Raw genomic sequence first — 57,073 nt, 5'->3', positions numbered from 1 at the left:
ACGCCGGTCTCACGGAGACGGTCCTCCAGTGGGCCCAGGAGCGGGGGGAGATCGGCGCGGACGTGGACGCGGTGTTCGTCGCGGACGTGATCCGGGGCGTGGAGCTGAACCACGTCCTGATCGCCGGGGGGCAGTTGGACGACGCGTTCCTGGAGTCGCTGGTGGACCGCGTCCTGCTCCCGGTCCTCGCGGCCGGGCGGGAGGACGCCCGATGAAGGTCAGCGTCGACCTGAACCGCTGCGTGGGCTACGGGCAGTGCGTGTTCGCCGCACCCGACGCCTTCACCCTGCACGGTTCCGAAGCCCTGACCTACGTGCCGAACCCGCCCGACGAGATGCGGGAACAGCTCGTGCGCGCCCAGGTGGCCTGCCCCGTCAAGGCCATCACCCTCGGCGTCGAGGACGCGGACGCACCGGTGGCGACCGGCCCACGCCAGGGCCCGCACGTGGTGGTGGTCGGGGCGTCGCTGGCCGGATTGAAGACCGCCGAATCACTGCGCGAGGCAGGCTTCGCCGGGCGGCTGACGATCATCGGGGACGAGCCGCACCGTCCGTACGACCGGCCGCCGCTGACCAAGGCGTGCGTGAGCGAGAAGCTGCCCCCGGACCGCCTGGAACTGCCGGTCACCCAGACCCTGGACGCCGACTTCCGCCTCGGGGTGGCAGCCGCCGCCCTGGACACCGGCCGCCGCCTGGTGCGCCTCGCCGACGGCAGCAGCATCGGCTACGACACCGTCGTCATCGCCACCGGCACCCGGGCCCGCCCCTTCCCCGGGGGTGCCGCCGACGGCATCACCGGAATCCTCACCGTCCGCACCCGCGACGACGCCGCCGAACTCCAGCGCCGTCTGGCCCTGCCGCCCCGCCGGGTGGCCGTGATCGGCGCCGGCTTCCTCGGCGGTGAGCTGGCCTCCGGGTGCCGCGAACTCGGCCTGGACGTCACTCTCGTCGAAGCCCAGGACACCCCGTTGCAGGGGCCCTTGGGCAGCGTGGTCGGCTCCGCGGTCGCCGGCCTGGCCCGCGGCAGAGGCGTCGACCTGCGCCTGGCCACCACCGTCGAGGGCTTCGAAGCCGACGACACCGGTGCGCTGCGGCGGATCCGCCTGTCCGACGGCGCCACCGTCGAAGCGGACCTTGCCGTCGTCGCCCTGGGCGCCCAGCGCAACGTCGAATGGCTCGACGGTTCCGGTGTGCCGGCCGACGCCGCCGGGGTGCGGTGCGACGACCGCTGTCGCGCCCTCGACGACCAGGGCGAGATCGTGCCGGACGTGTACGTGGCCGGCGACGTCGCCGCCGCCCCGCACCCCCTCCTGCCCGGCCGCCTGCTGTCGGTGGAGCACTGGAGCAACGCCCGCACCCAGGCCGAGACGGTTGCCCGCAACATCACCCGCCCAGACGGCCAGGACCCGGGCCCCCACACCGGCCTGCCGTCCTTCTGGTCCAGCCAGTTCGGCGTGAACATCAAGGGCGTCGGCCATCCCGGCATCGCCGACCGCGTCGAGATCGTCCAGGGCGCGCTCGGCGAGGCTTCCTTCAGCGTGCTGTACGGGCGCGGCGACCGCACCGTCGCGGCGGTCACCTTCGACAACGGGCGGCACCTGCCCTACTACGAGTCCCTCGTCCGCGAGGGCGCGCCGTTCCCGGCCGGGTTCTCCGCCTGCGACGACAACACCTCCCACGCCGTCCACCCGGTCGGCCGCTGAGCAGCCCCTTCCCCGAAGCCCCGCACCTACCGGAAGTGAGGAACGGCCTCATGGCATCCACCCTGTTCAAGCAGATCCTCCACCCCGACAGCCGTGCCCACCCCTGGGACCTGTACGCCGAGCTGCGCAAGGAAGCGGTCTCCGTGCAGGACGACGGCACCTATGTCGTCAGCCGGTACGAGGACGTGAAAGCGCTGCTGAGCGACCCGCGCATCTCCTCGGACGTCGGCAAGGCGACCCCCGGCACCCGGATGACCGTCAACGTGCCGACCCCGGGGACGGCCCCGACGTTCATCATCCGCGACAACCCCGAGCACGACCGGCTGCGCGGGCTGACCATGCGCCACTTCGGTCCGCCCGCGCGCCCCGGCGGTGTGGAGGACTACCGGCCGATGGTGGAGCGGCTCGTCCGCGAGCGCCTCGACAACCTGATGGGCCGGGCCGAGTTCGACCTGGTCGAGGAGTTCTCCCACCCCATCCCCGTCCGGGTGATCTGCCACATGATGGGCATCCCCCTGGAGGAGGGCGCGAACATCCTCAGCCCTCTCCTCGGCGACGTCGAACGGGAATTCATGATCGACCCGTCCGACGCCGAACTGATAGAGATACGGAGCCGCCACCAGGAGCAGGCGATCGCCTACCTGAGCACGCACGTCGAGCGGCTGCGGGAGAACCCCGGGGACGACATGCTGTCCCGGATGATCCACGACGAGGGCCCGGGCGCCCCGCTCGACCTCCGGGAACTGCTCGGCACCGCCCTCATGATCTTCGGCGCCGGGCACGAGACCACCGTCAACCTCATCACGAGCAGCATGCTTCTCCTGCTGCGCCACCCGGACCAGCTGGCCCGGCTGAAGGCCGACCCCTCGCTCGCGTACGGCGCCGTCGAGGAGACCCTGCGGATGGAGCCGCCCGCGCACATGCGGCCTCGCGCCGCCACCGCCGACATCCGGGTCGGCGACCAGGTGATCCCCAAGGGCGCCTCGGTCATCCTGAACCTCGCCGCCGCCAACCGCGACCCGCGCCGTTTCACCGACCCGGACACCTTCGACATCACCCGCCCCGACAACGCCCACCTCAGTTTCGCCGGCGGCACCCACTTCTGCTTCGGTGCCCCGCTCGGCCGGATGGAGGGCCAGATCGCGGTCCGGGAGCTGAGCCGGCGCCTGGCCGGTCCCCGCCTGCTCCAGGACCCGCCGCCCTACCGCGACTCACCCGATCTGCGCGGCCCGTCGGAGCTGTGGCTCGGGGTGAAGGAGGTCCTGCCCGCCTGACGGCGGGCCGGGAGACCAGCATGAGGAGCCCGGGCCTGCGGCGCCGGGCTTCCCTGACGGCCGGAATGACCAGTTCAGACCCTCATCAACAGAGAGGGACGGGCTGTGACCGCTGTCCCGCAGCCGACCGGACTTGAGCCGTACACCATCCACATCCCCCAGGATGTCCTGGACGACCTGAGGACCAGGCTCAGGGTGACCCGGTTCGCCCCCGCCCCCGGCAACGAGAGTGAGGTCTACGGCCTTCCCACGGCCTACCTGCGCCCTCTCGTCTCGTACTGGGCCGAGGAGTTCGACTGGCGTGCCGTGGAGAAGGAGCTGAACACTTGCACCCACCACCGCGTCGATGCCGGGGGAGCCCCGGTGCACTTCCTGCGTGAACCGGGCAGAGGGCCGGCTCCCGTTCCGCTTCTGCTCCTGCACGGCTGGCCCTGGACGTTCTGGGACTGGAGCAAGGTGATCCGGCCGCCTACGGCGGCGACCCCGCCGACGCCTTCGACGTCGTGGTGGCTTCCTCGCCGGGATACGCCTTCTCCACGCCGCTCACCAGCGAGCGGGAGAACTTCGTCAGCATGGCCGACCAGGGCAGCCTGGTCGGAGCCCAGCTGGGGCACAAGTACGCGGACTCCCTGTACGGCATCCAGTTGTACGACGAGATGCCGCTGAACATGTTCCAGGGCGACCGGTTCTGGGACGTGACCGCCGAGGGTCTCCGCCGCAGATGCGACAACGGTGGCGCACGTGGAGCGACCTGCGCGCCGGCTTCGACGAGGTCTTCCCCGTCGACCACATCCTCACCAACGCCACCCTGTACTGGGCCAACCAGGCCATCGGCTCGTCCATCCGGACCTACCGCAACATGAACCTCTACCCCTGGACACCCGCACACGACCGCACACCGCCCATCGAGGCACCGACCGGCTTCACGATCCTGCTCGGCGAGGCTCACCCGCCCGGCACGTACACCCCCGAGGAGCGTGCGGCGCTGGTCGGCCGGACCGGCTTCTACGGCGACATCCGCGCGGTCAACGTGCACGAAACGGGCGGTCACTTCGGCCCCTGGGAGAATCCTGGAGCCTGGATCCACGACCTCCGCTCCGCCTTCCGCGAACCGCGCTGACGCCTTCGGCGATCGACCGGGGCGGGGAGTGCCGGGGCCGCGTGCCCTGAGCGGGCGACGGAGTTTCGGGGTTCGCCCGCGAACTCCCGGTGAGCCTGACGCGGCAGGCGCGGTGCCGCACCTGGCGGGTGGATCGGCCGAGCTGACCACTCGACGGCCGAATCAGATGCGACATGCCCTGGAGGCCCCCTCGGGGCAGGAGCGAACGGACGTCACCTTCACCCCCGTGGTCGGGCTGATCGTCCGGTGCACGGGTGACCAGCAGTCCGGCTGGTGGCGGACGGTGGCGGCGTGCGGTCTGCGTTGAGTTTCTGCACCCGCGGGCCTGCGACGTCCATGTCGTAAGAAACCGGAGAAGGTGTCGGTGACGATCCAGCCGGTGCCGTCGGTGGCCGTGACGGCGTCAAAGTCGTGGGCCAGGGGGTCGCAGGCGGCGCGTGTCGGGTCGTCCCGTGGTCGCGCGCCGCCGTGTTCGTCGCTGGGGCGGCTTCCGACCCTACGCCTTCTGTCCCGCCCGTCGTCTGCGGGCGGGACGAGATGTGCGTGGCCGGTCATGAGTCGAACGTGTACAGGTTGGGATCGGGTGAACGGGGTGCGGCTCAGGCCGACTGCCAGTCTCATGAAGATCCCGAAGACCCAGCCTCCTCCGCGTCAGCGTCGGCGCGTGAGCCTGCTCTGTGAGCGGCCGACCGCTCCGCGAAGCGTTGAGCGGCTGCCGGTGGGGAGGAAGGCGCCCCAGGCCCGGAGCTGAGACCCGCCGCGCCCTCACCGTCGTACCCGAAGGGCGATGGCATCCCTGACGTGTGCGTCTGCGAGTTCGCGGCTGGAGGCGACGCGGGGAGTCCGGTGGGCGGGCGGTCTCAGTGAGGACGGCGGCCTCGGACGTGGTCGCTGCAAGGCGGGGACGGCTTCGCGCTCGGTGGACACGATGCCGCCACGAAGACGAGTCGTATCTGGTCGGAGGCGGCGGCGGTGACGCCGACGAGGATCTCGTCGGGTCTTCGCCGACACAGCACCGGTGACACCCTTGCCAGGGTTCCGACATGACGGAGCCGATCAGCAACGCCCATCAGAGCACGGTCGCCTGACTTCTCCTCAGCGGTGTCCCTCCTGCGTTCTCCGGCCCTGCCGTCGCCCTGGCGTCTGACGACGTCCATCGGTCCGGCTCCCGCGGCCGGGAGAGCTGACTGCTCGCGCCCACGCGGCGGAGCCGCAGATCGGATACGGCCCCGTGCCCCTTTCAGCGGTGAACTTCACCAGGACCGCTCAGGCGGCTGCTATGCCGTTGTCCACCGGCAGGACCACGCCGTTGATGCTGCTCGCCGCGTCCGACGCCAGGAAGACGATCGCCGCGGCCGGTTCGTCCGCTTCGGAGCAGCGGAGGTTCTGCCGATACCCGGCGAGGACCCTGAGGCCGTGCGTCCCCTCGTCGACGCCGGCGTTGGTGCGGATTCCGGAGCCGCCGTACATGACCGCGAGGGACTGGGTGAGCCCGATCACGCCGTGCTTGGACATCGTGTAGACGGCGCCGGACGCACTCCCGCTCCGTGGGCACCCGCCCGCTCGGCGTGGCGACCCGCTGGGCGTCGTTCACCCTGGCGTCCAAGGGGAACCGGATTCCGTGAGGAGGCTGTCCAGCCTTGCGCACCAGGCGCCAAGGCACCCTGATGGACTACGGAAGGTGGTACGAGGCGATGGTCAGTGCGGCGCCGTGTCGTCCGCTCGCTTTCACCCGTCCAGGCATCGGCAAAGCCGACTGCGTCCTGTGGCCCGGCTCATTTCTCCGCGAGCCCGGCCGCTCCGCCCCGGTGACCCGCCACCACAGCCCGGGTCGCCGTCGTCGCGCGGGCGGCGATCTCCTCCACGGCCCGCTCCGACGCGCCGAACTCCCCGTCGAGCAGCCGTGCCGCGTACCCGCGCATGAGCGAGCAGATCGCGTCCAGCAGGGCGTGGGCGGACTGCGCGTCGGGAGCCAGCTCCAGCGCGGACGGCAGCAGCAGGTCCGCCAGCGCACGGTTTCCCTCGCGCAGTTCGGGGTTGGCTTCCAGCAGGGAGGGAGCCGTCAGCAGCTCGTACCCGCCGCGGAGGTCGGCGGCGACGCGGATGTACGCGGCCACGACCGAGGTCAGCCGTTCCGTCGGCGTCGTCGCGGTGCCGAGCACCTCCAGGAAGAGTTCCTTCACCCTGTTCTGGATGTCGAGAGAGGCGGCGACCAGCAGAGCGTCCCGGTCGGCGAAGTGGCGGTAGGGGGCTCCCGGACTGACCCCGGTGCGGCGCGCGGCCTCGATGACGGAGAAGCGGCGCACCCCCACCTCGTCGACGATCTCCAAGGTGGCCCGGACCAGAGCGGTGGCGAGGTCGCCGTGGTGATAGTTGTCGCGCCCGCGCCCCCGCTCCGTCCTTGCCATTCCCGCAGTTTACCGAGGCAGACCGGGACCGAGGCGCCCGGCCGCGAGCGCCTGCCGGGACCGTTCGAGGCGCAGCGGCAGGTCGCGTACGCGCACCCCGGTGGCGTGGTGGAACGCGTTGGCGATCGCCGCGGCGGTGCCGACGATCCCGACTTCGCCGATGCCTCTGACGTCGGTGGGGCTGGACGCGTCGCCCGGCTCGCTCAGCCACACCGCCTCCAGGTCGCGGATGTCGGCGTTGGCCGCGAAGTGGTAGGAGGCGAGGTCCTGTTCGGTGAAGTCACCGAAGTCCGGGGCGAGTTCGCCGCTCTCCAGCAGGGCCATGGACGCTCCCATCGTCATGGCTCCGAGGAACTGCGAGCGTGCCGTCCTCGGATTGAGGATCCGGCCGGCCGCGAACACCCCGAGCAGCCGGTCGAGCACGATCTCACCGGTGTCGGTGTCCACCCGCACCTGCGCGAACTGCGCCCCGTGCGTATGTCCGGCCGTGTGCTCCCCCAGGTCCCCGGCCGTGTCGGCCGGCACCTCGAGACCGCTGTCCGGCACCGTGCCGCCGCGCGCGAAGAGCTCCGCCGCCAGCGAGCGGCACGCCTTGTACACGGCCCGGCTCCACGAGGCGGTGCCCATCGACCCGCCGGCGGCTGCGGCGAAGCCGAACGACGCCCGCCCGATGTCGAGGCGGACCCGGTCGAGCGGCGCACCGAGCGCGTCGGCGGCCACCTGGTGGAGCACCGTGCGCGCGCCCGTCCCGATGTCGGCGGCGCCGACCGTGACCCGGTACGTGCCGTCCGGCTCGACGCGCGCGCGGGCGTGGGTCCGCATGGCGGCGTACGGGTGGTAGGAGACGGCGACGCCGGTGCCGACCAGCCAGCGGCCCTCCCGCCGCGCACCGGGAGAGGGGTCACGCCGGTCCCAGCCGAACCGTGCGGCGCCCTCACGCAGGCAGGCGGCGCGTTCGTGAGCGCCGTGCCTCTTGGGCTGGTTGCGGATCCGCAGTTCGATCGGGTCGATGCCGAGAGCGCAGGCCAGTTCGTCCATCGCCGACTCCAGCGCGAACATCCCCGGCGTGTACCCGGGGGCGCGGAACCAGTTGGGCGGCGGCACGTCGAGCGCCGCCACCCGGGCCGTGGCGCGCAGGTGGGGTACGGCGTACAGGGTCGAGGTGGGGGCCACCGTCTCCTCCGTGTACTCCAGCAGCGTCGAGCACTGCTGGACGGCGTCGTGGTCGAGAGCGACGAGCCGCCCGTCGCGGTCGGCGCCGAGCCGCAGCCGCTGGATCGTGGGCGAGCGGTAGGGGACCAGGGACACCATCTGCCGCCGGGTCAGCGCGATCTTCACCGGGCGCCCGACGGCGCGCGCCGCGAGGGCGGCGAGGACGGTGGGGACGCGCGGCATCGCCTTGGAGCCGAAGCCGCCGCCGACGTACTCGGAGACGACCTCCACCGCCGACTCCTCCAGGCCGAACAGCGTGGCGATGGCCTGGGCGCTGAGGTACGGGGCCTGGTCGCTGTTGTGCAGCGTCAGCCGGTCCCCGTCCCAGGAGGCGATGGTGGCGTGCGGTTCCAGCGGGCTGGCGTGTGCGGCGGGGGTGGTGTAGGTCGCCTCGACGCGCACCGGCGCGTCCGCGAGTGCCTGGTCCACGTCGCCGAACGCCAGAGCGGCGGGCAGACCGACGCCCATCGTCTCCGGCTGGCGTATCGCTTCGTGATCGGCGCGCAGCACCACGTCGTGCGGCTGCCGCTCGTACGTCACACGCACCGCGGCGGCGGCCTCGCGGGCCGCTTCCAGGGAGAGGGCCACCACCGCCGCCACGACCTGGCCGCGATGGGCCACCTCGGAGGACTGGAGAACGTACAGGTCCTCCAGGGAGACGAAGGCGCTCCTGGCGCCCGGCCGCAGCCGGGGCACGTTGTCCTGGTCCAGGACCGCGAGCACGCCGGGCACGGCCAGCGCGGCGGACGGATCGACCTCCCGCACCCGGCCCCGGGCGATGGTCGCGCCGACCGGCCAGACGTAGGCGACGTCCGGCACCGGGTACTCGTAGGCGTACCGGGCTCTGCCGGTGACCTTGTCGAGGCTGTCGGCACGCACCACCGGGGCGCCGACAGCGGCGTGTTCACTCCGTTCGGCTGTGGTCATCGTCGCTCACCGGTTCCGGTCGGTTCCGTGGCCAGGTCCCGGACACATGCGGCGACCAGGTCGCGGGCGAGGTCGAGCTTGAACGCGTTGTCGGGCAGCGGGCGCGCCCCGGCGAGTTCGGCGTCCATCGCCGCGCGCACGGCGTCGTCGTCGGGCCGCCGCCCGCGAAGCAGCGCTTCGGCGGTCCGGGCCCGCCAGGGCCGCGGGGCGACGCCTCCCAGCGCGATACGGATGTCCCGCAGCGCGCCGTCGTCGCCGACGGACACCGATACGGCGGCGCTGACCAGCGCGAACGCGTACGACGTGCGGTCGCGTACCTTCCGGTAGCGCATCGCGGCCCCGGACGGGGGCGGCGGCACCTCCACACCGGTGATCAGATCGCCGGGCGCGAGCAGGGTCTCCCGGTGCGGGGTGGAGCCGGGCAGCAGGTACAGATCCTCGACCGGCACCGCGTGCGCGCCGCCGTCGGCGGAGCGCACCCGCACCGTCGCGTCCAGTGCCACCAGGCCGACGGCGAGGTCGGAGGGGTGGGTGGCCACGCAGTGGTCCGAGGTGCCGAGGACGGCCAGCTCCCGGTGCGCGCCGTGCACGGCCGGGCAGCCGGTGCCGGGGGAGCGCTTGTTGCAGGGTTTGGTGACGTCGTAGAAGTAGCCGCAGCGGGTGCGCTGGAGCAGGTTGCCGCCGACGGTGGCGGCCGAACGCACCTGTCCGGACGCCCCGGCGAGCACGGCTGCGGCGATCAGCGGGAAGCGGCGGCGGATGCCGGGGTCCCCGGCCAGCGGGGCGTTGCGCACCGCCGCGCCGATCAGCACGGACCCGTCGGCGCGGTGCTCGATCCGGTCGTAGGGCAGCCGTGAGACGTCCACCAGGAGGCGGGGGCTCGTCACGCCGAGCTTCATCAGGTCCACGAGGTTGGTGCCACCGCCCAGGTAGACCGCGTCGGGCCGTCCCGCGACCAGCGTCTGGGCCTCCTGTGCGTCCGTCGCGCGTACGTAGGCGAACTCCCTCATGCCGCGCCCCTGCTGCTTTCGGCCGCGGCGTCGAGGACGGCCGCGACGATGCCGCCGTACGCCCCGCACCGGCACAGGTTGCCGCTCATGCGCTCGCGGACCTCGTCGGCGTCCAGTTCGACCACGTCCGCCGCGAGGTCCTCGGTCACGTGGCTGGGCCAGCCGCGTTCCGCCTCCGCCAGGGCGCCGACGGCGGAGCAGATCTGGCCCGGGGTGCAGTAACCGCACTGGAGTCCGTCATGGTCGCGGAACGCCTGCTGCACCGGGTGCAGCCTGTCGCCGTCCGTCAATCCCTCGACGGTGACGATCTCCCTGCCCTCGGCGGTCACCGCCAGCGTCAGGCAGCTGTTCACGCGCTCGCCGTCCACCAGGACGGTGCAGGCGCCGCATTGGCCGTGGTCGCAGCCCTTCTTGGTGCCGGTGAGGCCGAGCCGCTCGCGCAGGGCGTCAAGCAGGGTGACGCGGTTGTCGAGGGTGAGGCGGTGCTCGCTCGCGTTGATCCGCAGCGTCACGGCACTGCTCGGGGAGCCCTGCCGGTGGGGGGCGACGGAGCTGTCCGGAGGTGAATGTGAGAGGCTCATACATGCAATGTAACAGCCTCTTACATCAGTCTGTGACGGTGAACCGATGCGTGACGTGCTGGACGACCTCGACCGGTGGTGGCGGGCGGACGAACCGGTGGCCATGGCCACGGTGGTGTCCACCTGGCACTCCGCACCCCGCCCGCCGGGCGCCGCCATGCTGGTCGGCGCCGACGGCACGGCGGTCGGCAGCCTCTCGGGCGGCTGCGTGGAGAGCGCCGTCTACGACACCGCCCAGGGCGTCCTCGCCACGGGCACCCCGGCGCTCCAGCGGTACGGGGTCGGCGACGACGACGCGTTCGCCGTAGGTCTGACCTGCGGCGGAACCATCGACGTCCTCGTGGAGCGGATCGACCGCGCCGGCTTCCCGCACCTCGGCGAGGTGGCCGCGTCCGTGCGCTCCGGGGAGCCCGTGGCCGTGGTGGTCCACGTCACCGAGCGCGACCCCGGCCCTCTGGCCCGCCTGGTGGTGTGGCCGGACCGTACGGCGGGATCCCTCGGCTCGGCACGCCTCGACGAAACGGCCACCGCCGACGCGCGCACCCTGCTCGCCGACGGCCGCACCGGCACGCTGCGCTACGGCCCCGACGGCGGGTGCGAGGGCGACGACGTCACCCTCTTCGTCTCCGTCCTGGCCGTCCCGCCCCGCATGATCGTGTTCGGCGCCACCGACTTCGCGGCGGCCACGGCCCGCATCGGCGTCTTCCTCGGCCGCCGGGTGACCGTCTGCGACGCCCGCCCCGTCTTCGCCACCGACCGCCGGTTCCCCGAAGCCGCCGAGGTGGTCGTGGACTGGCCGCACCGCTATCTGCGCGCGGAGGCGGACGCGGGACGCGTGGACGAGCGCACGGTCGTCTGCGTGCTCACCCACGACCCGAAGTTCGACGTCCCGGTCCTGGAGGTCGCCCTGCGCCTCCCCCTGGCCTACGTCGGCGCGATGGGCTCCCGCCGCACGCACACCGACCGCCTGGCCCGCCTCCGCGAGTCCGGCCTCACCGACGCGGAGCTGTCCCGCCTGTCTTCCCCGCTGGGCCTCGACCTGGGCGGCCGTACCCCCGAGGAGACGGCCGTGAGCATCGCGGCGGAGATCGTCGCGCAGAGGTGGGGCGGGAGTGGAGAGCGGCTGTCCTTCAGCAAGGGCCCCATCCATCAGGCGTCCTGAGAACACCCACCCGTCGAACCAACGGATCGGAAAGGAACGAACAACGTGACCGAGGAGACCCAACCCGCGTCGAGACCGTCCGCAGCGCGCGGCATGGCGATTCTGGGGCTGGCGGCGATGACCTTCTCGCTGGCCCAGACGTCCATCGCACCGGCCCTGGGCGACATGACCGCTTCACTGCACACCAACGCGCAGGACGTGGCATGGGCGTTCACCGGCTACCTGGTGTCGGCCGCGGTCCTGACGCCGGTGATCGGGCGACTGGGCGACATGTTCGGCAAGCGCCGGCTGCTCGTGATCGCGCTGGTGCTGTTCGCGGCGGGCAGCGCCCTGGCCGCGTCAGCGGACAACCTGGCCCTGGTGGTGGCCGGCCGGGTCGTCATGGGCGCGGGCGGCGGCATCTTCCCGCTGTGCTTCGGCATCGTCCGCGACACCTTCCCCGAACGGCGACGGGCCGGAGCCGTGGGCCTGGTGTCCGCCCTCTCCGGCATCGGCGGCGGCATCGGTCTGCTGATGGGCGGCCTGCTGGTGGACCACGCCTCGTACCGCTGGATCTTCTGGGCCGGTACGGCGATGGCGCTCCTCGCGGCCGTCGCGGCGCAGACGCTGCTGCCGGAGTCAGCGAACCGAGCCCCCGGCCGGGTCGACCTGTGGGGCACCCTGCTGTTGGCCATCGGTATCAGCGTCCCGTTGATCGCCGTCAGCCAGGCCACCAAGTGGGGCTGGATGAGCGGCCGTACCCTCGGGCTCATCGCTCTCGGCGTGGCGGTCCTGGCGCTGTTCGTGCTGGTGGAACGCCGGACGGCCGAGCCCCTGGTGGACATGGCGGTCCTTCGGCGAGGGCCCGTACTGATGACCAACCTGGCCACCCTGCTCGTCGGCTTCGGCATGTTCGGGGTCTTCCTGCTGGTGCCCCAGCTCGTGCAGACACCCGAGTCGTCCGGCTACGGCTTCGGCGCCGACGCGACCCGCGCGGGACTGCTCATGCTCCCGGGCTCCCTGACGATGCTGGTCGCGGGGCCGTTCTCCGGCCTGCTGAGCAGCCGCTTCGGGAGCAAGGTGCCATTGGCCCTGGGCGGCGTGATCAGCGCCGCGGGTCTGTTCGCCCTCGCGGCGAACCACGGTTCGCAGGGCGCGGTGCTCGGATTCACCGTGCTCGCCTTCGCCGGGATCGGCCTGAGCTTCGCCGCCATGCCCAACCTGATCGTCGACTCCGTGGACGCCGCCAGGACCGGAGAAGCGACCGGCGTGAACACGCTGGTGCGCTCGGTCGGCTCCTCGCTCGGCAGCCAGGTCATCGCCGGGATCCTCGCCGGGAGTGTGACGGCGGCGGTCCCGCTGCCCACCGACCACGCCTACACGGTCTCCTTCCTGGTCGCCGCCGGCGGTGCGCTCGCCGCCACCGCCGTGACGTTGCTCATCCCACGTCCCCGGGGCCGCCGGGGCGAACCCGAGACGGACGGGACCGAGCCTGAAAAGGCCGCCGCCGCACCGCTCTCCGACCGCGTCCGGCTTCCTGGGGGTCTTGACTGACAGCAGGGTCTTCATTGACAGACCGGCAGCCCCACGATCAAATAGGAAACGACTACGAGTCGTTTTTGTTAATGGGTGTCCCTTCGTGAACGCCCCCCATGACGAAAGGGCGGCATGAATCTCTCCGGTGTGGGTGTGTGGAGTCCTGGGCTGGGCTACGGCGATCCGGCCGAAGCCGCCGACGCGGCGGCGGAACTGGAGGAGCTGGGGTTCAGCGCGGTGTGGGTGCCGGACCCGGGCGGGCCCGAGGTGTTCGACGCGGTCGGCCGGCTTCTGGCCGCCACCCGCCGGACAGTGGTCGCGACCGGCGTACTGAACCTGTGGGCCCACACGCCGACGGCGGTCGCCGCGTTGTACGCCTCGCTGACCGCCACCCACGGGGACCGGTTCCTGCTGGGCGTCGGCGTGGGCCACGCCCATCGCGTCGACGCCGTCGAAACCGGCCGCTACCGTCGGCCGCCGGCCGCGATGACAGCGTTCCTCGACGGGCTGGACACGGCGGACGAGCCGGTGCCGGCCGAGGGCCGGGTGCTCGCCGCGCTCGGCCCGAAAATGCTGGAGGTGGCTGCGAAGCGGGCCCGGGGCGTGCACCCCTACCTCGTCACCCCCGAGCACACGCGGCGTGCCCGTGAGGCCGTGGGCGACAAAGGGCTCGTCCTGCCGGAACAGACGGTCGTCCTCGCCGCGGACGCGGACGAAGCGCGTGCCGTCGCGGGCGACTGGCTGCGGTCATATCTCGCCCAGCCGAACTACGCCAACAGCCTCCTGCGGCTGGGGTTCACGGAAGAAGACGTGACGACGGCGAGCGACCGCCTGTTCGGCGCCATGATCGCCTGGGGAGACGAAGCGGCGGTGAAGCGCCGGGTCGACGAACACCGGGCCGCCGGCGCCGACCATGTCGCCCTGCAAGTGCTCACCGCCGAGTCGACCGCCTCTCCTCTGGCGGCTCTTCCCCGCACGCAGTGGCGCCGCCTCGCCGCTGCCCTGATCTAGCACCGGGAGCGGTTCATGCGGGTCGTCATCTTCGGGGCGTCCGGAATGATCGGCCAAGGGGCGCTGCGGGCCTGCCTCCTGGATCCGCAGGTCGACTCCGTCCTGCTGGTGGTGCGCACGCCTCTGAACGTGAACCATCCGAAGGTCCGGCAGGTCGTCCATACCGATTTCACGGATTTCACGGCCGTCCGAGGCGAGTTCGAGGATCTGGACGCCTGCTTCTACTGCGCGGGGGTCTCCTCGGCCGGCCGCAGCGAGGAGGAGTACTTCCGGATCACCCATGACCACACGCTGGCGGCTGCCGCCGCGGTGAGCGCGGCCAACCCGTCCCTGACCTTCACTTTCGTGTCCGGGGAGGGCGCCTCCGAATCGAGCCGCTCGGCGTGGGCCGTGGTCCTCGGGCATACCGAGAACGCACTGCTGAGGATGCCGTTCCCCACTTATGTCTTCCGGCCCTTCTACGTCCGGCCCCTCCACGGCGCCGTCCCCCGGACCCCGTCCCACCGCCTGATGTACCGGCTCACGTCGTGGCTGTACCCCCTGCTGCACCGGCTGGCACCGTCGCACACGACCACGACCGACCACCTGGGCCGCGCGATGATCGCCGTCGTCCACCTCCGGGGCGGCGCTCCCGCTGTGCTGCACAGCCCCGACATCAACCGGCTGGGAGCCGTCGTCGGGGGAGCGGTGCCCGGAGGGGAAAACCGATGAGCGAAGGCCGGGACCGGACTGGGCTCGATCACCATGGCGCGGTTCGCGCCGACACGGTCCGGCAGGGCCGCCGGGAAGCCGGACGGCAGCGTCGAGGAACTGCCTGACGCGGGCGGCGGGCATGGGGACCGCCGGATCCTCTGTCTCCCCGCGTCCTAGCGGCGCCTCGGAACGCCTCGCCCCGGTTGGTGATCGCGGTGACGCCTTCCCGTAATTCGGGTTCGGACACGTAGCGCAGCAGCACGATGCTGCGTACCGCGCGGCCGACCTCCCGCAGCGCCCGGCTGGACATGCACCGGGCCACCTGCGCCGGGCCGAGGTCCGCCCCATAGGCGAAGGACCAGCGCGTACCGCCCCAACGCATTCTTGATCTTCGTGTCTGATCCGCAGGGTCGCCCGAAGTGCCGGGTCCAGCCGGTCTGGTACGCCGTACGCGTCAGGATCTCCAGCACATCCCCCCGATGACCAGATCGGCGTTGGCCGGGTACCCCTCGTTCGCCTGGTGCGAGCTGTGGTTCCCAGAGACGAGGGTCCAGGTCGCCCCCGGCCAGCAGCGGATCCTGCCGGTCCTTGTCATGACGCTCAGCTCCCGCCTTGGACATGGCAACCAGCGGTGAAGCGCAAGCTCAGACGTGCCCGCGCTCCGTCCAGGCTGTGAGGCCGGGCCAGAGGCTGGTTCCCGGCGCCACCTCCGAGCGGGCGAGAGTCCCCGAGTCGGGCAGGACCGTCCCTCGTGGCAGCCGGCTGATGGTTGCGTGCGAGACCCCCGCTTTGCCGCCCAGCGCCCTCAATCGTGCAGGGTCTGTGGCCGCGGTCTGGCCGGCCATGTGCCGGTTCTGGGATGGCCGGCTTCGGCGCCCGATGCCCAAGCATGAACGATCGCTGGTTGTCATCGATGGGATCGAGATCTCGGTGAGCGGAAGCAGGTGGGCTTCCCCATGGACCCCGGTCACCGATGCCGTCCGCGTGCCGGGGGAGTGAGCCCGAGAGGCTCCAATCGCCGCGCGACCAGGTTGACCGCGCCGTCGGCCCGCTCGACGCGGCCGTGGACAAGGAGCCCGGCGTTGTCGACGGCCGTCTTCATATGGGCGTCCCAGACCGGCGGGGGCACGATCACGTTGGTCATGCCGGTCTCGTCCTCGATGTTGAGGAAGCAGGTGCCCTTCGCGGTGGGCGGGCGCTGGCGGTGCGTGACCAGACCGCCGATGGTGACGGCGGTGTCGTCCGGCAGCCGGCGTACCTCGGCGGCCGTCACTGCGCCGGCTGCTTCGAGACGGGTACGCAGGTGCTGCACAGGGTGGCTGTCGGGGCTCGAGCCGGTGGCCCACAGATCGGCGAAGGTCTGCTCGATGACGGTCATGGTGGGCAGTTCCGGGGACGAGGGTGGTGCGGCCGTCCCCGGCAGCAGCTCTTCGTCGACGCCCGCCAACGCGCCCGCCGCCCACAGGGCTTCGCGCCGGTCCACGCCGAAGGCGGCGAGCGCACCGGCAGTTGCCAGGTTCTCCAGGACCTTCGACGACAGACGCGTACGGCGGGCGAAGTCCTCCAGATCGCGATACGGCCGCCCCGCGATGATGTCCGAGGCTGCCGCGTCCGGCATCCCCCGTATGCCGCTCAGTCCGAGCCGGATGGCCCGCCCGCCCTTGGAGCCCTCGTCGGCTTCGAGCCCGGAGTGCAGCCCTGAGCAGGTCACATCCACACCACGGACCCGCACGCCGCGACGGCGGGCGTCGCCGATCAGGGTGAGCGGCGAGTAGAAGCCCATGGGCTGGTTGGCCAGCACGCCCGCGATGAAAGCCGCCGGATAGTACAGCTTCAGCCACGCCGAGGCATACACGATGTGCGCGAGCGACTGGGAATGGGACTCGGGAAAGCCGTAACCCGAGAACGCCTGGATCATCGTGTACAGCTCCTCGGCCGCCTGCTCCCCGATCCCGCGCTCGGCCATCCCCGCGAGCAGCCGCCGGCGCAGCTCCGCGACCCGCTCGGGAGCGTGCTTGGCCGCGAGTGCCTTGCGCAGGGTGTCGGCCTCGCCGGGTCCGAAGCCCGCACAGTCCATCGCGAGGAGCATCATCTGCTCCTGGTAGAGCGGGACTCCGAGGGTGCGCTTCAGGGCCCGCTCGGCAAGCGGATGCGGATAGCTGACGGCCTCCTTCCCGGCTCTGCGGCGCAGATACGGGTGCACGGAGCCTCCCTGGATCGGTCCTGGCCTGATCAGGGACACGGCGACGACCAGGTCCTGGAAGTCGCGAGGTTTCAGACGGGGCAGCGTCGACATCTGCGCACGCGACTCGACCTGGAAGAGACCCACGGTGTCCGCGCGCGAGATCATCTCGAACACGGCCGGGTCGTCGGCCGGGATCGACGCCAAGTCGTAGGTCGCACCGTGGTGTTCGGTGATCAGACCGCAGGCCGTGTGCAGGGCGGAGAGCATGCCGAGGCCGAGCAGGTCGATCTTGACCAGGCCTGCTTCCTCCGCATCCTCCTTGTCGCCCTGTAGCACACTGCGACCTTCAGCCGTTGCCCATTCCACGGGCATGACCTCGCCGATCGGGCGGCGGGTGAGGACCATGCCGCCGGAGTGCACGCCGAGGTGGCGGGGCAACCCGGCGAGTTCCCCGGCCAGTTCGCGAACGTCGGCGGGGATGTCCGCGTCCTCGCCCGGCGGCTCGTGGTGCTGGATGTGCCGGGTCATCTCGTCGATCCGGCTGATGGGGTAGCCGAGCGCACGGGCGGAGTCCCGTACGGCGAGCCGGGGGCGGTACGTGATGATGTTGGCGACCTGGGCGGCATGGCTGCGGCCCCAGCGCTCGTACACGTACTGGATGACCTCCTCGCGCCGCGCGTTCTCGAAGTCGATGTCGATGTCCGGGGTCTCGGCCCGCTCCAGGGACAGGAAGCGTTCGAAGAGCAGCTGGTGCCTGATCGGGTCGACGGCGGTGATACCGAGGACGTAGCAGACCACGGAGTTGGCGGCCGAGCCCCGGCCTTGGCACCAGATGCCGTGGTCGTTCGACCAGCGCACGATGTCCCACACGATCAGGAAGTAGCCGGCCATGTCGAGCCGGTCGATGGTCCAGAGCTCTTTCTCCAACTGGATCCAGGCCGTGTGCGCGGCTTCACCCCGCGGACCGTAGCGGCGCCCGGCAGCCACGACAGCGAGTTCGCGCAGATACGACATCTCGGTGTGGCCGAACGGCACGGGAAAGCCGGGCAGTTCGGGCTTCAGAGCGGCGAGGTCCACCACACAGCGGCGCCCGAGGTCCAGCGTCGCCTCGTACACACCGGGGTAACGGGCGAGCCGCCGGGCCATGTCGTCCGGCGCGCGCAGATGCGCGGTGGGCGCCGACGGCAGATACCCGGCCGCGTGGTCCAGGTCCTCGCGGCGGCGCAACGCGGTGAGGGCCTGGGCGAGCCGGGCATCGCGCGGGCGGGCGTACGTCACGGCGTTCGAGGCGACGACGGGCAGACCGAGGCGTCGGGCCGCGGCGTACAGGGCGTCGTTGCGTACGGAGTCGGTGGGCAGGGCGTGGTCGATCAGCTCGGCGTGCAGATGCTCGGGGCCGAGCAGACCGATGAGCGTGGAGAGGCGGCGTGCGCCGGCTCCGGGGCAGCCGGTCAGGATCGCCAGGTGCCCGTCCCGCACGGCCTCGGCGAGGTGCGCCGGATCGTACTGGGGTCGCTGTTTGGCGCCGGCGAGCTGGGCGGCGCTGATGAGCGCGGAGAGCTGGGTGAATCCGGGCACGTCACGGGCGAGGACGAGCACGTGACCGTACGGGGCGGGGAGGCTCAGCTCCGCTCCGTAGACCGTGCCCAGATTCCGCCGCCGGGCGGCGGAGGCCAGTCGGCGTGCGGCGTACAGGCCGTCCCGGTCGGTCACGGCGAGCACCTCGATCCCGAGCCGTGCCGCCTCGGCCGCGAGTACCTCAGGGTCCGAGGCGCCCTGTAGGAACGAGAACGAGGAGTGCGTATGCAGTTCGGCCCAACCCGCGGGAACCGGAGAGGGGCTGCCGAGCCGGGCGGGCAGCCGCAGCACGTCACCCATAGTGCGCCTCCGCCCACCACTGGCTCTGTTCCAGGACGAGCAGCCAGGCCGGACCCGCCTCCGTGACGACCTGCATCCGGACAAGGCGCCGCGCTCGGCCGGCGTTCCACCACTGTTCGAGGGCGGGCCACGGTCCCGCCCAGCCCTGGACCGTCTCGGGGCGGCAGCCCTTGACGATCAGGCGGGCCGGGGGAGCGGACAGGACCAGCCGGGCGGAGACCGCCACTGACTCGCCCTCGGCGTCGAGGAGCCGGGCCTTCTCCGGCTGGGCGGGCACCCACGCGGGATACGGGGCGGGCAACTGCCCGGGCCAGGGTCCGTCGGGCAGCCGGTTCTCGGGCGGTACGTCGCCGAAGGCCACCCGTATCGCCCGCTCGGCGGGTCCCCGGCCGCCGCCGAGCTCGACCCGGGTCACGGCATCGTGCCCGAGCATCGCTTGCAGCCGGGCGGCGGCGGCCTCCATCTCCGCGGTCACCGACCGCGCGCCGAACAGCGGCTCCTGCCGGCCGGTCGCCGCGCTCAGCGCTTCCGGGCGCAGCGCGAGCCGGGCGATGCCGACGGCCGCTCCACCGCCGTCGGTCAGGGCCCCGGTCTCCTGCCAGGCGGTGAGCTGCCAGCGGACCCGTTCGGCGACCGCGAGCTCCGACAGCCTCCCCTCGTGCCGCCACAACCGGGTCAGGCGCTTCCCACTCGCGAGTTCGATGGCGACCTCGATCCGGGCACACACGGCACCAGCCGCGGCGAGACGTTCGTGCAGCCGCCGGGCAAGCTCCTTGGCCGCGAACGCGACCGGTTCGAGCAGGGTCCCGGCCGGCTCGAAGACATCGGCGACAGTGAGGTCCTGCCCGGGCGCCCCGGTGCTCAGACCGCGGGCCTCAAGGCCGCGGGCGGTGCGGTGGGCGGCCGTGCCGTCCATGCCGAAGCGGGTGGTCACCTTGTCGCCGGGCAGCGCCGCGAAGGCGCCGAGCGTGGGCAGACCCATACGGGAGAGCAGCACGGCGAGCTCCGGCCGCCCGAGCACGCCCACCGGGTACGGGGCGAGGAAACGCGCGGTCTGCCCCACAGGGACGATCCGTCCCTGACGTGCGGCGAGAGCGGCGGCGAACACGGTGTCCGCGACACCCACCCGCACGGGGAAGCCGACGGCGGCGATCGCCTCGGTGATCCGGTCGGCGAGCGGCTGTTCGCCACCGAAGTAGCGGGCGGGACCGCGCGCGGGCAGCACGAGAAGACCGGGGCGTATCACCTCCCAGCGAGGGGCTATGTGCTGCTCCAGGTATTGCAGGACCGGTTCGAAGCAGCGGATCTCGCCCTCCACGTCCCGTTCGCGCAGCTCAAGACCGGGCGCACGGCTGGTCGCCTGCCGCAGCCGCATTCCGCGCCGCACACCGAGGGCCCGGGCGGCGGCGGAGGAGGCGACGACCTTCCCGCCGGCGACGACGGCGGTCGCCCGCGCTCCGTCGGGGTTGCTGCCGTCGGCGACGATGGGCCAGTCGGGCAACCACGCACAGGCGACTCGTTCGACGGCGCTCATCCGACGACGTGCAGTCCGCGGCGCGCTTCGGACGGCGCGGGGAGGGGCGCCTCGACCGGAGCGTCCGCGAGGTCAGGGGTGTTCTCGAAGGGGCAGGCCCGTCCCTCAGAACCGGGCAGCCACAGTTGTACGGTGCGCGGCGCCCCGCCCGCCGCTCCGCGCCCGGTGGCCGAGACCCGCACACGCCGGGCCCGCAGCAGTCCGTGACCGGCGCCCACGCCCTCCCAGCGCGACGCGGTCACCGCCATCCGCAGATCGGCGCCCTCCCAGGCCCCGGTGGTCAGGAGCACCGCTCCGGTACGGCGCAGCACGGCCGCAAGCCGCCGGCCTTGCCGGCCGGGCGCCGGACCGAGCGGACCGAGCAGCAGCACCGGTACGGACTCCGCGAGCGTCGTGACGACCTCCGGCCAGCGCTTGCCGGGGCGGTCCACCCACAGTCCGGCGCCGACGTCCAGGCCCATCGACCCGGCGGCGAGCACCCCCAGCTGAGGCAGCCCGACCACCGCCCAGGGGCCCGCCTCGGTGGCGGCGCGCGCGGCCAGGGCGAGGAGCAGCGGCAGATCCTGCCCCACGCTCACGATCGAGCCGGGGCGAAGGCGGCCTCCGGGCAGCAGGGACTCCAGCTCGGAAGCCACCGGAAAACCGGTGCCGATTCGTGCATCGTCCCTGCTGGGGACCGGTACTGCTGACGCCATGACCTGAGGATCGGACAACAGTTCGAATATCGCAAGACGACTCACCCCCGCCTCTGAGCTCCCGATTCACCTCGCGGGCGCAAAGGGGGGCCAACTCCTTTTGCCTGTAAGGGGGATCGCCTTCCGCGTACGCCCTGGGTGAACTTCCTCACCGAAAATCGCGCGGGACGCCCGCGACAGCAAGCAGGCGATCGCGGTCGGTATCGCCGAGGCGGGCGGGTCATCACGGACGCGGCCACCAGCATGTTCGCCGCGTCCATCGCCTTCCCGTTCGGCGGTGAGCGGATTGCCGCGGAGTTCGGGATCGGCCTGGCGGCGCCGTGGCAAGCGTGGCAGGTGGGGGCCGCGGTGCGTTCGCTCGCCTCGGCCCTGGACCAGCTTGCCGAGGGGTACGGGATGAGGTCCACTCCCGCGATGAAGGTCTTCAAGGGCGGCAAGCCGGTCAAGGCTGTCGCCGGCGCGCTGCCCCCGTCCGCACTCGAGGCGATGGCTCAGTACCTCTCCGCGCCGGACCGCAGGCGACAACCGCTCCGACCCCAAAGGATGCGGCTCACCATGGCTGGAGCCATGGCCGCCACGGGGTTTGGACGAGCGACATGACGGCGGCGACGGCGACGAGGGCGGAAGCGAACCGTGCCTGTCTGTCGCCTGGCCCGACGGAGGGCGTTGCGGCAGGCGAGGGCGGCGGGGTGCCGGCTCCGGCCTTGGCGTACGACGGTGAAGACGCGGCGTGTGCGCCGGCCGCGCGGGAGCTGTTGATGGGCGACGGTCGGGGGCTGTCCGCTGAAGACGAGCTCGGGCGGGAAGGCCGCGGCGTGTTGCTGTTCGACAAGGCGCTGATGGAGCAGGAGGCCGGCGGTCCCGAACCGTACGTCGGGTTCGAAGCCGGCGTTGCGGCACAGGGGCATGGCCCAGTGCCGGGCGGCTGTGCCCTCGGGTTCCATCACCCACGGGTGGTCGGCGGGCGAGCGCAGCACTGCCGTCGGTTCGTCGGTGTCCGAGGTGTCGGCCGGTTTCGGCAGACCGAGCGTGGTCGGGACGAGCATCAGCGCGGCTGTCCGGAACGAGGTGATGCGCAGGGTGCCGACGCGCGTCGTCCGGCGTCTGGCGGTGGGATGCAAGCAGGGCGTCCAGTCGCCGTAGCGGGTGTCGTTCCCGCCATGGCCGGGATGGCTCGCCGGCCCGGCCGTCCCTGCCGCATAGCGCTTGTTCCAGTTCCAGCACAGCGGCGCTCGTGGGCCAGACGCGGTATTCGTCCGCCTCGCCGCCGGGATTTTGGTCATGGCCGCTGAAGCAGTGGGGCTCGCCGTTGACGCTGAGGTTGAAAAGGTGGGGTGACAGGCTACGGATGCTCCAGTCCGAGTCCGGTCTCGGCTATGAAGCCGCCGAGGATCTCGGGTCGACGTTGGATGCCGCGTAGTCGGTTCTTCACGAGCGAGTTGAGGTCGTCGATCGTGCGGGGTGCGAGGTTGGCCAGGGACTTCTTCACCTGGGCCCAGACGCCTTCGACGGGGTTGAGATCGGGTGCGTAGGGCGGAAGCTTGACGATGGTGAGCCAGTCGCTGTTGCGGTCGCAGAACTCCCTCAGAGCCTTGGCGTGGTGGGTGCTGGCGTTGTCCCACACCACGATCAGCGGGGCACCGCCGAGTTGCCGACGGGCAGCGGTCAGGAGGTCTGCGAACTCGCGGGCGCGGAAGCCCTTCTTCTCGCCGGTTCGACCCCGGTACGTCTGGGTCCGGTAGATCAGCCTGGCCTCGCGGCCCGGTCTGACACAGATCATCCCGGCCATCAGGACCCGGCCGGAACCCTTGCCTGTCACTCTGACCAGCGGCGTCCGGCCTCGCCGTGACCAGGTCCGGCCCTTGCCGGGTTTCAGGTCCTGCCCGGCCTCGTCCTCGAAGACTGTCCATGCGCCCAGGAGCCGGGCCGTCCTCTTACCCGTGACCACTGCGCCGTCCGCCACAGCCCAACGGCCTGTTCGTCGCGTTCGACGGCCCGGTGCGCGGGGACCTGCGGTGACCAGCCCAGCCTGTGCAGCAGATACGACACCCCGCGCGGCGTGTACCGGTGCCCGAACAGGCGATGGATCAACTCCGCGACCCTCGCCAGGGTCCACCGCTGGTCCTCCAGCCAGCCGTGCGCCGCCGGCCCCGCCTCCAGCTCGGCCTGCAACCGCTCGGCCTGGACATCGTCCAGCCGGCACGGGAAGCCGCCGGCCCCCTTGGAAGCCAGAGCCGCGCTGCCGCCCTGGCGCCAGGCGGCGTGCCAGGCGTACGCCGACTTGCGCGACACCCGCAACCGGCGGGCCACCTCCGGCGGCCGCACCCCCTGCCCGAACATCTCCGCGGCCTCGAAACGCACTGCTTCACGCTTCACCCGCCCCACAGCGGTCAGACCGCCGCCATCCGCGTACCTCATGACGAGGATGTAGCACCGCCAATGCCCGCTGTCACCCCACCTTTTCAACCTCAGCGTCAACGAGGCCGCACGCGGTCCGTCGTACCACTTCAACTCGACGTACGCGCGCTCGAAGCCGTCCCTGATCGGCTGCTCTTCGTCCCAGGTCTCAGCCGCATGAGCTGGCTACCGAGGAATGTCGGATGGGTGGACCGCAATAGCGGCCCACGCCGGCTCGGGCTGGTTCAGTAGCCCAGCTTCCACTTCTGGTAGCCGCCGCCGTTGCAGCCGAGTCCGTAGGTTTGGCCGACACGGTTACTGTCCAAACAGCGCCGGGTGCTGACGTCGGTGAGCTGCACCTGATCCCAGCTCGAGCCTACCCCGGCGAACTGCTGGTTGGACGATCCGGCGACGTAATTCAATGTCTTGACACTTGTAAAGTCGTTGGTCCACGTCAGGGCCTTGCCGCTGCGGGTTTTGATGGTGACGACATCGTAGTTGGCGTGGTATTGGAACTCGACATCCCACCTCTGTACATTGGTCTCGAAATTGCAGGTTCCCGTAATGACGTAGTCGCTGCCGGCCGGATTCCATTCCAGGCACATGCCGGTTTCCCAGTTGCGTATCAAGGTATTCTGCACGATGACGCTTGCCGATGCGGGGCCCGCGTTGAAGAGCGAGAAACCCAGCGTCAGGCCGAGGGCGAGAACCGCCGCCCATCCGCGACGCGCGGAACGTTTGCCCAGCTTTTCCGACATCATCATTCTTGGCCCCTCTGCGCCTCTTCCGGATCTTGCGGTAATGCGCCGTCAGCTTCCCGTGGCCCATGGCACCGGAAATCAGCAACGCCGACGTCCACTGCCTGGCGGCCATCAAAGATCGCGAACGGCTCGCCGCCGCTGGGTTGAGATCGTGTCAGGCAGGAGGGGCCCTTTCGGCCGTCTGGGCCGGTGATCGGCTAAGAGGATGTCTCACGTGGTGATGCGGTGAGCTGCGACATCATTGCTGCTTGTGGGTGTCGATCTGTCGCGGCGGCTGGTTCCTGATGGTCTGTGGGAACTGGTCGCTCCGTTGCTGCCGTCGTTCAACTCCCGTCCGCAGGGCGGCGGGACTGCTCCGTGTGACGAGCGGGCCGTGTTCACTGCCGTTGTGTACGTGCTGACCAGCGGGTGTGCCTGGCGGCATCTGCCGGAGACGTTCGGGGTGTCGCCCGCGACGGCGCATCGCCGGTTTGCCGCGTGGACCCGGGCGGGGCTGTGGCGTCGGCTCCACCGGGCGGTCCTGGACGAGCTCGGCGCGCGGGGCGAGCTGGACTGGGCCTCGGCGATCGTCGATGCCGCCTCGGTCCGGGCCAAAAGGGGGGCACGCTGACCGGGCCGAACCCGGTCGATCGCGGCAAGAAGGGCAGCAAGCTGCACGTGCTGTCCGAGGCCCAGGGCATCCCGCTGGCCGTCGCGGTGTCCGGTGCGAACACCCACGACAGCCTGGCCCTCACGCCGCTGATCCACGGCATACCCGCCATCCGGTCCCGCCGCGGACCGCGGCGGCGTCGGCCCGTCAAACTCCGCGCGGACAAGGCGTACTTCTCCGCCGAACACCTCACCTGGCTGCGCAAGCGCGGTCTCGTCCCGCGCATCGCACGTCCCGGGATCGAATCGAGCGAGCGGCTCGGCCGACACCGCTGGAAGATCGAGCGGTCGATCGCCTGGCTGTTCGGCTACCGCCGGCTCACCGTCCGATACGAGCGAAAGGGCTCCCACTTCCTCGCCTTCCTCGGCCTCGCGGCCGCCCTCACCTGCTACAAGAAGCTCGCGAAACTCACCACGTGAGACATCCTCTAAGTACAGGGAAACCGGACGCGAACCGTCGTGTCCTCGTTAGGCCTGAACGGAAAATCCCTCCGATTCCGGGCGTGTGGGAGCGTTCTTCGACGCGAGGGGCTGTGCAGGGCTTCGGCATGGTCGGCGGGCGTATGTTTCGTGATCACTTGATTCGTGGTCACTTGAGATGAAGAGAGAGCGGGCGGTTCCTGTTCACGTCCGACGCTGGCACGGAGCCCTTGCGTCTCCCCCGCACTGTCTGGTGGAGCGTGCCGACCGTGCTAGGAGATGAGCCCGTGCGTGGCTGAAGAGGCAGGTACAGATGCGGACGATGCTTGTGCGTGGGCTGAGCGACTGGGTTGGGCGTTCGGGCTGATAGCGGAGGATCCGGCTGCGAGAGGTGCAGCGCTCGTCCACCTGGGGGAGGCCCAGAGGAAGGTCGTGGACGCGCTTGCCCAGTCCGACGCGATGTGGCTGCTGACGCGGCCTCTGGGAGCGGACGAGTAGTACCGCGAGCCGGCCTTTCTGCAAGCCCAGAGGCGTTCGCTGCCTGATGGGGTGTGGGGTGGTCTTGTGGACGGGGATCTGGCGACGTGGCCGGGGCTGCCCTATGTGTTGCTCTTCCTGGAGTGGGAGGCGAGGTACCCGCTGGAGTGGACGCAGCATGCGAAGGCGTGGGGTACGAAGCAGGGCCTGATCCGGGAGGTGGCCCGTGCTCGCCAGGAGGCGATCAAGGCGAAGCTCGCCGATCTGGTCGAGATCGTCGTCCACCGGGCGTATCGCTGCAAGGATCGCGAATACGTGCGGGTTGCCCGGGCTGTCGACAGCGCTGATCTACGGGCCAGGCCGTGGTACTGGCGGCCCTCCACGGTCAGCGGCTCGGGTCCGGTGACCAGCAGGGTGAAGCGTTCCCGGACGCTGTCCGGCGGCAGAACAGGGGTATTGCGGCGCTCTTCCGGGCTGGAGGAAGCCATGACCCGGCGCCTCCTCGGGTAGGGGAAAGGGGACGCCCCTACAGGAGCGGAGTGGCGACAAGGAAACGCCAAACAGCGACAATTGGCGCCGCATGACAGCAGGGGCCTTCCGCTGAAGAGGCTGCTACCGGTAGTCCGTCAACCCCCGCTACCGCCGGGGTTGACGGACTACCGGTAGGTGCAGGTGACGCGCGGGTGCCTGCCCGAGGAGACCGAGAATGCGCCCCCGACACCACACGAGGACCAGCTACCGCAGGGGCTTGAAGGATCGTCAGGACCGGAAGCCGACTTCCCTCGTCCCGGGGCCGACGGGAGCTGGGCACCGGCCGGCCCACCGACTCCCGGGCACGGGGGCGGTCGCTCCACCGGCTCGTTGCCGCAGGAACCGGTCCGAGCAGTCCGCATCCGGGCCACATCGCGGCACTCCCCGTCGCTCGGGCGAGACCCGGGAAAGGCTCCGTGAATCCGCCGAGGACACCGGGCGGACTCCCGCGACTGACGACCAGCCGCGCTGCTTCACCATCGACACGCTCGGACCCCACACCACCCCGGTCCCGCCATGGCGGAGCAGAAAGGCGGTACGACGCCTCGTGCCGCAGGGGGACCTGGGCGCAGGCGTCCGCCGAGGACCAGTACATCGAAGCGGGCGGCTGCGCGCGACGAGAAATCGTCGCACCGGCAGAACGTTCCGCACCGCCCGGGCACCCGAACACCCGGAACACTGCGAGGGACCCGGAACTGATGTCGGGAAACGACGACACCTCCATGCCCTCAGGCTGGCGCGCCCACGATCTCGACACCGGGTGCGCTCGGTGTGCGCGTTCACCGTCGCGGCAGTCGCCGCCTACCCCTCCTGCATCCACCAACGCGACTCGTCCTCCAAGGAGGCGCGGACATGGTCAGCGCCTCCCTGCGGCCGCTCTCCGTCGACGGGCTCCTCCTCCTGTCCACCGCCGGGCTCCCCAACACCCCGGAGAGCTCTCGCGCCGTGCCCGCTGGTCGGTCCGCGCCTCCTTCTTCCTCGGCATCGCGGTCTCCCTGGCCGCGAACATCGCCGCCGCTCCCACCGCGCAGTGGAAACCGGTCCTCGTCGTCGGTCGGCCCCCGTCGCGCTGCTGCTCTCGGTCGAACTCCTCATCCACCGCCCCGAATCCCAGAAACCCGACCCCGCACCGCAGGACCACAGCACTGCCGAAGAAGCCGACCTCCTGGACAGAGCCAGAAGCATCGACGCCGGCGCCGGGAACGCCATCGACGACCCGCGTCCGCGGAGACCCTCCGCAAGCAGGTTCACATCGGCGCCGCCCGATCCCCGATCCCGGGAACTGGCAGCCGCAGTCCGGGACAACGCCGGCTCCGGGCGGGGCTTACGTAAAAGCGGTCCGCGTGACAGGTGAGGGATGTGGCGGTCCAGTACGACAGCGGTGGCGGACCGTTGACACAGCCTGCGCCTTCACGGAGGACCGTTCGCTGGACCCCATCCGGTTCCTGGTCAACCTCCAACCTTTCAGGTTCCGCACGCCCAACTGCCGTACGAGGCTTGCTCCCGCACCGCCACGAGCGCGCCGTACAGGTGCTGAAGGAAGTGGGAGAGCAATGTCTCGACTCGTACGCAAGGCGGCTGTCGGTCTCCTGGCCGCATGCGGGGCTGTCGGCCTCGTGAACGCCCCGGCGTCAGCGGCGGATTACCCGACGGACCACTTCGTCGTCGGCAACGACTCCGGCCGTACCTACGGTGACATCACCTGGTACAACCGCACCGCGAACATCACCGGCACCGTGGCGGACCATGCGCCCAACGCCTACACCACGGCCTACTTCGAAGCCTTCGCGGGATCGACGAAGATCGATTCCGTGACCAGGAGCGCCAACGACGAGAGCGATCTCGGGGAGTGGCGGGGCTTCAACTTCACGATCGGCGACACGGACCTGGCCGGTGGAATCGACCGCATCAAGGTCACTGTGTGCCGGCACTATTCCTCGGGCTCCGACGTGTGCTCTTCGCCCGAGAACTACTCCAAGTCCTGAGACGCGAGGACCACGGCCGGGGTCGTGCGTGGTCTGCGGACAGGTCCGGGCACCCGCGGGGCCGGCCATGACCTGATCGACGGCGCGCGCGTCACCGGCCTGGCCGGGGACGAGGATGAAGGCTCGTACTGCCGGGGCTCCGGTCCCGGCAGTTTCGGCGGGCCTTCGTGATCCACGTGGACGTCCGGGTCTGCAAGCCGGCACCGAGGGTTCACCGGCTCGCCGTCGGTGCCGCCGTCACGGGAACGGGTGCTCATGGAGGTCGCCCATGTCTTGATCTCCGCGGACCGCCTGTGCGAGCTGCCTGGCCAGCACCCCCGACCATCGGCCGGGGCCGACCGCACGTATTGCCCTGGTCTCCCGGCTCGTCAACTCCACGCCCCCCGACGGCGGTCCCGCTATCCGGCCAGGACTTCGACAACTACTTCCTGCTCCTGGTCGTCGCGGGCAACGAGACCACCCGGCACACCATCACCCACTCCGTGCTGGCCCGCCTCCAGGAGGACCCCGCTCTGATCTCGGGGGCGGTCGAGGAGTTCCTGCGCTGGGCCTCGCCCGTCTACCACTTCCGCCGCACCGCCACCCGCGACGAAGCCGTCTTCCGTGACCCCAACTGCATCAAACGGCTGCCGGTCGAGGTCACTCCAGCCTGAACGCATCACGGAGGCGGGACGCTTGGGCGGTCGCGCCGCTGACGCAGTGGCCGCGTGGGCCCGCGGCGCGGCGGACAACACGGCGGGCCGGGCCGCACCTGATCCGCTGCTCGGGTGAAGGGGAGCGGCCCGTCCAGCAGCCAGGTGGCTGGCAGGCTCACGCCACCCCAGGTGAAGGACGGGCCTGATACCGCTCGCGTCGCGAGCGCATGTTCACCGTTGCCTGGCTGTGCCGTGCGTACGCCGAAGCGCCCGAGGAAGGCCACTCCCTCGGGCGCCGGGTGTTCTGGTCAGCCGGTGTAGATGGGGTAGTCGGTGTAGCCGGCCGCGCCGCCGCCGTAGAAGGTGGCGGGGTCGGGGGTGTTCAGGGGTGCGCCGGTACGTATGCGCTCGACCAGGTCGGGGTTGGCGAGGGCCATGGAGCCCACGGTGATGACGTCGGCGATGCCGTTGTCGATGTCCTTGGCGCGGGTGGCGATGTCGGTGCCGGCGCGGTTGAGGAGCAGCGTGTTGGGCCACAGCTCGCGCAGCGTGCGCAGGAGTTTCTCGTCGCCGCCGTGGGCGAGGTGCAGGTAGGCGAGGTCGAGGGGGGCGAGGGCGCGTACGAGGTGCGGGTAGAGCTCGTGGGGGTCGTCCTCGGTGAGGTCGCCGAGGTGGAAGGGGTTGCCGGGGGAGAGCCGGATGCCGGTGCGGTCGGCGCCGATCTCGTCGGCGACGGCGGTGGCGACCTCGACCGCGAAGCGGATGCGGTTGTCGAGGGAGCCGCCGTACTGGTCGGTGCGCTGGTTGGTGCTGGGGAAGAGGAACTGGTGGACCAGGTAGCCGTTGGCGCCGTGGATCTCGACGCCGTCGGCGCCGGCCGCAATGGCTGCCGCGGCGGCCCGGCGGAAGTCGTCGACGGTCGCGGCGACCTCGTCGGTGGACAGTGCGCGCGGCTCCGGCATTTCCTGCATCCCGGAGCCGGTGAACGTCTGGCCCGCGGGCTTGATCGCGGAGGGGGCGACCGGCTGCCGGTGGTGGGGGGTGTTGTCGGGGTGGGAGATGCGTCCGACGTGCATGAGCTGGATGACGATGCGTCCGTCGGCCTTGTGTACGGCGTCGGTGACCTTGCGCCAGCCGGCGATGTGCTCGTCGGTGTGGATGCCGGGGGTCGTCGGGTAGCCCTGGCCGTCGGCGGAGGGCTGGGTGCCCTCGGTGATGATGAGGGCGTGCGAGGCGCGCTGGGCGTAGTACTCGGCGTTCAGATCGGTCGGCACGCCGTCCGGAGTCGCCCTGCTGCGGGTCAGGGGGGACATCGCCAGACGGTGCGGCAGGGAGATCTTTCCGGCGACGGTGGGGGTCCACAGGCTGTCGAACATGCGGGGCTCCTCGTGATTGATGGTGGTGGTCGGCGTTCCGGTGGTCAGCCGGCCAGTTGCGCGGCGAACTGCGCCTCGATGGCCGGGTACAGCAGGGTCTGGTCGTCGTGCAGCGCGGCCTTCACGCTGCTGCTGACCTCGTCGACGACGGCCTCGGGCCGGCCTGCCTCAAGCGCGTCCAGGGCGGTGCGGGCCACGTCCGCCGGCGGGGTCTTGGGGATGTCGAAGCCTGCCTGCATGTCGGTGTCGACCGGCCCGACGTGGACGGCGACGACTTCGGTCCCCTGTGCCTTGAGCTGCTGCCTGGCGGCGTTGGTGTAGCTCCACGCGGCTGCCTTCGACGCGCCGTACGTGGCGGTCACGGGGTACGCCACCCACGAGGCGACCGAGAGCATGTTGACGAAGGCACCGCCTCCGCCTGCCGCCATGACCGGGGCGAACGCCTGCGTCATGGCCATGAGCCCGAAGTAGTTCACCTCAAGCTCGCCGCGCGCCACGTCGAGCGGCGCGGACAGTGCGAGGTTGCTGCTGGCGATGCCGGCGTTGTTCACGACGATCGTGACGTCGGTGAACTCGGCGGCGGCCTCGGCGACAGCCGCCGGGTCCGTGACGTCCAGGGCGACGGGCGTCAGCCGCGGGTCCGTGACGGTGGTGACATCGCGGACAGCCGCGTACACCTTGGTGGCACCGCGGGCGAGGAGTTCGTCCGCGAATGCCTTGCCGATGCCACGGTTGGCGCCGGTCACCAGTGCTACCGAACCTTCGATCTTCATGTCTGCCTACTTCTCATCGGCGGGGCTTCGGTGTGTGTGGGGGCTGGCCCCGGTAGTGCTGCTTACTCGTCGAGGAACTGAAGGGCGTGCTTCAGGAACCGCTCGGGGTACTGGAAGTGCGCTCCGTGCCCGGCGTCGGGGTAGATCAGCAGCTGCGCGTCGGGGATGTTCTGGGCGAGGTGCCAGGAGTTGATCGACGCGATCATCACGTCGTTCGAGCCGTTGAGGACCAGCGTCGGCTGGGTGATCGCGTTCAGGTGGGCGTAGGGATTCTCGCCGAGCAGGGGTTCGGCGTAGGCGACAACTGCTTCGAGCTGCGCCTGTGCGACCGCGGGCGAGCTCGGCGGGTCCTGGTCGGCCCGCTGGTGGCGTCGCTCCCAGAAGGCCCGGCCCGCTTCGACCGCCGCCTGTGAGCGGCCGAAGAACAGGAAGAGGAAGTCCTCCACGGTGGGGACCGGATTCGGCGCCAGCTCGTACACCTTGGGGTCCGTCGTCGGGTCCCCGCCCCGCAGGCCGGTGCCGAGCAGGAGGAGCTTGCGCACCAGCCGCGGGTGGCGCAGCGCGACCTCCTGTGCCTGGTAACCGCCGATCGAGAAGCCGAGCAGATCGACCTGCTCCAGCTCCAGCGCCCGGATGACCGCGGCGATGTCGTCGGCCATGTCCTCCATCCGGTTGCGCGGCGTGCCGGACGACGAGGCGATGCCGCGCCCGTTGAACAGGATGACCTCACGGCCCTCGGCCAGGCCGTCGGTGAGCAGCGGGTCCCAGTGGTCCATTCCCCCGCGGAAGTGCTGGACGAGGAAGATCGGGACGCCGGAGGGCTCCCCCCAGCGGCGGTAGGCGAACCGGTCGCCGTCGACCTCGACGTACTGGGTCGGTGCGGTCACATGCGTGTCGCTCATGGCCTGGGCCTTTCTGGCGGGGATGAACATTAAGATGACGATCGACATCTAAAAAGTCAAGCTCTTTGATGTCGATCGTCATCTATGTATCCTTGGGTGACGAGCGTCGACTCACAGGAGGGTGGCTGGACATGCGGGTCACCAAGGCACAGGCGGAGCAGAACCGCGCGCATATCGTCGCGACAGCAGCCAGGCTGTTCCGCGAGCGCGGCTATGACGGTGTCGGCGTGGCGGAACTGATGGCAGCCGCCGGGTTCACCCATGGCGGGTTCTACAAGCACTTCCGATCCAAGGCCGACCTGATGGCCGAAGCGTCCGCGAGTGGACTCTCGCAGGTCGCGGCACGGGCAGAAGGTCTGGGCCCGGCCGAGTTCGTCGAGAGGTACGTCTCCCGGGAGCATCGCGACGGGCGCGGCGACGGCTGCACCATCGCGGCTCTCAGCGGCGATGCCGCACGTCAGCCGGCGGAGGTCAAAGCAGAGTTCGCAGCCGGGATCGAGAGCCTGCTGACGGCCCTTCAGGCGCCGAGCGACACGCCGGGGGACGAGGACCAGCGCGCGGCCCGCACCACGTTGATCGGCATGCTCGCCCATTCGATCGGCGCGATCGTGCTGTCGCGGGCATGCCCCGACGATTCTCCGCTGGCCGACGAAATCCTCGATGCCTGCCGCAAGGAGATTCTCGCCTCGCTGGCGCACGGCAGCGGCGATCAGCCGGCCGCACTGGGCCCAGAAGCCTGAGCGCAGCCGACCGACGCGGGGTCGGCCACCGAGCCCTTTTCAACCTCGGTCCGAGCCGTGGGGACGGCTTGGACGAGGAGCCGTGGAGCTTGCGCAGGGGCCGTCGGGACTTGAGGGTGGCGATGGCTTGTTCAACCAGTGCCCGGACCTTCGCATGGGACCGGTTGAGGGCCTGCTGACCGGCGGAAAGACTGTCCCGTCGGCCGCGGTGCTGAACTTCACGCCGGTGGTCGCGGACCCCGACGGCCCGGGTAGCTTCGCCCGCGAGATCATGAACGTCCAGTTTCTTCAGTCCGATCTTCCGTGGGGCGAGGACGATGCGGAGCTGGGAGCTGGAGGCGCCCATGCACCGACCCGCCATGAGACTGCTGCCGCGCAGGAGGAAGCAGCCGAAGCGGAGAAGGCGAAGGTGGATGAGACGGTGGGCGACGGGCGTCCCGTGTAGTGCGTCAGGCCCGGTTGGAACATCGCGTTGGGCGGGGATCGCGGGGAAGCCGTGGCCGCCGTTGAGCGGCTGGCAGGGGGCGGCGGTGACGTGCATCCCGGACCCGGGTGCACAGCGGGCGTCTCAGCTCTCGGCGGGGGTGGCGGGCTGGTCTGGTTGCCGGGAATCGGGTCGCCGGCGACGGGGTTGGTGGTTGATGAGCCGTTAATTGGAGGGGTCATGAGAGCGATTCAGGTGTACGAAGTGGGCGGTCCCGAGGTGTTGCAGGTGGCCGAGGTGGACCAGCTGCGGCCGGGTCCGGGTGAGGCGGTCGTGGAGGTCGCCGCATCCGGAGTCAACTTCCTCGACGTCTACCACCGCGAGGGCCGGTACAGCCTGCCGCTGCCCTTCACCCCGGGCGCTGAGGGTGCCGGCACAGTCGTCGAAGTCGGACCCGGCGTCGCTGACGTCGCGGTCGGGGACCGGGTCGGTTGGGCGGAGATTCCCGGCACGTATGCCGAGCGGGCCGTCGTGGACTCCTCCCGGCTGGTGCCGCTGCCCGACGACATCGACTTCGAGACAGCCGCCGCCGTACTCCTCCAAGGCATGACCGCGCACTATCTCGTCAAGGACGCCTACCCGGTTCAAGAGGGCGACACGGTGCTCGTGCATGCGGCTGCCGGCGGCATGGGGCTGCTTCTGACCCAGCTCGTCACCCATCTCGGGGGCAGGGTGATCGGCACGACGTCGACCACGGCGAAGGCCGAGCTGGCGAAGCGTGCCGGGGCCGCTGAGGTGGTCCTCTCCTCCGCGGTCGACGATCTCGCAGCCGAGGTGAGGCGGCTCAACGGCGGTCAGGGACTGCCGGTCGTCTTCGACGGCGTCGGCGCGCACACCTTCGATGCGAGCCTCGCCAGCCTGCGGCCCCGCGGCCATCTCGTGCTCTTCGGCGCGGCCAGTGGTGCCGTGCCGCCGTTCGATCCGATCCGGCTCGCCCAAGGCGGTTCGCTGACCCTGATCCGGCCCAGCCTCGGGGACTACATCGCCGATCGGTCCGAACTGCTCCGACGGGCCGCCGATGTGTTCGAGTGGGTGCGCTCCAAGGCACTTGAGGTCACCGTGACGGGCCGCTACGCATTGTCCGAGGCAGCCCAGGCCCACACCGATCTGGAGGCTCGGCGTACCACCGGCAAGCTGCTCGTCGTACCCGATGCGGCCGCTGTTGGACGCCGCGAGGAGACGCAGAGCTGATCGCGGGCGACGAGGTCGGAGATCTCTCCAGCCTGTGTGCTGGCCGACCACGATCAATCTCAGCGCCAACCGCCGTACCGAGTTCCCCGAGGCCGGTTTCCAGGTCGGCCTGGAGAAGCTGCCTGGCTGAGTCCGCGTAGCGGATGGCGGTCTTCTCGTCGATGCCGAAGACGAGGGCGAGGGCGAGGTGGAGCGGGTCGGCGCCGTGAGTGAGGGCTTCTTCGAGTCGGCGGTCGACGCGAAGCCGTTCGAGGGTGGCGGTGAGGTTGCGGGTGGCCCGGACGGTCCAGAGGTTGCCGGCCGGGCCGAGTTCGACGGCGGTCGAGCCGGTCCAGGGCCGCACGGCGGGCGATGTCGTCGAGCTGGCGGGCACGACCGCCGACGGTGATGCGCCGGTTGCCGAGGTCTACGTCGCCCAGCTGGATGGTGCGGATCATCTTCGGCCGAGCCGCGTGGATGGCGGCCACAGCGACGATCCGGCTTTCGCGCTGTTTGCCGGTGACAGTGTCCCGGACCGCGATGATGTTGCCGGTTTCGTGGGCCCAGCGGCCTGGGGAGTAGTGGGTGGCCCAGGAGTCGGTGGGGCCGGGCTGGGGGCGGCCGAGGTGCTGGGAGGCGAGACGGTGGTCGTGGTCGGCGGCGACGGCAGGTCCGGGTCCTCGACGAGCTTGTGGTGGGAGGCGTCGCTGACCACGTCCATGGCGGCGTCCCAGCGAGCGAGTGCCTCGGCGGACTGGCGGGGGCGGTGTGCAGGGTGGCCGCGACGGTCAGTTTCCGGGGTGCGACTGATCGAACGCCCGCAGATCGATACCGAGTTGCCGACCCCGTACGTCGACTGGACGGAACTCCCTGCTGACCGCCGCCGAGGCCGGTGAACTGCGGGACGGGCTGTCGCCGCAGGCGGTCGCGAGGGTGCTGGTCTGCGCCTTCTTCGGCGCCCAGCACATCTCGGACGTACTGCACGGCCGGACGGACGTGGTGGACCGCTGGGCCGAATCGAGCGACCTGCTCTTCCAGGCGATCCGTGCCCAAGGGGAACTCGACGGGGGAGGGGGCGTGAGGGTGCCGGCCGTTCACGCGGGCTCGGCTGCCCGGCGCCGGGAGGCTATGACCACCAGGCCGCCGATGACGGCCAGGCTCATCAGGACGACGGCGAACACGGTCGCGCCGTCGGTCAGCCCGATGGCGTCGCTGAGGTAGCCGGCCGAGACCGGCAGCAGGCCCGCCGGTATGTAACCGCCCACGTTGAGCGCCGCGTTGGCCTCGGCGAGCCGCTGCGCCGGAACGCTGTGGTTGAGCAGGGAGAGCCCGCCGAGCTGCCCCATGCCCTGGCCCGCCCCGGCCAGCAGCGCGGAGGTGATCAGTACGGGGACCGACGAGGTGTGCACGGCTGTGGCGAGAGCGATCATGCTGAGCGTGGTGCCGACCGCCCCGGCGGTCAGGATGGTGCGCCGGGGCAGTTTCTGGACCGCGAACTGCACCCCGGTCGCGGTCAGGAACATCGCGAACGCCATGGCCCCGGCGGTGATCCGGCTGGTGGTGCCGAGCAGGCCGGACAGCAGTGATGGGCCGAGCGAGAGCACGAACGACGTGGCGGTGATGCCGGGGGCGAACACGGCGATGCCGAGGGTGAGTTGCAGGCCGCTGCCGTGCGGGACGCCGGGTACGCGGATCCAGGCGCCCTTGGCGGGGGCCGCGGGCCGGCGTACGGGCATGCGCAGCACGGCGAGGACCGCGGTCGAGAGCAGCGCCATCTCCACCACGAAGACGGTGACGGTGGGAGCGGGCGCGGTCTCGGACAGGACGCCCGCGACGAGCGGGCCGAGGCCGGCCCCGAACACCATGGCGCAGGAGGCGAGCAGGGCGGCGAGCCGCTTGCGGTGTTGGCCGGCGACGTCCGTCACCGCGGCCATGCCCGCGGAGACGACCGAGCCGACGGCGATGCCGGTGAACAGCCGGGCCGCGATCAGGGCGGCCACGCTGGACGCGGTCGCGAAGATGACACAGGCCGCCAGCGCGAGCCCGAGAGCGGGCAGCAGGACCGCCTTGCGGCCGAGCCGGTCGGAGACGACGCCGGAGACGAGCAGGGACCCGAGCAGGCCGACGATGTAGAAGGCGAAGATCACGGTCAGGGTGCCCTTGGAGAATCCGATCTCGCGCTGCCACAGCACATACAGCGGGGTCGCCGCGTTGGACAGGATGAACACCGCGGTGACCGGCCAGGCGGCCAGCCACACCCACCAGGTGGGAGTGGGGGAGGTGCTTGCCCGCGACGGCTCGTTGCCCGCGGGCTCCCCCTTGCCCACCGGCTTCACGGGCGTGGTTCGACTCTCCGACATGACAGGTCCCTCCTGCTGGTGCAGTACGAGTTTTGTCGAACATAGCAGGTAGTACGATTGGAGTCGTACATAGGATTCTGGTCATGAGGAGTTGCCCATGCCTTCCACGGCGCATCCGGCGTCCGTACGGGTGCCGGACTTCACGGTGCTGCCGGAACCCGCCGACCTGCCTGAGCCGTTGCCCGAGCCCGGGCTGGAGGAACTGCGTCTGGAGACGGTGCTGGGTGCGCTGAGCGACCCGCTGCGACTGCGGATCGTGCGGAAACTTCTCCTGGAGTCGGAGCACTTCGACCACACCTGCGGCTGGTTCGGCCTCGACCGTCCCAAGTCCTCCCTGACCCATCACTTCAAGGCCCTGCGCGAGGCGGGCATCACCCGACAGCGCCAGTACGGCCTGGAGCGCCGCAGTCACGTCCGTGTCGACGACCTCGACGCGCGCTTCCCCGGCCTGTTGGACCTGGTCGCGGCCTGGACGCCCGACGAGAACTGACGCGGCTCGCTCAGGTCGCCTATACGAGGGGAGACGGCTTCTTGGGGTGGGGCGCCGATTCACGCAGAGGCGGCACCGCCTCGACGGTCCACCCTCCGTCGGCCCGCACCCTTGCCCCGGCCCACCCGCCGCACAACGCCGCCCGTTCCCGCATGCCGATGATTCCGTGACCGGCCGGAGCGCCGGACGTCGCTGTGGACGCCCCCTCGTCGTCGACCCGCAGATGCACCCCGTCCTCGCGGTACCCGACGGTGACCACGGCCCGCGCGGGCCGGGCGTGGCGGGTCACGTTCGCCAGTGCCTCCTGGACGATCCGGTACGCGGCCAGATCCACCACGCTCGGCAACCTCACCGCCCCCCCTCGACGACCACCTCCACCTCGGCCCCGCACCGCAGCGCCAGCTCCTCGACGTGCGCCAGCGACGGCGGGGGAGCCGTCGGCGTACCGCTGCCGTCACTGCGCAACGTCCCCAGCATGCTGCGCGGTTCACCGAGGGCCGTGTCGATCTCCCGCCCGATCTCGTCGAGGACCTCGCCCTCGGGCGTCACCGCGCTGCGCCGTACGTGCCCGGCGGCGGTGATCCGCATCGCGACCGCGCTGAGCCGGTTGGCGACCACGTCGTGCAACTCCCGTGCCAGCCGCACCCGTTCGGCGTGTGCCGCGGATCGCGCGTCCAACTCCCGCAGCCGCTCGGCCTGCGCGGCCCGAGCCGTGGCCAACTGGAGGCGCCCGCGCACCGCGTACGCCGCCGCGCACAGCACGAGCGGGACGAACGTCGAGGTCATCGCGTTGAACAGCAGCATCGTCAGCGGCGTGTCGCTCTCCCTGACGAGCCGGAGGCTCTGGAGGGCGTCCAGCGCGACGCACCCGCCGAGCACGCCGACGGCGGTGACCCGCATCCGGTCCGTCCCCTCGGCGATCTGCCCGAAGGCGACGACCCGGACGGCGGCCTGCGCCATGGTCGGCACGAGTCTCGGCTCGGGCATGAGCACGAACCCCGTCCACGCGACGAGGTACCCGGACCCGGCGACCGCGAGCGCCGCGGCCGGTGCCACACCAGGGAGACCCCCAGCGCGACCCCGGCGGCCAGGACGACCGCGAGCCAGGACAGCCTGAACTCGAACCAGTGCAGGTCACCGAGGTCGATCGCGGCGGCGACCGTCACACGGTGAAAGCGCGGCATGAGAACTCAGTCAGGAAGCGTCGACGCGCTGCCGGGCCGGGACGCCGGCGGCGCGCTTGCGGAACGGCGCGTCCACCGCGGCCTTCCACACCAGCTCGAACGGTCCCTGCGAGAAACGCCGCAGCCACAAGGACGCGGCCAGCATCAGTATCCCGCTGATCACCGCCCACGCGACCACCGTACCCACCGCCCCGAGCGGCCCGAATCTGAGGCCCCAAGCGCTGAACGCGACCATCGCGAGCACGTTCTGAAGCATGCAGCACGACAGCGCGGTACGGCCCACCCCCGCCACCCGCCGTGCCAGGAACCCGCGTCCGCCACCGCGCCGCAGCAGCACCAGCCCCAGGTACCCGGACGCCACCACCGGGGCGATCGTGTACCGGGACAGCGAGTCGAGGTGCGTCGCACCGGGCAGCCCGACGTACGCCCACAGCATCAGCGGCATCCCCACGCCGAGCCCGCCCACGGCGAGCGTCGAGAACTCGCGGAGCTGCATGGAGAGATGGAATCCGCCGGCCACGCCTGCCGCCAGGACCAGCCACCGCGTCCGCAGCTTCGGCAACGGCGCCACGACCATCGCCGTCAGTGCGTACCCCATCAGGATGTCGAAGTCCGCGAGCAGCAGCAGCGAACGCCACTCGTACCGCCACGGCCACCGGTGGCCGCGCCGCATCGCGGAGTCGAACTGGATGGCCATGCCGACCCCGAAGCGAGGGAATTCGCCTCATCACTTCGGGGGAGGAAGCCCGCAGACAGTCACGGGCGGTGTGGCGGGGAGGGGGTCTCCGCTGTCCAGCCGCGTCGGGTGTACGACAGGACGCCGGTGAGGACGATCCTCAGGAGGGCGCGCAACTCGACGTGGAGGGGCGCCCGGTCGTCGGACGCCTGCGTCCAGCGGTACAGGAGCCCCAGGTAGGCGTCGCGCAGGAGGTTGCCGGCCGTCACCGGGTCGACGTCGAGCGCGACGTCCCCCCGGGCCTGGCCCGCCGAGACGATCCGCACGAAGACGTGTCCGGCGTACTCGGGCTCCTCCAGGAGCGGCTGGCCGGACTTGACCCAGGCCGTCAGCATGACCCGGGTCAGGTCGCGCTCCGTCTCGTTGAAGTCGGCCAGCGCGGACATGCACCGCTCCAGCCGGACGGTGGTGTCGTCCGCCTCGTCGGCCAGGGACTTCTCGATGAACGCCCGCAGTTTGTCCTGCCGCTGCCGCGCCCATTCGGTGACCAGGTCCTCCTTGCGCTGGAAGTGGTTGAAGAACGTCCCCCGCGCGACGTCGGCGCGTTCGGCGATCTGGTCGACCGTGGTGCGTTCGTACCCCTGGTCGGCGAACAGTTCCAGGGCCGACGTGTACAGGAGGTCGTGCATACGCCGCCTGCTGCGCTCCCGCCTGCCGGGCGGGCGCGCGGGCTGGGCCTCCTCGGCTGCCATCGGTGTCTCCGTCTCCCTCGACCACATCTCTGTACTGTGGTTCATCTTTATATCCTGGTTCTGGATCGAGTCGGTGCGGATACGGGGGAGAGGTCGTGCACCCGCCGAGGCGGCCCCCGCCGGTCAGACGCGTACGTCGGCCAGACCGGCCGCCAGGGTTCCCGCGCTCTCGTCGCCCAGCAGCCGGCTGGCCGGCAGCTCCACCCCGAGGTCCTGCCGCAGGACGCGCCGGAGCTGGAGAGCCATCAACGAGTCGAGGCCCAGGTCGCGCAGCGACCGCCGGGGGTCGACCCGGTCGACGGTGGTGCCGAGCACGGTGGCGGCGTGCAGATAGAGCCGGTCAGCGACCGAGCCGGAACCGCGCGCGGCCGGCGCCCCGGCCGGGGCCAGCGTCGCGGCGGCGGCCCCGCGTTCCGGCACACGCAGCAGCCCGATGCCCTGGAAACCGGCGAGCACCCGGCCGTCCGCGTCGGTGAGGACCACATCGCAGCGCGCGCGATCCCCGCCGCGCTCCGGGGTGAACCGGGCCAGGCTCCAGACCTCGCCGCGCTCCACCCCGGCCAGGACGACGCGCTCGAACGACACGGGCCGGTACGCGCAGTCGGCGTCCCCGGAGTGCGGCCACGCCCCGAGCATGACCAGCAGCGCGGCCTCCAGGGCGTCCGCCCCGGTGCCGGCCGGCAGGTCGAGCCGGGCCACCGCCTCGCCCTCCCGCCGCCACAGCTGCCGTACGGCCCGCAGTCCCGGTGCGACGTGGTACCCGCGAGCCTCGGCCGCGCGGTAGAACTCGGCCGCCGGGACGTACTCGCCGCACCGCGCCAGCGCCCCGTCCAGTTCGCCCCGCGACGCGACGCCCGAGGACGCCGGCACGATCCTGGCGGTTCCGGACACGCACAGGGCGGGACCGCCGTACGCGTCGGGGGCGTCGTGCCGTGCCTCCACGCGGAACCCGTACCCGGCGTCCGGTGTCTCCCGCACGCGGACCACGAGCGTCGTCCCGTCCGCCTGCGCGCGCGTCGGCAGCCGGTCGCCGAGGCGTACGTCCCGCAGCTCGGCCGTGCCCTCACCGGAGAGGTCGCGCAGCGTCTCGGCGACGGCCTGGAGGTAGGCCACGACCGCCGTCCGGGCGACGCCGTGCACCGTCACGGCGGTATCCGGCGAGCCGGTGAGCCGGGACAGCCGCAAGCGGCGTTCGGCCGGGCGCGGCGCGGTGGGACGCGGGGCCGCCGCCTCGGGTTCGGCGCGATGGTGGCGCGCGTCCCACGCGTACAGCGGCAGGGGCACCGGCGTGCCGGGCCCGAACCAGCGCCGCCAGTCGACCCGCGCGCCCAGGCCGTACGCATGGCCCAGGGCGCGCAGGGCCTGCGCCGGCTCGCTCCGCCGCCGCACCAGCGTGGACACCACGGCCGGCGGCCGGCCCGCGGCCTGCTGGATGTCCGCGAGCGCCTGGCCGAGCAGGGGGTGCGGGGAGACCTCCACGAAGACGGCGTCCCGGTCCTCGGCGATACGGCGTACGGACTCGGCGAAGCGCACCGGCTGTCTGAGGTTGTCGGCCCAGTAGCGTCCGTCGAGGTCCCCGCCCGTCACCGGGGCGCACCGGAGCGTGGAGAACAGGTCCGTGCGCGGTACGCCGGGCTCCAGATCCGCCAGCCGGGCCGGGAGTTTCCGCGCCGCCCGGTCCATCAGCGGGGAGTGGGAGGCGACGTCGACGTCGACCGGGCGGCACAGCACCGCACGCCGGTCCAGTTCGGCGGCGATCTCGTCGAGCACGGCGGGCTCACCGGCCAGGACGGTCGCGGCGGGGGAGTTCTCGGCGGCCACGCAGACTCCGTCCCCGTACTGCTCGACCAGGGCGTGCGCCGCCTGCGGGGAGAGTTCCACGGCGAGCATGGCGCCGTGTCCCCCGTGCCGGCGCATCAGCGCGCTGCGGCGGCAGATCACCCGCGCCGCGTCCCGGACGGACAGGGCGCCCGCCACGCAGGCTGCCGCCGCCTCTCCCATGCTGTGGCCGACGCACAGGTCCGGGTCGACGCCCAGGGCGCGCCAGTGTGCGGCCAGGGCGACCTCCATGGCCCACAGGACGGGCTGCACCACGGAGACTGAGTCCGGCTCGGGTCCCTTCTCCAGCAGCTCGATCACCGACCAGCCCAGTTCCTCGCGGACCGCCGCGTCGCACTCCCGCATCGCCGCGCGGAAGGCGTCGGAGGTCCGCAGGAGTTCGCGGCCCATGCCGGTCCACTGCGAGCCCTGGCCGGGGAAGACGAAGACCACGTCACGGGGACCGGTGAAACCCGCCTCGTGCAGCGCGCCGTCGGGCGTCGGCTCACCCGCCGCCAGGGCGCGCAGGACGCCGGCCAGGTCGTCGTGCGTGTCGCCCACGGCCCACAGTCGCAGCGGGTGCGCGTCCCGGCCCGTCGCCGCCGCACGGCAGATGTCCCGCAGGCGGTGGCCCCGGCCGAGCCCGCCCGGCTCCAGGTGGGCCGCGTAGCGCAGGGCGAGCCGGCGTAGGGACTGGTCCGTGCGGGCGCTGAGGACGAGGAGGTGCGGGCCGGGTACACCGTCCTCGGCGGACGGCTCGGGCCCGACGGCTTCGGCCGTGAACTCCCCGACCACCACATGGGCGTTGGTCCCCGACAGGCCGAACGAGCTGACCCCGAGCACCGCGCGCTCGCCCCTGGGCCGCAGCGGGGCGGCGCGGTCCGCCACGGCGACGGGGAACCCGGGTTCGGCGAGGCAGGGGTGGGGCGAGGCGTGGTGGAGGGAGGCGGGCACCGTACGGCGCTCGGCCATGAGCACCGCCTTGATGAGCCCGGCGATCCCGGCGGCGGCCTCGGCGTGCCCGATGTTGGTCTTCACCGAGCCCACCAGCAAGGGCGCGGGGCCTGCCGGCGACGGTGCCGGGCTTGCCTGCGCCGGTGCCGGGGTCGACGGAAAGGGCGCCGGGCCCGCTGACGGGGGAGCCTGGCCCGCCGGCGGGGGAGTCGGCTCTGCCGGTACGGAGGGCGCGGAGGGCATGCAGGGCGCGGACTCCCCTGTGCCCCGCGGCTCTCTCCGCTCCCGCGGCTCTCCCCGCTCCCGCAACACCTCCGCCAGCGCCCGCAGTTCGACCCCGTCCCCGACGGTCGTCCCCGTCCCGTGCGCCTCGACGTAGTCCACCTCGCCGGGCGCCACCCCGGCGCTGCGCCAGGCGGCGCGCAGCATCGCGGCCTGCCCCGGCACCGCCGGCTGGAGCAGCAGGCCGCTGCCGTCGCCGTCGTTGGTGACCGCGCTGCCCAGCAGTACGGCACGGATCGGGTCGCCGTCGGCGAGGGCGCGGGAGAGGCGCTTGAGGAGGACCGCTCCCACGCCCTCGCCGCGTACGAACCCGTCGGCGCGGCTGTCGCCGAACTTGCACCGGCCGTCGGGGGCGAGCATCCGGCCCTGGGAGTAGGCGACCGCGTCGAGGGGGGAGAGGACCGCGTTGACGCCGGCCGCGACGGCCAGGTCGCACTCCCCGGACAGCAGGCTCTGGCGTGCCGTGTGCACGGCGACGAGCGAGGACGAGCAGGCGGTGTCCAGGACCAGGCTGGGCCCGCGCAGGTCGAAGGCGTGCGAGAGGCGTCCGGCGGTGACGGCGCGGAGCCTGCCGCCCGCCAGGGCGCGGACGTCCGCCGTGGCCGCGCGGCCCGTCGTCTCGGCGTACTCGGCGGTCGACTGGCCCACGAAGACTCCGGCGTGGCTGCCCCGGACGGTGGACGGCGGGATTCCGGCGTCCTCGAACGCCTCCCACACGGTGTGCAGGAGGAGGCGTTGCTGCGGATCCATGGTGCGTGCCTCGCGCGGTGATATGCCGAAGAACGCGTCGTCGAAGTCGAACAGGCCGGTGAGGAAGCCGCCGTGGCGGGAGATCAGGCTGTCCGGGGCGCCGGGGCTCGGGTCGTACCAGGCGCTGACGTCGAACCGGTCCGGCGGCACGGGCGTGACGGCGTCGGTGCCCGCCGCCAGCAGCTCCCAGAACTCCGCCGGGCCGGCCGCGCCGGGAAACCGGCACCCGATCCCGACGATGGCGATCGGTTCCGCTGTGCTCATGTGGGCCCTCCCCCGTTGTCCCCATCAGTGGTTCAAATCTATACCGGAGAACAAAGTTGTTCTGCGGTCGATCAGGGTCAAGGGCTCGTCAAGGTGCCCCCCGGACCCCCTGTGCCCGGCCGCGACACCCTTAAGCTGAACTCCAGTACAAGTATGTGCTTCGGTCAGGACACGGGAGGGGTTGCGGGATGGACGTCCAGAAACTGGAGACATTCGTCGTCGTCGCGGAGAGCGGCAGCCTGGCGGAGGCCGCCGACCGGCTCGGCTACGCGCGCTCGACGGTCACCGCGCACCTCCAGGCACTCGAACGCTCCCTGGGCACCCCGCTGCTGGAGCGCGGCAACGCGGGCAACCGGCTCACCAGGGCCGGCGCCCGCTTCCTCGACTACGCGAGCGACATCCTCGACAAACTGGCCAAGGCCCAGGCGGCGGTGACGGCCGCCGCGCAGGACAGCCGCGCCGCCCTGCACATCGGCGCCACGGCCTCCCTGTGCACCTACCGCCTGCCCGGCCTGCTGCGGACCCTGCACCGCCTCATGCCCGACCTCGACATGCAGGTCTTCGTCGGCTCGGTCGCCGAACTGCGCGACCAGGTGGAGCGGGGCGACCTGTCGGCCGCGCTGATCAACTCCACGACCGCCCCGCCCCCGGCCCGGGAGGAGAACCGGCGGCACCTCTGGACCGACCGCCCCGTCCTGGTCGGCACCCCCGAGGCCGCGGCCCGGCCCCGCCGGCTCCTGGTCACCGCCCCCGGCTGCGTGTACCGCGACCTCGCCGAGCGGCAGGCGCTGCCCCGCCTCGGCGACGTACGCCTCCAGCAGGTGGGCAGCGTGGACGGCGTCAAGTCCTCGGCGCTGGGCGGCCTCGGCGTGGGCGTCGTCCCCGCCATCGCGGTCGGAGCCCAGTTGGAGTCCGGGCAACTGGTCGAGATCCCGCTGCCCGCACTGCCCCCGGTGATCACCGAGATCGTCTGGAACACCGAGGTCACCCCCGACCATGTGATCCGCCACCTCCAGCGCCTGCGCCCGCCCGAGCCGCTGCCGGGCACCGGTACGCCGCTCCGGGTGCCCGAAGCCGTCACCGGACCCCCGGCCCACCGACGAGTCTCCCGTACGGCGGCCCCCCGCAAGCTGCCGGTACGGCATCCGTGAACCCGGGTTCACGACCTCCGAACCGGACTGGGCACCCCGGCCGGGACCAGGGATCTTCGTCGTGTCGCCGCAGCCCGCGGCGCACCGACAGGAGGTTCTCCCGATGTCCACGGTCCGCTCCAGACCCCCGCGTGTGCTGCTGTCCACGGTCTCCTCCGACTCCCACACGTGGAACCTCGTCTTCCTCCAACTCCTGCTGGAGGAACGCGGATACGAGGTGAACAACCTCGGCCCCTGCGTCCCCGACGCCGAGATCGTCAGCCAGATACGCCTGTCCAGGCCCGACGCCGTGGTCATCTCCTCGGTGAACGGCCACGGCCACATCGACGGCCGCCGGCTGATCCGGACGCTGCGCGCGGACGCCGACCCGGCCGTCAGCGCCGTACCCGTCATGATCGGCGGCAAGCTCGGCATCCAGGGCGCGCAGCATCACCTGGCGGGCGAACTCGTCGCCGAGGGCTTCGACGCGGTCTTCACCGAGGGCGCGGACCCGGCGGAGTTCGGGGCCACGCTCCAGCGGATGACCGCCGGGCGACGCGCGGTCGCGGGGGCCGCCGCGTGAACCCGACACCGCCCGCACCGGCAGCGCCCGACATGCAGACGTACGTGGAGGAGGCGGCCCGCGCGGGGCTGCTGGTCGTCCAGCCCCGGATGGGCATGCCGGACCCCGGGACCATGGCGGAGGGCATCGCGGCCGTCGCCGAGGCCCGGGCCCGCACCCTCGCCACGATCACCGTCGACTCCTACACCCGCGTCGAGGACCTCACCGGCGCGGCGGCGGCCCTCGCTGCGGGCCGCGCGCTCAACGGCTTCCCCCTCGTCAACCACGGCCCGCAGGTCACCGCCCGCGTCGCCGCCGCGGCCGGCCGCATCCCCGTCCAGGTCCGGCACGGCTCGGCCCGCCCCGCGCACATCTTCGAGGCGATGACCGAAGCCGGGCTCGCCGCCTCCGAAGGCGGCCCCGTCTCCTACTGCCTGCCCTACTCCCGGCTCCCGCTCGCCGAGTCGGTGCCCGCCTGGGCGGACGCCACCCGCCAGTTCGCCGAACACAGCGCACAGCGCGGACTCCGCGCCCACCTGGAGACCTTCGGCGGCTGCATGCTCGGCCAGCTGTGCCCGCCGTCCCTGCTGGTGGCGATCAGCGTCCTCGAAGCCATGTTCTTCGCCCAGCACGGGATCACCTCCCTGTCGCTGTCCTACGCCCAGCAGACCAGCCCGGTCCAGGACATCGAGGCGCTCGCGGCCCTGCACCACCTCGCCGACCTGTTCCTGCCCGCCGACGTCGCCCGCCACGTGGTGCTCTACACCTACATGGGCGTCTACCCCGCCACCGAGGCCGGCGCCGAACTCCTCCTGGACTCCTCGGCCCGCATCGCCGTACGCGGCGGAGCGCACCGGATGATCGTCAAGACGGTCGCCGAGGCGCACCGCATCCCCACCGTCGCCGAGAACGTCTCCGCGCTGGAGCGGGCGGCCCGCGCCGCCCGGCACGCCGTGCACGACGACACGCTGCCCTGGGCCCGCGAGGCCGACTACGAGATGGTCTGCGCCGAGGCGACCAGGCTCATCACCGCCGTCCTCGACCACGGCCCCGACCTCGGCGCCGGACTGCGCGCGGCCTTCGCGGCCGGGACGCTCGACGTGCCGTTCTGCCTGCACCGCGACAACGCGGGCGCGGCACGCGGCGCGATCTCCGACGACGGCCGGCTCGTGTGGGCCGCCACCGGGAACATGCCGCTGCCCGCCGCCGACACCACCCGGCACGCCGTCACCTCCAGCAGGCTGCTCGGCATGCTCCGCCACACCGCGGACACCCACGACCTGTCGGCCGCCGCCCTCACCAGCGCCCGCGCCGCCGCACCCCACCGCATCGCCGTCGTCGGCTCGGGACCGCGCGGCCTCGCCGTCGTCGAACGCCTCGCCGTCCGGCTGCGCGAGTCCGCCCCGAAGCGGCCCGTGGAGATCGTCCTCATCGACAAGGACGAGGTCGGCGCGGGCCGGGTCTGGCGCACGGACCAGAACCCGGTGTTCCTGATGAACACCGCCTGCGGCGAGGTCACCATGTTCTCGGGCCCCGCCGACGACGGCCCCGCCCGCGCGGGCGCCGGACCCAGCCTCGGCCAGTGGTGGGCCGCGAGCGACGCCTGCTACCCCGGCCCGAACGCCTACGCCCCCCGCGTCCTGTACGGCGAATACCTGCGGTTCTTCCTCCAGTCCGTGCAGGACTCCCTGCCGGACCACGCGACCCTGCGCCGGCACACCGGACACGTCACCGCCCTGCGCGCAGCCGGTGACACCTGGCGGCTGAGCTGCTCGGACGGCACCCTGATCGACGCCGACCGGGTGATCCTCGCCACCGGCCACCCGCACCCCGAACTCCCCGCGGACCAGGCCCGCTTCGCCGACTTCGCGCACACCCGCCCCGCCCTGCGCCACCTGCGCGGCGACAGCGCCGCCGACATGCCGCTGGAGACCATCGCACCGGGCACCCGGACCGCCGTCCTCGGCATGGGCCTGACGTTCTACGACGTCGTCGCGGCCCTCACCACCGGACGCGGCGGCCACTTCAGCGAAGGCCCCGACCGGACCCTCACCTACCACCCCTCCGGACTCGAACCCGTCCTGATCGCCGGCTCCCGCTCCGGAGTGCCCCTGCCCGCCCGGGGCACGAACCAGAAGGGCCCGCTGTGGCGCTACCGGGCCCGGCTGTTCACCCCCGAACGCGTCACCGCCCTGCGCGCCCGCGGCCCGCTCGACTTCCGCGCCGACCTCTGGCCCTGGCTGCACGCCGAGATGCTCCTCGTCCACCACGCGACCGCCCTGCGCGCCCGCCACGGCGACACCGCCGAGCAGGACTACCTGAGCGCCGCGACCGCCCTCGTGGCCGCCGAGGGCGCCGAACAGGCACCGCACCTCCTGGCCGGCGAGGCCCACCGCCACGGCGGCCACGACCAGCCCCCGCTCGACATCGACGCCCTCGTACGCCCCTTCGCCGGCCGCTCCTTCACGAGCCCCGCCGATTTCACCGCCGCACTGACCCGGCTCATCGACGACGACCTCGGCCACGCCGGACAGGGCAACCTCCACGGCCCCCGCAAAGCGGCCCTGGACGTGCTGCGCGACGTCCGCGGGACCATCCGCCTCGCGGTCGACTTCGGCGGCCTGACCCGGCGCTCCCACCACGAGGACTTCCTCGGCTGGTTCGCGCCCCTCAGCTCCTTCCTGGCGGCGGGCCCGCCGGCCGTCCGGCTGCGCCAGACCCGGGCCCTGCTCGCGGCGGGCGTCCTGCACGTGGCGGGCCCGGCCGCCGAGTACGGCACCGACGAGGCGAGTGGCCGCTTCACCGTCCGCTCCCCGCAGGTCGACGGCTCGCTGACGCACTGCGACGCGCTCATCGACGCCCGCGTCCCCGCCCCCGACCTCGAACGCGACACCGCCCCCCTCACCCGGCAACTGCGCGCCGCCGGACTGTGGACGCCCTGGCCCGGCGGCGGCGTCGCGACGACCACCAGCCCCTTCCGCCCCCTGACGGCACAGGGCACCCCGGCGCAGGGCCTGTACGTGCTCGGCATCCCCTCCGAGGGCCAGCGCTGGTTCATGCAGGTCGGCTCCGCCCGCCCCGGCCCCTGGACCGGCTTCACCGCCGACGCCGACGCCATCGCGGCGGACGCGCTCACCGCCCGCCCCCTGCCCGCCGCGCGCCGCGTCCTGGAAGGAACCCGAGGATGACCCCGCCCACCCCCGCCCACACCGCCTTCCGGCAGGCCCGCGACCTGCTCCTGGAACTGCGCGCCGACCACGAGGCCGCCCGCCGGGCCTTCCGCTGGCCCAGGCCCGCCCACTTCAACTGGGCCCTCGACTGGTTCGACGTCATCGCCCACGGCAACGACCGCACCGCGCTGGAGCTGATCGCCCCCGACGGCACCGACCACCGCGTCTCCTACCGGCAGCTCGCCGCCCGCTCCGGCCGGCTCGCGAACTGGCTCACCACGCTGGGCGTGAGCCGCGGAGACCGGGTCCTCGTCGCCCTCGGCAGCCAGACCGAGCTGTGGGAAACCCTGCTGGCCTGCCTGAAGACCGGCGCCGTCGCCATCCCCGTCTACACCTCCCTGACCCGCGAGGAAGCCGCCGACCGGATCGGACGCGGCCGGGTGCGGCACGTGGTCTGCCGCACCGACCTGACGCCCCTCTTCGACCTGCCCGGGCCGCACACCCGTATCGCCGTGGGCCCGCCCGCCGCCGGCTGGCACGCCTACACCGACGCGGACCAGGCCCCCGAGCAGTACACCCCGGACGGCCCGACCCCGGCCTCGGACACCGCCTTCGCCTACTTCACCTCCGGCACCACCTCGACCCCCAAACTCGTCACCCACACCCACGCCTCCTACCCGGTGGGACACCTGTCGTCCCTCTACTTCAACGGCCTGCTCCCCGGCGACCGGCACATGAACGTCTCCGAGCCCGGCTGGGCCAAGCACTCCTGGTCCAGCTTCTTCGTCCCCTTCACCGCCGAGGCCACCCTCGTCGTCCCCCCGCCCGGCACCCCCACCCCCCGGCTCCTGGCGGAGCGCGGCATCACCAGCCTGTGCGCGCCGCCCGCCCACTGGGCCCGGCTCGCCGAGCGGGCCCGCAGCGCACGTCCGCGGCTGCGCGAGGCCACCACCGCGGGCGAACCCCTCGCCCCGCACGTGGCCGACACCATCGAGGACGAGTGGGGCGTCACCGTCCGCGAGGGCTACGGCCAGACCGAGACGACCGCCCTCATCGGCACCACCCCCGGCCTGCCCCGCAAACCCGGCTGGGCCGGCATGCCCCTGCCCGGCTGGGACCTCACCGTCCGCGACGGCCACCTGTACGTCGACCTCGCGGGCGACCCCGCCGGCATGATGACCGGCTACGACGGTGACCCCGCCCGCACCGCACAGGCCCTCGGCACCGGCCTGTACCCCACCGGCGACTGCGCCGTCCTCGGCCACGACGGCTACGTCCGCCTCCTGGGCCGCCGCGACGACGTCTTCAAATCCGGGGGCCACCGCGTCTCCCCGTACGAACTCGAAGCGACCCTCCGCGCCCACCCCGCCGTCCGGGCCGCCGCGGTCGTTCCCGTGCCGCACCCCACGCTCACCCTCGCCGCGCACGCCGTCGTCGAACGCGAGCCCGGCGCCGAGATCACCGAGGCCGCTCTCCTCGCCCACGTCGACCGGCACGTCACGCTCGCCCTGCGCGTGCACAGCGTCTCCTTCACCGACGCGCTGCCCCGCACCGCGTCGGGCAAGGTCCGCCGCGCCGCCGCCCGCGCCCTCGCCCCCGACCCGAAAGGCACCCCCATGCCCACCCGCGACGTCCTCGTCCTCGGCGGCCTCCTCGACGGCACCGGCCTCGACCGGCTGCCCTGGCAGGCGTACGTCCAGCCCGGCCGCGAGGCGGTCGACGTGCACTGGCTCTACACCGCCGAGGAGACCGGCCCCGACGGCGCGGAGGCCTACCTCGCCCGCTTCGGCCCCGGCGCGCACGGCGACCTGCACCGCCACCTCGGCTTCGAGCTGATCGTCGTCCTGGACGGCGAACTGCGCAACGACAACGGCGACGTGTACGGCCCCGGCTGCCTGGTCCTGGAGAAGCCTGGCAGCGTCCACCGGGTCACCAGCCCGCGCGGCTGCACCCTCCTCGTGATCCGCGAGAAGCGCACCGAGGCGCTGCGGCCGGGTGAACTCCCCGACACCGGACTGGCGTTGGACGCCGTCCCGGTCTCCTGACCCTCCCCCCCTCCGAGTCCCTTCGAGAGAAAGCCCCCCCATGACCCAGACCCTCCCGCAGGCCGCCGCGGGCCCCCTCCCCGTCGGACGGTCCGGCAAGACCCACTCGCCCCGCTACAAATGGGGCATCCTCGGCATCGGCATCCTCGCCCAGGCCGCCTTCAGCGCCGCCTTCCAGGGCATCCCCATGGCCGGGGTCGTCCTCCAGAGCGACTACCGCTACTCCACGGGACAGCTCGGAGTGGTCCTCGCCGCCCTGACCTGCGGTGCCGCCCTCACCGAGGTCGTGTGGGGGCTGCTCACCGACCGCTTCGGCGAACGCGCCGTCCTCATCACCGGCCTCGCCGGCACCACGGCCTGCCTCGCCGCCGCCACCGCCTTCCTGGTCCCCACCGCCACGCACACCCCGCAGGTCTGGCTGCTGTCCGGCGTCCTCCTGCTGGCCGGCGCGCTCGGCGGCTGCGTCAACAGCGCCTCGGGCCGGGCCGTCATGGGCTGGTTCCCGCCCGGCAGCCACGGCTTCGCCATCAGCCTGCGCGTCGCGGCCGTCCCGCTCGGCGGCGCCATCGGCGCGCTCATCCTGCCCACCCTCGCGCTGCACGTCGGCTTCCGCGGCGTGTACGGCTTCCTGACGGCGTTCGCGCTCGTCGCGACCCTCGTCATCGTCTGCTGGCTCGACGAGCCGCCGCTGCCGCCGGCCGGCCACCGCACCGCCACCGTCAGCCCGCTGCGGCGCTGGATCATCTGGCGGATCTCGATCAGCGCGTTCCTCCTCGACTTCCCCCAGTTCACCGTCCTGTCGTTCGCCGCGATCTACCTCCACACCGTGCACCACGTCGGCATCGGCACCATCTCCGGACTGCTCTTCGCCGTCCAAGCCCTCGGCGCGGTCTCCCGCGTGGCGAGCGGCCGGTGGACGGACCGCCGGGGCGGCCGGCACCGCCGCACCCTGGTCATCGCCTACAGCTGGATCATCGCCGCCTGCTTCGCCGCCCTCGCCCTGTGCGAGTCGGGGCCCGCCTGGCTCGCGGCGGCCCTGATGGTCCTGGCCGGGCTGCTCTCCTGCGGCTGGCACGGCGTCCACTACGCCGAGATCGCGATCATGGCAGGCAAGGAGCGCTCCGGGACCGCGCTGGGGATGGAGAACACCATGGTCTTCGCGGGCGCCTTCCTCACGCCCCTGGTCATCCCCGGCGTCCTCGCGGCCACCTCCTGGCCGGCCGTCATGCTGCTGATCGGCGCCGTGCCCGCGGTGCTGTCGGCCCTGGTGATGCCCCGCGAGACGGCGCCCACGGCGTGAGCCCGCACTCCCGGGACCCCGGGGCCATGTGCTGACAGATCGGGGATTTCATCACAAAAGAAGGTAGTCGTCTGGGAGGGTGGTGGCATCGAGACAGGCAGGCAGAGCAGGGGGGCGGAATGTCTGTAGTGAAGTCCGGAGTCAAGCGGCTCCTGGGGCGTGCCGGATTCGACATCGTGCGCAGCACCAGGATCCAGGGCGGGGTCGACGAGTTCATCCCGTTCGAGGCGACGATGAGTGCCGCACGGGCGGCCGGTCTCCCGGTCGGCGACTACATCGACGAGGTCATGAACAAGACGCCGGGCGCCACCCGGGCCACCGTCGACCGGCTCCGCGCGCTCGGCGTCTTCGCCGACGGCCCGCGCACGGTGCTGGAGATCGGCCCCGGGTCCGGGCGGTACCTGGAGCGGACGCTCGAGGAGTGCTCACCCGAGCGCTACGAGATATACGAGACGGCGGCGCCCTGGGCCGACCACCTCGTCGACACGTTCGGCGTGGTCGCCCGCCCCACCGCGGGGTGCAGCCTCGCCCCGACCCCCGACGCCGCCATCGACCTCGTACAGGCCCACAAGGTCTTCAACACCGTGACCTTCCTCTGCGCCTGCCGCTACTTCTTCGAGATGGCCCGGGTCACGCGGCCCGGCGGACGGATCGTCTTCGACGTGATGACGGAGACCTGCCTGGACCCGGCCGCCGTGCGCACCTGGGCCACGCAGGGCGGCGAGGGGCACGGCTCCTTCCCGGCAGCCATGCCCCGCCGTACCTGCGTGGACCTCTTCGAGACCCTCGGCTGCGACCTGGAGGCCGGTTTCCCGGCCCCCATGGGGGTCGCCACCACCGAGGTGCTCGTCTTCAGGAAGCGGGCCTGACCCGATCCTCGGGGGAGGAGACCCGCCGGTCACCGCCTAGCGCACGGGCGTGAAGTCCCGGGCCCCGATGAATTCGGGGCGGCGCACAGGCGCCGCGAAGGGTTCCACCGCCTCGTTGTCGACGCTGTTGAAGACGACGAACAGGTTGGAGCGCGGGTAGGGGGTGATGTTGTCGCCGGAGCCGTGCATGGCGTTGCAGTCGAACCAGACCGCCGAGCCGGCGGGGCCGGTGAAGAGACGGATGCCGTGCGCGTCGGCCAGTTGGGTGAGGGCCTTGTGGGACGGGGTGCCCGCGTCCTGCATCTGGAGGGAGCGCTTGTAGTTGTCCTTGGGCGTCTCACCCGCGCACCCCAGGAACGTCCGGTGCGAGCCCGGCATGATCATGAGGCCGCCGTTGGTGTCCAGGTTGGGGGTGAGCGCGATGGACACCGACACCGTGCGCATCCGGGGCAGGCCGTCCTCCGCGTGCCACGTCTCGAAGTCGGAGTGCCAGTAGAAACCGGACGCGCCGAAACCGGGCTTGACGTTGATGCGGGACTGGTGGACGTAGACGTCGGAGCCGAGGATCTGGCGGGCCCGGCCCGCGACGCGGTCGTCGCGCACGAGAGCGGCGAACACCTCGCTGATCCGGTGCACCTCGAAGACCGAGCGGACCTCGCCGGAGCGGGGTTCGACGATGGCGCGCTCGTCGGCGCGGACCGCCGGGTCGTTCAGCAGACGGTTCAACTCCGCCCGGCAGGCATCCACTTCGGACGGCTCGACGAGCCGGTCGACCGCGAGGAAGCCGTCCGTGTCGTACGCGGCGAGGTCGGCCGCGGTGATCGGCCCGGGGGTGCCGGGGGCCGACCAGACGACCGGGTCCTGACGGGGGGTCGTGACTTCGCGGAGGCCACGGCTCGGGTAGAGGTCGGTGAGCGTGGTCATGGATCAGTCCTCCAGGAGCAGGGGATAGACGCCGTTCTCGTCGTGGTCCTCACGGCCGGTGACGGGCGGGTTGAACACGCACACGCACCGGAAGTCGGTCTTCGGCCGCAGGGTGTGCCGCTCGTGGCCGTCGAGGAGGTACATCGTGCCGGGGGTGATCAGGTGGGTGAGGCCCGTCTCGTCGTCGGTGAGCTCCGCCTCGCCCTCGACGCACAGGACCGCCTCGACGTGGTTCGCGTACCACATGCTGGTCTCGGTCCCGGCGTACAGCACCGTCTCGTGCAGCGAGAACCCGACCTTCTCGCGGGCGAGGACGATGCGTTTGCTCTCCCAGGTGCCGGACTTGGAGCGGACATGCCGGTCGGTGTTCTCGATCTCCGCGAGGGATCTGATGATCATTTTTACGCCAATCTTTGTGTCTGCCTTGCCCGGGCGCAGGGCCTCTGCGCCCGCCCCGTCGTTCAGCCCGACGCCCGCACGGCCCGTTCGAGGATGTCCAGCCCCTCGTCCAGCTCCGCCTCGCTCACCGTCAGCGCCGGCAGCAGCTTCACGACCTCCCCCTCCGGCCCCGACGTCTCCAGCAGCAGCCCCCGCTCGAAGGCCCGCGCACACACCTCGGACGCCCGCGCCGGGTCCTCGAACTCGACCCCCCACACCAGCCCGCGCCCCCGGCAGGACGTCCCGGTGTGCTCCGCGCACAGCGCGAGCAGCCGCTGCTCGACGTGTTCACCGAGCCGCGCCGTCCGCAGCTCCGTCTCCTTGTCGGCCCAGTACGCGTGCAGCGCGGCCGTCGCCGTCACGAACGCCGGGTTGTTCCCCCGGAACGTCCCGTTGTGCTCGCCCGGCTCCCACAGGTCCAGCTCGGGCCTGAACAGGGTGAGCGCCATCGGCAGCCCGTACCCGCTGATGGACTTCGACACGGTGACGATGTCCGGCGTGATCCCCGCCTCCTCGAAGGAGAAGAACGACCCCGTACGGCCGCACCCCATCTGGATGTCGTCGACGATCAGCAGCATGTCGTGCCGCTCGCACAGCGCCGCGAGAGCGCGCAGCCACTCGGGCCGGGCGACGTTGATCCCGCCCTCGCCCTGCACGGTCTCCACGATGACGGCCGCCGGATGGTTCAGCCCGGACCCGGTGTCCGCGAGGAGCCGCTCGAACCACAGGAAGTCCGGGACCTGCCCGTCGAGATAGTCGTCGAACGGCATCGGCGTCCCGTGGACCAGCGGAATCCCCGCCCCGGCCCGCTTGAACGCGTTCCCGGTGACCGCGAGCGAGCCCAGCGTCATCCCGTGGAAGGCGTTGGTGAACGAGACGACGGACTCCCGCCCCTTCGCCTTGCGCGCCAGCTTCAGCGCGGACTCCACCGCGTTGGTCCCCGTCGGCCCCGGGAACATCACCTTGTACGGCAGGTCGCGCGGCTTCAGGACGAGGTCGTGGAAGCTCTCCAGGAAGGCCCGTTTGGCGGTGGTCGCCATGTCCAGGCCGTGCGTGATGCCGTCGTTCTCCAGGTAGTCGAGCAGCGCGCGTTTCAGCACGGGGTTGTTGTGGCCGTAGTTGAGGGAACCGGCCCCGGCGAAGAAGTCCAGGTAGCGGCGCCCGTCCTCGGACCACAGATGGCTGCCGCGCGCCTGGTCGAAGACGACGGGCCAGCCCCGGCAGTAGCTGCGGACCTCGGACTCCAGCAGTTCGAACGTACTCAGGGGCGACTCGATGGTGGTCATGCGGGTACTCCAGACACAGGGGGGTGGGGGGTTCAGGCTCAGCGAAGGGGGCCGATGCGGTGCAGCACCTCGGGCTCGTGCCCGTCGCCGGGGAAGAGTTCGTCGTCGAAGAGCACGGTCTCCTCGACCCCGGCGCCGTGCCGCGCCGCGTACGACGCGAACAGCGCGCGCGAGGCCGCGTTGTCCGGCGTGATGGTGGTCTCCACCGAGGTCGCGGCGACCCGTACGGTCAGCGCGTCGAGCAGCGCACCGGCGAGGCCCCGCCCCTGATGGGCGTCGTCCACGGCGATCTGCCAGACGAAGAGGGTCCCGGGCCGCTCGGGCCGCAGATAGCCGGTGACGAAGGCGACGGGGTCGCCCTCGTGCCGTGCGACGGCCGAGGTGTCCGCGAAGTCGCGGCACCACAGGAGGTAGCTGTAGGGGGAGTTGAGGTCGAGAACCCGGGAGTCACGGGCGATGCGCCACAGCGCGGCACCGTCGTCCACGGTCGGTCGGTCGATGGTCAGGGCAGGCTGGAAGGGCATGGGTCCCTAGGGTCGGGAACAGGGGAACGTGCGGGGGAGTGGCCGGGTGGACTACGCGCCGGCGTACGGGAGTTCACAGGACGGCGCTCAGGAATTCCCGCGTACGGCGGTGGCTCGGCGCGTTGAAGAGCTGCTCGGGGCTCCCCGCCTCCACGACCCGCCCCGCGTCGAACATCAGGACCTCGTCGGAGACGTCCCGCGCGAACCCCATCTCGTGGGTGACGCACAGCAGGGTGATGTCGGTGGTGGACGCGATCTCCCGCAGCAGGTCCAGGACACCGGAGACGAGTTCGGGGTCCAGCGCCGAGGTCACCTCGTCGAGCAGGAGGATCTCCGGCTCCATGGCCAACGCCCGTGCGATGGCGACGCGTTGCTGCTGCCCGCCGGACAGCCGCGTCGGATGCTCCAGGGCCTTGTCCGCGAGGCCGACCATGTCGAGGAGCTCCCGCGCCCGCGCCTCGGCCTGCTCCTTGGGCTGCCCGAGAGCGCGCACGGGGGCCTCGGTGATGTTGCGCAGGACGTTCATGTGCGGGAACAGGTTGAAGTGCTGGAACACCATGCCGATCCTTCGCCGGACCTGCCGCAGGTGCTTCTCGTCGGCGGGCTTGAGGGAGCCGTCGTCCGCGCGCCGGTGCGACAGCGGCTGGCCGTCCACCCAGATCACGCCGTCCGACACCCGCTCCAGCGTCATCAGCAGCCGCAGAATGGTGGTCTTGCCGGAGCCGGAGGGGCCGATCAGCGTGATGTGCCGGCCGCGTTGGACGCGGAAGTCCAGCTCGTCGAGGACGGTGTGGTCGCCGTAGCGCTTGACGACCCGTTCGAAGCGGATCATCGGCGGCGCGGTCACGGGACTGTCCGGATCTTCATGGGGCTGGGGCGCGATGTCAGTGGCCAAGGCGTTGCTCCAGTTTCCGCAGGGCGAGCGAGGTGGGGTAGCTCGCCAGCAGGAAGACCAGTCCGGCGAGGGTGAACGCTTCGGGGTAGGCGAAGTGGTCGGCGCCGTACTCGCGGGCCTGCGCGACCATCTCCGAGACCGTGATCACGGCGAGGAACGGGGTCTCCTTGAACATGGCGATCGCGTAGTTGCCG

At 71.8% G+C, this 57,073-nt stretch carries 48 protein-coding genes and 5 pseudogenes (2 of these 53 cut by a window edge); 24 read left to right on the top strand and 29 right to left on the bottom strand.

The window, feature by feature from the left end:
• From PV682_RS32380 to PV682_RS32365, 4 genes and pseudogenes are all read left to right on the top strand, one after another.
• On the top strand, positions 1-215 hold the end of the coding sequence (locus PV682_RS32380) for a TetR/AcrR family transcriptional regulator (RefSeq protein WP_319735319.1). The gene continues 409 nt to the left of window position 1, outside the view; only the last 215 of its 624 coding nucleotides appear in the window; its start codon lies beyond the left edge, outside the window; the stop codon is at positions 213-215.
• Positions 212-1,702, top strand: coding sequence for an FAD-dependent oxidoreductase (locus PV682_RS32375; protein ID WP_319735318.1), 1,491 nt, complete (start codon positions 212-214; stop codon positions 1,700-1,702). Before PV682_RS32380 ends, PV682_RS32375 begins: the two co-directional genes overlap by 4 nt.
• A gap of 50 nt (positions 1,703-1,752) precedes the next feature.
• Positions 1,753-2,976 carry a cytochrome P450 gene (locus tag PV682_RS32370; RefSeq protein WP_319735317.1) on the top strand — a complete coding sequence of 408 codons (1,224 nt, stop codon included), beginning with the start codon at positions 1,753-1,755 and terminating at the stop codon, positions 2,974-2,976.
• 105 nt (positions 2,977-3,081) lie between these two features.
• A pseudogene (locus PV682_RS32365) lies at positions 3,082-3,363 on the top strand (epoxide hydrolase N-terminal domain-containing protein); the annotation flags it as partial.
• Positions 3,364-3,445: 82 nt separating this feature from the next.
• Here the strand turns inward: PV682_RS32365 and PV682_RS32360 are convergent.
• The gene (locus PV682_RS32360; protein ID WP_319735334.1) at positions 3,446-3,646 is read right to left on the bottom strand and encodes a hypothetical protein; all 201 of its coding nucleotides are present in this window, start codon (positions 3,644-3,646) and stop codon (positions 3,446-3,448) included.
• 51 nt (positions 3,647-3,697) lie between these two features.
• Between PV682_RS32360 and PV682_RS32355 the strand changes: the two genes are divergently transcribed.
• Together PV682_RS32355 and PV682_RS32350 are read left to right on the top strand one after the other, a co-directional pair.
• Positions 3,698-4,096: a hypothetical protein gene (locus PV682_RS32355; protein ID WP_319735316.1), complete on the top strand. Its 399-nt coding sequence runs from the start codon at positions 3,698-3,700 to the stop codon at positions 4,094-4,096.
• Between the two features lie 166 nt (positions 4,097-4,262).
• Positions 4,263-4,403 carry a hypothetical protein gene (locus PV682_RS32350; RefSeq protein ID WP_319735315.1) on the top strand — a complete coding sequence of 47 codons (141 nt, stop codon included), beginning with the start codon at positions 4,263-4,265 and terminating at the stop codon, positions 4,401-4,403.
• 959 nt (positions 4,404-5,362) lie between these two features.
• Here the strand turns inward: PV682_RS32350 and PV682_RS32345 are convergent.
• The 5 genes and pseudogenes from PV682_RS32345 to PV682_RS32325 all read right to left on the bottom strand — a co-directional run.
• A pseudogene (locus PV682_RS32345) lies at positions 5,363-5,638 on the bottom strand (SDR family oxidoreductase); the annotation flags it as partial.
• Positions 5,639-5,871: 233 nt separating this feature from the next.
• Positions 5,872-6,504, bottom strand: coding sequence for a TetR/AcrR family transcriptional regulator (locus tag PV682_RS32340; RefSeq protein ID WP_319735314.1), 633 nt, complete (start codon positions 6,502-6,504; stop codon positions 5,872-5,874).
• Positions 6,505-6,513: 9 nt separating this feature from the next.
• Entirely contained in the window at positions 6,514-8,643 is a 2,130-nt protein-coding gene (locus PV682_RS32335) for a xanthine dehydrogenase family protein molybdopterin-binding subunit (RefSeq protein WP_319735313.1), read from the bottom strand.
• On the bottom strand, positions 8,640-9,653 hold the full coding sequence (locus PV682_RS32330; RefSeq protein WP_319735312.1) for an FAD binding domain-containing protein: 1,014 nt from the start codon (positions 9,651-9,653) through the stop codon (positions 8,640-8,642). The genes PV682_RS32335 and PV682_RS32330 overlap by 4 nt, the downstream gene beginning before the upstream one ends.
• Positions 9,650-10,234: a 2Fe-2S iron-sulfur cluster-binding protein gene (locus PV682_RS32325; protein WP_319735311.1), complete on the bottom strand. Its 585-nt coding sequence runs from the start codon at positions 10,232-10,234 to the stop codon at positions 9,650-9,652. Before PV682_RS32325 ends, PV682_RS32330 begins: the two co-directional genes overlap by 4 nt.
• A 46-nt stretch (positions 10,235-10,280) precedes the next feature.
• Between PV682_RS32325 and PV682_RS32320 the strand changes: the two genes are divergently transcribed.
• The 4 genes from PV682_RS32320 to PV682_RS32305 all read left to right on the top strand — a co-directional run bounded on the left by PV682_RS32320 (position 10,281) and on the right by PV682_RS32305 (position 14,633).
• The gene (locus PV682_RS32320; RefSeq protein WP_319735310.1) at positions 10,281-11,396 is read left to right on the top strand and encodes an XdhC family protein; all 1,116 of its coding nucleotides are present in this window, start codon (positions 10,281-10,283) and stop codon (positions 11,394-11,396) included.
• Between the two features lie 45 nt (positions 11,397-11,441).
• A complete protein-coding gene (locus PV682_RS32315; protein WP_319735309.1) occupies positions 11,442-12,929 on the top strand; it encodes an MFS transporter in 1,488 nt (495 codons plus the stop codon).
• Positions 12,930-13,043: 114 nt separating this feature from the next.
• Complete coding sequence (locus PV682_RS32310) at positions 13,044-13,922, top strand: TIGR03620 family F420-dependent LLM class oxidoreductase (protein ID WP_319735308.1); 879 nt, start codon at positions 13,044-13,046, stop codon at positions 13,920-13,922.
• A 15-nt stretch (positions 13,923-13,937) separates the two neighbouring features.
• Positions 13,938-14,633: an NAD-dependent epimerase/dehydratase family protein gene (locus PV682_RS32305; protein ID WP_319735307.1), complete on the top strand. Its 696-nt coding sequence runs from the start codon at positions 13,938-13,940 to the stop codon at positions 14,631-14,633.
• Between the two features lie 28 nt (positions 14,634-14,661).
• On the opposite strand, the gene PV682_RS44415 is transcribed toward PV682_RS32305, so the two are convergent.
• From PV682_RS44415 to PV682_RS32290, 4 genes are all read right to left on the bottom strand, one after another.
• Positions 14,662-14,925 carry a Tn3 family transposase gene (locus PV682_RS44415; RefSeq protein ID WP_407705778.1) on the bottom strand — a complete coding sequence of 88 codons (264 nt, stop codon included), beginning with the start codon at positions 14,923-14,925 and terminating at the stop codon, positions 14,662-14,664.
• A 657-nt stretch (positions 14,926-15,582) separates the two neighbouring features.
• Positions 15,583-18,678, bottom strand: a complete 3,096-nt coding sequence (locus PV682_RS32300) for an error-prone DNA polymerase (protein WP_319735306.1) — start codon at positions 18,676-18,678, stop codon at positions 15,583-15,585.
• On the bottom strand, positions 18,671-20,212 hold the full coding sequence (locus PV682_RS32295; protein ID WP_319735305.1) for a DNA polymerase Y family protein: 1,542 nt from the start codon (positions 20,210-20,212) through the stop codon (positions 18,671-18,673). Before PV682_RS32295 ends, PV682_RS32300 begins: the two co-directional genes overlap by 8 nt.
• A complete protein-coding gene (locus PV682_RS32290) occupies positions 20,209-20,847 on the bottom strand; it encodes a hypothetical protein (RefSeq protein ID WP_319735304.1) in 639 nt (212 codons plus the stop codon). Before PV682_RS32290 ends, PV682_RS32295 begins: the two co-directional genes overlap by 4 nt.
• Before the next feature lie 198 nt (positions 20,848-21,045).
• On the opposite strand from PV682_RS32290, the gene PV682_RS32285 reads away from it, so the two are divergent.
• Positions 21,046-21,507 (top strand): thioredoxin family protein, encoded by a 462-nt coding sequence (locus tag PV682_RS32285; protein ID WP_319735333.1) that lies wholly within the window; start codon positions 21,046-21,048, stop codon positions 21,505-21,507.
• A 50-nt stretch (positions 21,508-21,557) separates the two neighbouring features.
• Here PV682_RS32285 and PV682_RS32280 read toward each other — a convergent pair.
• The 3 genes and pseudogenes from PV682_RS32280 to PV682_RS32265 form a co-directional block, all read right to left on the bottom strand.
• A pseudogene (locus PV682_RS32280) lies at positions 21,558-21,944 on the bottom strand (LysR substrate-binding domain-containing protein); the annotation flags it as partial.
• A gap of 305 nt (positions 21,945-22,249) precedes the next feature.
• Positions 22,250-23,325 (bottom strand): IS630 family transposase gene (locus PV682_RS44565; RefSeq protein ID WP_456154980.1). Its coding sequence is split into 2 segments (ribosomal slippage): positions 22,250-22,851 and positions 22,851-23,325, totalling 1,077 coding nucleotides; the frame shifts between segments, so codons are not numbered across the junction.
• A 224-nt stretch (positions 23,326-23,549) separates the two neighbouring features.
• Complete coding sequence (locus PV682_RS32265) at positions 23,550-24,068, bottom strand: RICIN domain-containing protein (RefSeq protein ID WP_319735301.1); 519 nt, start codon at positions 24,066-24,068, stop codon at positions 23,550-23,552.
• Between the two features lie 259 nt (positions 24,069-24,327).
• Here PV682_RS32265 and PV682_RS32260 point away from each other — a divergent pair.
• The 4 genes and pseudogenes from PV682_RS32260 to PV682_RS32245 form a co-directional block, all read left to right on the top strand.
• A protein-coding gene (locus PV682_RS32260; protein ID WP_319735331.1) for an IS5 family transposase occupies positions 24,328-25,133 on the top strand; the annotation gives its coding sequence in 2 pieces (ribosomal slippage) (positions 24,328-24,658 and positions 24,658-25,133; 807 coding nt in all).
• 564 nt (positions 25,134-25,697) lie between these two features.
• Positions 25,698-26,120, top strand: a complete 423-nt coding sequence (locus tag PV682_RS32255) for a hypothetical protein (protein ID WP_319735300.1) — start codon at positions 25,698-25,700, stop codon at positions 26,118-26,120.
• 1,574 nt (positions 26,121-27,694) lie between these two features.
• Positions 27,695-28,126, top strand: coding sequence for a hypothetical protein (locus PV682_RS32250; protein WP_319735299.1), 432 nt, complete (start codon positions 27,695-27,697; stop codon positions 28,124-28,126).
• A 352-nt stretch (positions 28,127-28,478) separates the two neighbouring features.
• Positions 28,479-28,716, top strand: a pseudogene (locus PV682_RS32245) (cytochrome P450); the annotation flags it as partial.
• 353 nt (positions 28,717-29,069) lie between these two features.
• Here the strand turns inward: PV682_RS32245 and PV682_RS32240 are convergent.
• From PV682_RS32240 to PV682_RS32230, 3 genes are all read right to left on the bottom strand, one after another.
• Positions 29,070-30,137 carry an alkene reductase gene (locus PV682_RS32240; protein ID WP_319735298.1) on the bottom strand — a complete coding sequence of 356 codons (1,068 nt, stop codon included), beginning with the start codon at positions 30,135-30,137 and terminating at the stop codon, positions 29,070-29,072.
• Positions 30,138-30,181: 44 nt separating this feature from the next.
• Positions 30,182-30,910 (bottom strand): SDR family oxidoreductase, encoded by a 729-nt coding sequence (locus PV682_RS32235; RefSeq protein WP_319735297.1) that lies wholly within the window; start codon positions 30,908-30,910, stop codon positions 30,182-30,184.
• A gap of 62 nt (positions 30,911-30,972) precedes the next feature.
• Positions 30,973-31,860 (bottom strand): alpha/beta fold hydrolase, encoded by an 888-nt coding sequence (locus tag PV682_RS32230; protein ID WP_319735296.1) that lies wholly within the window; start codon positions 31,858-31,860, stop codon positions 30,973-30,975.
• A gap of 20 nt (positions 31,861-31,880) precedes the next feature.
• Here PV682_RS32230 and PV682_RS32225 point away from each other — a divergent pair, with 20 nt between their 5' ends.
• Positions 31,881-32,552 (top strand): TetR/AcrR family transcriptional regulator, encoded by a 672-nt coding sequence (locus PV682_RS32225; RefSeq protein WP_319735295.1) that lies wholly within the window; start codon positions 31,881-31,883, stop codon positions 32,550-32,552.
• A 67-nt stretch (positions 32,553-32,619) separates the two neighbouring features.
• On the opposite strand, the pseudogene PV682_RS32220 reads toward PV682_RS32225, so the two are convergent.
• Positions 32,620-32,769: pseudogene (locus PV682_RS32220) on the bottom strand (IS5/IS1182 family transposase); the annotation flags it as partial.
• Positions 32,770-33,264: 495 nt separating this feature from the next.
• On the opposite strand from PV682_RS32220, the gene PV682_RS32215 reads away from it, so the two are divergent.
• Positions 33,265-34,227 (top strand): quinone oxidoreductase family protein, encoded by a 963-nt coding sequence (locus PV682_RS32215; RefSeq protein ID WP_456154979.1) that lies wholly within the window; start codon positions 33,265-33,267, stop codon positions 34,225-34,227.
• 1,073 nt (positions 34,228-35,300) lie between these two features.
• Here PV682_RS32215 and PV682_RS32210 read toward each other — a convergent pair.
• A complete protein-coding gene (locus tag PV682_RS32210; RefSeq protein ID WP_319735293.1) occupies positions 35,301-36,566 on the bottom strand; it encodes an MFS transporter in 1,266 nt (421 codons plus the stop codon).
• A 97-nt stretch (positions 36,567-36,663) separates the two neighbouring features.
• Between PV682_RS32210 and PV682_RS32205 the strand changes: the two genes are divergently transcribed.
• Positions 36,664-37,056 carry an ArsR/SmtB family transcription factor gene (locus PV682_RS32205; protein ID WP_319735292.1) on the top strand — a complete coding sequence of 131 codons (393 nt, stop codon included), beginning with the start codon at positions 36,664-36,666 and terminating at the stop codon, positions 37,054-37,056.
• Positions 37,057-37,075: 19 nt separating this feature from the next.
• Here PV682_RS32205 and PV682_RS32200 read toward each other — a convergent pair whose 3' ends face one another.
• The 5 genes from PV682_RS32200 to PV682_RS32180 form a co-directional block, all read right to left on the bottom strand.
• Positions 37,076-37,393: a sensor histidine kinase gene (locus PV682_RS32200; RefSeq protein ID WP_319735291.1), complete on the bottom strand. Its 318-nt coding sequence runs from the start codon at positions 37,391-37,393 to the stop codon at positions 37,076-37,078.
• 11 nt (positions 37,394-37,404) lie between these two features.
• Complete coding sequence (locus PV682_RS32195) at positions 37,405-38,112, bottom strand: sensor histidine kinase (RefSeq protein WP_319735290.1); 708 nt, start codon at positions 38,110-38,112, stop codon at positions 37,405-37,407.
• Positions 38,113-38,250: 138 nt separating this feature from the next.
• A complete protein-coding gene (locus PV682_RS32190; RefSeq protein WP_319735289.1) occupies positions 38,251-38,937 on the bottom strand; it encodes a DUF418 domain-containing protein in 687 nt (228 codons plus the stop codon).
• 59 nt (positions 38,938-38,996) lie between these two features.
• Positions 38,997-39,668, bottom strand: coding sequence for a TetR/AcrR family transcriptional regulator (locus tag PV682_RS32185; protein ID WP_319735288.1), 672 nt, complete (start codon positions 39,666-39,668; stop codon positions 38,997-38,999).
• Between the two features lie 123 nt (positions 39,669-39,791).
• Complete coding sequence (locus PV682_RS32180; protein WP_319735287.1) at positions 39,792-43,736, bottom strand: beta-ketoacyl synthase N-terminal-like domain-containing protein; 3,945 nt, start codon at positions 43,734-43,736, stop codon at positions 39,792-39,794.
• A gap of 188 nt (positions 43,737-43,924) precedes the next feature.
• On the opposite strand from PV682_RS32180, the gene PV682_RS32175 reads away from it, so the two are divergent.
• From PV682_RS32175 to PV682_RS32150, 6 genes are all read left to right on the top strand, one after another.
• The gene (locus tag PV682_RS32175) at positions 43,925-44,887 is read left to right on the top strand and encodes a LysR family transcriptional regulator (protein WP_319735286.1); all 963 of its coding nucleotides are present in this window, start codon (positions 43,925-43,927) and stop codon (positions 44,885-44,887) included.
• A gap of 103 nt (positions 44,888-44,990) precedes the next feature.
• The gene (locus tag PV682_RS32170; RefSeq protein ID WP_079057085.1) at positions 44,991-45,449 is read left to right on the top strand and encodes a cobalamin B12-binding domain-containing protein; all 459 of its coding nucleotides are present in this window, start codon (positions 44,991-44,993) and stop codon (positions 45,447-45,449) included.
• The gene (locus tag PV682_RS32165) at positions 45,446-48,616 is read left to right on the top strand and encodes an FAD/NAD(P)-binding protein (protein ID WP_319735285.1); all 3,171 of its coding nucleotides are present in this window, start codon (positions 45,446-45,448) and stop codon (positions 48,614-48,616) included. Before PV682_RS32170 ends, PV682_RS32165 begins: the two co-directional genes overlap by 4 nt.
• The gene (locus PV682_RS32160; protein ID WP_319735284.1) at positions 48,613-50,643 is read left to right on the top strand and encodes an AMP-binding protein; all 2,031 of its coding nucleotides are present in this window, start codon (positions 48,613-48,615) and stop codon (positions 50,641-50,643) included. Before PV682_RS32165 ends, PV682_RS32160 begins: the two co-directional genes overlap by 4 nt.
• 40 nt (positions 50,644-50,683) lie before the next feature.
• Positions 50,684-51,943 carry an MFS transporter gene (locus PV682_RS32155; RefSeq protein WP_319735283.1) on the top strand — a complete coding sequence of 420 codons (1,260 nt, stop codon included), beginning with the start codon at positions 50,684-50,686 and terminating at the stop codon, positions 51,941-51,943.
• A gap of 119 nt (positions 51,944-52,062) precedes the next feature.
• Positions 52,063-52,812: a methyltransferase domain-containing protein gene (locus PV682_RS32150; protein WP_319735282.1), complete on the top strand. Its 750-nt coding sequence runs from the start codon at positions 52,063-52,065 to the stop codon at positions 52,810-52,812.
• Between the two features lie 36 nt (positions 52,813-52,848).
• Here the strand turns inward: PV682_RS32150 and thpD are convergent, their stop codons facing one another.
• From thpD to ehuD, 6 genes are all read right to left on the bottom strand, one after another.
• Positions 52,849-53,736 carry an ectoine hydroxylase gene (gene thpD, locus PV682_RS32145; RefSeq protein ID WP_319735281.1) on the bottom strand — a complete coding sequence of 296 codons (888 nt, stop codon included), beginning with the start codon at positions 53,734-53,736 and terminating at the stop codon, positions 52,849-52,851.
• A 3-nt stretch (positions 53,737-53,739) separates the two neighbouring features.
• The gene (locus PV682_RS32140) at positions 53,740-54,135 is read right to left on the bottom strand and encodes an ectoine synthase (RefSeq protein ID WP_319735280.1); all 396 of its coding nucleotides are present in this window, start codon (positions 54,133-54,135) and stop codon (positions 53,740-53,742) included.
• Positions 54,136-54,197: 62 nt separating this feature from the next.
• Positions 54,198-55,460, bottom strand: a complete 1,263-nt coding sequence (gene ectB, locus PV682_RS32135; protein ID WP_319735279.1) for a diaminobutyrate--2-oxoglutarate transaminase — start codon at positions 55,458-55,460, stop codon at positions 54,198-54,200.
• Positions 55,461-55,498: 38 nt separating this feature from the next.
• Entirely contained in the window at positions 55,499-55,984 is a 486-nt protein-coding gene (gene ectA / locus PV682_RS32130) for a diaminobutyrate acetyltransferase (RefSeq protein WP_319735278.1), read from the bottom strand.
• Positions 55,985-56,057: 73 nt separating this feature from the next.
• On the bottom strand, positions 56,058-56,816 hold the full coding sequence (gene ehuA / locus PV682_RS32125) for an ectoine/hydroxyectoine ABC transporter ATP-binding protein EhuA (protein ID WP_319735330.1): 759 nt from the start codon (positions 56,814-56,816) through the stop codon (positions 56,058-56,060).
• A 52-nt stretch (positions 56,817-56,868) separates the two neighbouring features.
• Positions 56,869-57,073, bottom strand: the end of a protein-coding gene (gene ehuD / locus PV682_RS32120; RefSeq protein WP_319735277.1) for an ectoine/hydroxyectoine ABC transporter permease subunit EhuD. The gene runs 440 nt beyond the window's last position; the window shows 205 of its 645 coding nt (coding positions 441-645); the start codon falls outside the window, past its right edge; its stop codon occupies positions 56,869-56,871.

The organism is Streptomyces niveiscabiei (assembly GCF_033794345.1).
Taxonomy (GTDB): Bacteria; Actinomycetota; Actinomycetes; order Streptomycetales; family Streptomycetaceae; genus Streptomyces; species Streptomyces niveiscabiei.
Note: the sequence above shows the minus strand (reverse complement) of the source record. Positions and strands in the feature narration are given on the sequence as shown.

Coding starts and splice junctions, on each gene's coding strand:
- PV682_RS32370 (WP_319735317.1), top strand. CDS start 1,753: ATGGCATCCACCCTGTTCAAGCAGATCCTCCACCCCGACAGCCGTGCC.
- PV682_RS32320 (WP_319735310.1), top strand. CDS start 10,281: ATGCGTGACGTGCTGGACGACCTCGACCGGTGGTGGCGGGCGGACGAA.
- thpD (WP_319735281.1), bottom strand. CDS start 53,736: ATGACCACGCTCACCGACCTCTACCCGAGCCGTGGCCTCCGCGAAGTC.
- PV682_RS32140 (WP_319735280.1), bottom strand. CDS start 54,135: ATGATCATCAGATCCCTCGCGGAGATCGAGAACACCGACCGGCATGTC.
- PV682_RS32190 (WP_319735289.1), bottom strand. CDS start 38,937: ATGGCCATCCAGTTCGACTCCGCGATGCGGCGCGGCCACCGGTGGCCG.
- PV682_RS32185 (WP_319735288.1), bottom strand. CDS start 39,668: ATGGCAGCCGAGGAGGCCCAGCCCGCGCGCCCGCCCGGCAGGCGGGAG.
- PV682_RS32335 (WP_319735313.1), bottom strand. CDS start 8,643: ATGACCACAGCCGAACGGAGTGAACACGCCGCTGTCGGCGCCCCGGTG.
- PV682_RS32230 (WP_319735296.1), bottom strand. CDS start 31,860: ATGTCGATCGTCATCTTAATGTTCATCCCCGCCAGAAAGGCCCAGGCC.
- PV682_RS32295 (WP_319735305.1), bottom strand. CDS start 20,212: ATGAGCGCCGTCGAACGAGTCGCCTGTGCGTGGTTGCCCGACTGGCCC.
- PV682_RS32210 (WP_319735293.1), bottom strand. CDS start 36,566: ATGTCGGAGAGTCGAACCACGCCCGTGAAGCCGGTGGGCAAGGGGGAG.
- PV682_RS32340 (WP_319735314.1), bottom strand. CDS start 6,504: ATGGCAAGGACGGAGCGGGGGCGCGGGCGCGACAACTATCACCACGGC.
- ehuA (WP_319735330.1), bottom strand. CDS start 56,816: ATGATCCGCTTCGAACGGGTCGTCAAGCGCTACGGCGACCACACCGTC.
- PV682_RS32175 (WP_319735286.1), top strand. CDS start 43,925: ATGGACGTCCAGAAACTGGAGACATTCGTCGTCGTCGCGGAGAGCGGC.
- PV682_RS32325 (WP_319735311.1), bottom strand. CDS start 10,234: ATGAGCCTCTCACATTCACCTCCGGACAGCTCCGTCGCCCCCCACCGG.
- PV682_RS32375 (WP_319735318.1), top strand. CDS start 212: ATGAAGGTCAGCGTCGACCTGAACCGCTGCGTGGGCTACGGGCAGTGC.
- PV682_RS32150 (WP_319735282.1), top strand. CDS start 52,063: ATGTCTGTAGTGAAGTCCGGAGTCAAGCGGCTCCTGGGGCGTGCCGGA.
- PV682_RS32160 (WP_319735284.1), top strand. CDS start 48,613: ATGACCCCGCCCACCCCCGCCCACACCGCCTTCCGGCAGGCCCGCGAC.
- PV682_RS32265 (WP_319735301.1), bottom strand. CDS start 24,068: ATGATGATGTCGGAAAAGCTGGGCAAACGTTCCGCGCGTCGCGGATGG.
- PV682_RS32305 (WP_319735307.1), top strand. CDS start 13,938: ATGCGGGTCGTCATCTTCGGGGCGTCCGGAATGATCGGCCAAGGGGCG.
- PV682_RS32240 (WP_319735298.1), bottom strand. CDS start 30,137: ATGTTCGACAGCCTGTGGACCCCCACCGTCGCCGGAAAGATCTCCCTG.
- ectA (WP_319735278.1), bottom strand. CDS start 55,984: ATGCCCTTCCAGCCTGCCCTGACCATCGACCGACCGACCGTGGACGAC.
- PV682_RS32180 (WP_319735287.1), bottom strand. CDS start 43,736: ATGAGCACAGCGGAACCGATCGCCATCGTCGGGATCGGGTGCCGGTTT.
- PV682_RS32360 (WP_319735334.1), bottom strand. CDS start 3,646: ATGTTCAGCGGCATCTCGTCGTACAACTGGATGCCGTACAGGGAGTCC.
- PV682_RS32355 (WP_319735316.1), top strand. CDS start 3,698: ATGCGACAACGGTGGCGCACGTGGAGCGACCTGCGCGCCGGCTTCGAC.
- PV682_RS32350 (WP_319735315.1), top strand. CDS start 4,263: ATGCGACATGCCCTGGAGGCCCCCTCGGGGCAGGAGCGAACGGACGTC.
- PV682_RS32250 (WP_319735299.1), top strand. CDS start 27,695: ATGTCTCGACTCGTACGCAAGGCGGCTGTCGGTCTCCTGGCCGCATGC.
- PV682_RS32300 (WP_319735306.1), bottom strand. CDS start 18,678: ATGGGTGACGTGCTGCGGCTGCCCGCCCGGCTCGGCAGCCCCTCTCCG.
- PV682_RS32225 (WP_319735295.1), top strand. CDS start 31,881: ATGTCGATCGTCATCTATGTATCCTTGGGTGACGAGCGTCGACTCACA.
- PV682_RS32235 (WP_319735297.1), bottom strand. CDS start 30,910: ATGAAGATCGAAGGTTCGGTAGCACTGGTGACCGGCGCCAACCGTGGC.
- PV682_RS32155 (WP_319735283.1), top strand. CDS start 50,684: ATGACCCAGACCCTCCCGCAGGCCGCCGCGGGCCCCCTCCCCGTCGGA.
- PV682_RS44415 (WP_407705778.1), bottom strand. CDS start 14,925: ATGTCCAGCCGGGCGCTGCGGGAGGTCGGCCGCGCGGTACGCAGCATC.
- ectB (WP_319735279.1), bottom strand. CDS start 55,460: ATGACCACCATCGAGTCGCCCCTGAGTACGTTCGAACTGCTGGAGTCC.
- PV682_RS32170 (WP_079057085.1), top strand. CDS start 44,991: ATGTCCACGGTCCGCTCCAGACCCCCGCGTGTGCTGCTGTCCACGGTC.
- PV682_RS32330 (WP_319735312.1), bottom strand. CDS start 9,653: ATGAGGGAGTTCGCCTACGTACGCGCGACGGACGCACAGGAGGCCCAG.
- PV682_RS32310 (WP_319735308.1), top strand. CDS start 13,044: ATGAATCTCTCCGGTGTGGGTGTGTGGAGTCCTGGGCTGGGCTACGGC.
- PV682_RS32205 (WP_319735292.1), top strand. CDS start 36,664: ATGCCTTCCACGGCGCATCCGGCGTCCGTACGGGTGCCGGACTTCACG.